59 protein-coding genes and 1 tRNA gene (2 of these 60 running past the window's edge) are annotated in these 54,643 nt (G+C 68.8%); 23 read left to right on the top strand and 37 right to left on the bottom strand.

Annotation, left to right across the window (positions count from 1 at the left end; translation table 11 throughout):
- From AC2YHJ_RS02300 to AC2YHJ_RS02260, 9 genes are all read right to left on the bottom strand, one after another.
- On the bottom strand, positions 1-839 hold the 5' portion of the coding sequence (locus tag AC2YHJ_RS02300; RefSeq protein WP_487393701.1) for an acyl-CoA dehydrogenase family protein. It extends 322 nt beyond the left edge of the window; the window shows 839 of its 1,161 coding nt (coding positions 1-839); its start codon is at positions 837-839; the stop codon falls past the left edge of the window.
- 59 nt (positions 840-898) lie between these two features.
- The gene (locus AC2YHJ_RS02295) at positions 899-2,020 is read right to left on the bottom strand and encodes a CaiB/BaiF CoA transferase family protein (RefSeq protein ID WP_487393700.1); all 1,122 of its coding nucleotides are present in this window, start codon (positions 2,018-2,020) and stop codon (positions 899-901) included.
- Between the two features lie 3 nt (positions 2,021-2,023).
- Positions 2,024-2,764 carry an enoyl-CoA hydratase/isomerase family protein gene (locus AC2YHJ_RS02290; RefSeq protein ID WP_487393699.1) on the bottom strand — a complete coding sequence of 247 codons (741 nt, stop codon included), beginning with the start codon at positions 2,762-2,764 and terminating at the stop codon, positions 2,024-2,026.
- 1 nt (position 2,765) lies between these two features.
- On the bottom strand, positions 2,766-3,734 hold the full coding sequence (locus tag AC2YHJ_RS02285; RefSeq protein ID WP_487393698.1) for a Bug family tripartite tricarboxylate transporter substrate binding protein: 969 nt from the start codon (positions 3,732-3,734) through the stop codon (positions 2,766-2,768).
- Entirely contained in the window at positions 3,731-5,857 is a 2,127-nt protein-coding gene (locus AC2YHJ_RS02280) for an acetate--CoA ligase family protein (RefSeq protein WP_487393697.1), read from the bottom strand. The genes AC2YHJ_RS02285 and AC2YHJ_RS02280 overlap by 4 nt, the downstream gene beginning before the upstream one ends.
- A gap of 54 nt (positions 5,858-5,911) precedes the next feature.
- Positions 5,912-6,784, bottom strand: a complete 873-nt coding sequence (locus tag AC2YHJ_RS02275) for an MBL fold metallo-hydrolase (RefSeq protein ID WP_487393695.1) — start codon at positions 6,782-6,784, stop codon at positions 5,912-5,914.
- A gap of 15 nt (positions 6,785-6,799) precedes the next feature.
- Positions 6,800-8,005 (bottom strand): MFS transporter, encoded by a 1,206-nt coding sequence (locus AC2YHJ_RS02270; RefSeq protein ID WP_487393694.1) that lies wholly within the window; start codon positions 8,003-8,005, stop codon positions 6,800-6,802.
- 92 nt (positions 8,006-8,097) lie between these two features.
- Complete coding sequence (locus AC2YHJ_RS02265; protein WP_487393693.1) at positions 8,098-9,075, bottom strand: aldo/keto reductase; 978 nt, start codon at positions 9,073-9,075, stop codon at positions 8,098-8,100.
- Positions 9,076-9,111: 36 nt separating this feature from the next.
- Complete coding sequence (locus AC2YHJ_RS02260; RefSeq protein WP_487393691.1) at positions 9,112-10,803, bottom strand: M28 family metallopeptidase; 1,692 nt, start codon at positions 10,801-10,803, stop codon at positions 9,112-9,114.
- 117 nt (positions 10,804-10,920) lie between these two features.
- Between AC2YHJ_RS02260 and AC2YHJ_RS02255 the strand changes: the two genes are divergently transcribed.
- Positions 10,921-12,279 (top strand): MmgE/PrpD family protein, encoded by a 1,359-nt coding sequence (locus tag AC2YHJ_RS02255; protein ID WP_487393690.1) that lies wholly within the window; start codon positions 10,921-10,923, stop codon positions 12,277-12,279.
- A gap of 18 nt (positions 12,280-12,297) precedes the next feature.
- Positions 12,298-12,708, top strand: coding sequence for a methylmalonyl-CoA epimerase (gene mce, locus AC2YHJ_RS02250; protein ID WP_487393689.1), 411 nt, complete (start codon positions 12,298-12,300; stop codon positions 12,706-12,708).
- Positions 12,709-12,727: 19 nt separating this feature from the next.
- Here mce and AC2YHJ_RS02245 read toward each other — a convergent pair whose 3' ends face one another.
- Both AC2YHJ_RS02245 and AC2YHJ_RS02240 read right to left on the bottom strand, forming a co-directional pair.
- The gene (locus AC2YHJ_RS02245; RefSeq protein ID WP_487393688.1) at positions 12,728-13,507 is read right to left on the bottom strand and encodes an SDR family NAD(P)-dependent oxidoreductase; all 780 of its coding nucleotides are present in this window, start codon (positions 13,505-13,507) and stop codon (positions 12,728-12,730) included.
- Between the two features lie 173 nt (positions 13,508-13,680).
- Entirely contained in the window at positions 13,681-13,884 is a 204-nt protein-coding gene (locus tag AC2YHJ_RS02240) for a hypothetical protein (RefSeq protein ID WP_487393687.1), read from the bottom strand.
- 336 nt (positions 13,885-14,220) lie between these two features.
- On the opposite strand from AC2YHJ_RS02240, the gene AC2YHJ_RS02235 reads away from it, so the two are divergent.
- Both AC2YHJ_RS02235 and AC2YHJ_RS02230 read left to right on the top strand, forming a co-directional pair.
- Positions 14,221-14,784 carry a YgjV family protein gene (locus AC2YHJ_RS02235; RefSeq protein WP_487393686.1) on the top strand — a complete coding sequence of 188 codons (564 nt, stop codon included), beginning with the start codon at positions 14,221-14,223 and terminating at the stop codon, positions 14,782-14,784.
- A gap of 73 nt (positions 14,785-14,857) precedes the next feature.
- Positions 14,858-15,502, top strand: a complete 645-nt coding sequence (locus AC2YHJ_RS02230) for a hypothetical protein (protein WP_487393685.1) — start codon at positions 14,858-14,860, stop codon at positions 15,500-15,502.
- Here AC2YHJ_RS02230 and AC2YHJ_RS02225 read toward each other — a convergent pair.
- Positions 15,486-17,180: an amidohydrolase gene (locus AC2YHJ_RS02225; RefSeq protein WP_487393683.1), complete on the bottom strand. Its 1,695-nt coding sequence runs from the start codon at positions 17,178-17,180 to the stop codon at positions 15,486-15,488. The two genes, AC2YHJ_RS02230 and AC2YHJ_RS02225, sit on opposite strands and share 17 nt — an antisense overlap.
- 142 nt (positions 17,181-17,322) lie before the next feature.
- Between AC2YHJ_RS02225 and AC2YHJ_RS02220 the strand changes: the two genes are divergently transcribed.
- Positions 17,323-18,120 carry an enoyl-CoA hydratase/isomerase family protein gene (locus AC2YHJ_RS02220; protein ID WP_487393682.1) on the top strand — a complete coding sequence of 266 codons (798 nt, stop codon included), beginning with the start codon at positions 17,323-17,325 and terminating at the stop codon, positions 18,118-18,120.
- On the top strand, positions 18,117-19,169 hold the full coding sequence (locus AC2YHJ_RS02215) for an LLM class flavin-dependent oxidoreductase (RefSeq protein WP_487393681.1): 1,053 nt from the start codon (positions 18,117-18,119) through the stop codon (positions 19,167-19,169). Before AC2YHJ_RS02220 ends, AC2YHJ_RS02215 begins: the two co-directional genes overlap by 4 nt.
- Positions 19,170-19,178: 9 nt before the next feature.
- Here AC2YHJ_RS02215 and AC2YHJ_RS02210 read toward each other — a convergent pair whose 3' ends face one another.
- From AC2YHJ_RS02210 to AC2YHJ_RS02200, 3 genes are all read right to left on the bottom strand, one after another.
- Complete coding sequence (locus AC2YHJ_RS02210) at positions 19,179-19,583, bottom strand: carboxymuconolactone decarboxylase family protein (protein WP_487393680.1); 405 nt, start codon at positions 19,581-19,583, stop codon at positions 19,179-19,181.
- Between the two features lie 65 nt (positions 19,584-19,648).
- The gene (locus AC2YHJ_RS02205; RefSeq protein ID WP_487393678.1) at positions 19,649-20,884 is read right to left on the bottom strand and encodes an NnrS family protein; all 1,236 of its coding nucleotides are present in this window, start codon (positions 20,882-20,884) and stop codon (positions 19,649-19,651) included.
- A 47-nt stretch (positions 20,885-20,931) separates the two neighbouring features.
- Positions 20,932-21,084: a hypothetical protein gene (locus AC2YHJ_RS02200; protein WP_487393677.1), complete on the bottom strand. Its 153-nt coding sequence runs from the start codon at positions 21,082-21,084 to the stop codon at positions 20,932-20,934.
- Positions 21,085-21,167: 83 nt separating this feature from the next.
- Here AC2YHJ_RS02200 and AC2YHJ_RS02195 point away from each other — a divergent pair, with 83 nt between their 5' ends.
- The 3 genes from AC2YHJ_RS02195 (at position 21,168) to AC2YHJ_RS02185 (ending at position 24,138) form a co-directional block, all read left to right on the top strand.
- Positions 21,168-21,599: an Rrf2 family transcriptional regulator gene (locus AC2YHJ_RS02195; protein WP_487393676.1), complete on the top strand. Its 432-nt coding sequence runs from the start codon at positions 21,168-21,170 to the stop codon at positions 21,597-21,599.
- Positions 21,600-21,686: 87 nt separating this feature from the next.
- Positions 21,687-23,162, top strand: coding sequence for an amidase (locus tag AC2YHJ_RS02190; RefSeq protein ID WP_487393674.1), 1,476 nt, complete (start codon positions 21,687-21,689; stop codon positions 23,160-23,162).
- Between the two features lie 28 nt (positions 23,163-23,190).
- Positions 23,191-24,138 (top strand): acetamidase/formamidase family protein, encoded by a 948-nt coding sequence (locus tag AC2YHJ_RS02185; protein ID WP_487393673.1) that lies wholly within the window; start codon positions 23,191-23,193, stop codon positions 24,136-24,138.
- Between the two features lie 34 nt (positions 24,139-24,172).
- Here AC2YHJ_RS02185 and AC2YHJ_RS02180 read toward each other — a convergent pair whose 3' ends face one another.
- Entirely contained in the window at positions 24,173-25,261 is a 1,089-nt protein-coding gene (locus AC2YHJ_RS02180; RefSeq protein WP_487393672.1) for an LCCL domain-containing protein, read from the bottom strand.
- Positions 25,262-25,362: 101 nt separating this feature from the next.
- Here AC2YHJ_RS02180 and AC2YHJ_RS02175 point away from each other — a divergent pair, with 101 nt between their 5' ends.
- Positions 25,363-25,545 (top strand): hypothetical protein, encoded by a 183-nt coding sequence (locus AC2YHJ_RS02175; RefSeq protein WP_487393671.1) that lies wholly within the window; start codon positions 25,363-25,365, stop codon positions 25,543-25,545.
- A gap of 440 nt (positions 25,546-25,985) precedes the next feature.
- Here the strand turns inward: AC2YHJ_RS02175 and AC2YHJ_RS02170 are convergent.
- The 8 genes from AC2YHJ_RS02170 to AC2YHJ_RS02135 form a co-directional block, all read right to left on the bottom strand.
- Positions 25,986-26,062, bottom strand: a tRNA-Pro gene (locus AC2YHJ_RS02170).
- 176 nt (positions 26,063-26,238) lie between these two features.
- The gene (locus AC2YHJ_RS02165; protein ID WP_487393670.1) at positions 26,239-26,664 is read right to left on the bottom strand and encodes a MerR family transcriptional regulator; all 426 of its coding nucleotides are present in this window, start codon (positions 26,662-26,664) and stop codon (positions 26,239-26,241) included.
- Positions 26,661-26,969, bottom strand: a complete 309-nt coding sequence (locus tag AC2YHJ_RS02160; RefSeq protein WP_487393669.1) for an integration host factor subunit alpha — start codon at positions 26,967-26,969, stop codon at positions 26,661-26,663. The genes AC2YHJ_RS02165 and AC2YHJ_RS02160 overlap by 4 nt, the downstream gene beginning before the upstream one ends.
- A 203-nt stretch (positions 26,970-27,172) precedes the next feature.
- Positions 27,173-28,153, bottom strand: a complete 981-nt coding sequence (locus tag AC2YHJ_RS02155; protein ID WP_487393667.1) for a beta-ketoacyl-ACP synthase III — start codon at positions 28,151-28,153, stop codon at positions 27,173-27,175.
- A 14-nt stretch (positions 28,154-28,167) separates the two neighbouring features.
- Positions 28,168-29,220 (bottom strand): phosphate acyltransferase PlsX, encoded by a 1,053-nt coding sequence (gene plsX, locus AC2YHJ_RS02150; protein WP_487393665.1) that lies wholly within the window; start codon positions 29,218-29,220, stop codon positions 28,168-28,170.
- A gap of 38 nt (positions 29,221-29,258) precedes the next feature.
- Positions 29,259-29,459 (bottom strand): 50S ribosomal protein L32, encoded by a 201-nt coding sequence (rpmF, locus tag AC2YHJ_RS02145; protein ID WP_137123705.1) that lies wholly within the window; start codon positions 29,457-29,459, stop codon positions 29,259-29,261.
- A gap of 101 nt (positions 29,460-29,560) precedes the next feature.
- Positions 29,561-30,073 carry a YceD family protein gene (locus tag AC2YHJ_RS02140; RefSeq protein ID WP_487393664.1) on the bottom strand — a complete coding sequence of 171 codons (513 nt, stop codon included), beginning with the start codon at positions 30,071-30,073 and terminating at the stop codon, positions 29,561-29,563.
- Positions 30,063-30,620 carry a ubiquinol-cytochrome C chaperone family protein gene (locus AC2YHJ_RS02135; RefSeq protein WP_487393663.1) on the bottom strand — a complete coding sequence of 186 codons (558 nt, stop codon included), beginning with the start codon at positions 30,618-30,620 and terminating at the stop codon, positions 30,063-30,065. Before AC2YHJ_RS02135 ends, AC2YHJ_RS02140 begins: the two co-directional genes overlap by 11 nt.
- An 8-nt stretch (positions 30,621-30,628) precedes the next feature.
- Here AC2YHJ_RS02135 and AC2YHJ_RS02130 point away from each other — a divergent pair, with 8 nt between their 5' ends.
- Positions 30,629-31,207, top strand: a complete 579-nt coding sequence (locus tag AC2YHJ_RS02130; protein ID WP_487393662.1) for an outer membrane protein assembly factor BamE — start codon at positions 30,629-30,631, stop codon at positions 31,205-31,207.
- A gap of 78 nt (positions 31,208-31,285) precedes the next feature.
- Here the strand turns inward: AC2YHJ_RS02130 and thiL are convergent, their stop codons facing one another.
- From thiL to rpiB, 10 genes are all read right to left on the bottom strand, one after another.
- Positions 31,286-32,254: a thiamine-phosphate kinase gene (gene thiL / locus AC2YHJ_RS02125; protein WP_487393661.1), complete on the bottom strand. Its 969-nt coding sequence runs from the start codon at positions 32,252-32,254 to the stop codon at positions 31,286-31,288.
- Complete coding sequence (gene nusB, locus AC2YHJ_RS02120; protein ID WP_487393660.1) at positions 32,251-32,745, bottom strand: transcription antitermination factor NusB; 495 nt, start codon at positions 32,743-32,745, stop codon at positions 32,251-32,253. The genes thiL and nusB overlap by 4 nt, the downstream gene beginning before the upstream one ends.
- Complete coding sequence (gene ribH / locus AC2YHJ_RS02115) at positions 32,742-33,227, bottom strand: 6,7-dimethyl-8-ribityllumazine synthase (RefSeq protein ID WP_487393658.1); 486 nt, start codon at positions 33,225-33,227, stop codon at positions 32,742-32,744. Before ribH ends, nusB begins: the two co-directional genes overlap by 4 nt.
- Complete coding sequence (gene ribB / locus AC2YHJ_RS02110) at positions 33,224-34,360, bottom strand: 3,4-dihydroxy-2-butanone-4-phosphate synthase (protein ID WP_487393657.1); 1,137 nt, start codon at positions 34,358-34,360, stop codon at positions 33,224-33,226. Before ribB ends, ribH begins: the two co-directional genes overlap by 4 nt.
- Positions 34,357-34,968, bottom strand: coding sequence for a riboflavin synthase (locus AC2YHJ_RS02105; RefSeq protein WP_487393656.1), 612 nt, complete (start codon positions 34,966-34,968; stop codon positions 34,357-34,359). Before AC2YHJ_RS02105 ends, ribB begins: the two co-directional genes overlap by 4 nt.
- Positions 34,968-36,074 (bottom strand): bifunctional diaminohydroxyphosphoribosylaminopyrimidine deaminase/5-amino-6-(5-phosphoribosylamino)uracil reductase RibD, encoded by a 1,107-nt coding sequence (gene ribD / locus AC2YHJ_RS02100; protein ID WP_487393655.1) that lies wholly within the window; start codon positions 36,072-36,074, stop codon positions 34,968-34,970. Before ribD ends, AC2YHJ_RS02105 begins: the two co-directional genes overlap by 1 nt.
- Before the next feature lie 79 nt (positions 36,075-36,153).
- Complete coding sequence (locus AC2YHJ_RS02095; protein WP_487393654.1) at positions 36,154-36,831, bottom strand: zinc metallopeptidase; 678 nt, start codon at positions 36,829-36,831, stop codon at positions 36,154-36,156.
- Positions 36,832-36,837: 6 nt separating this feature from the next.
- Positions 36,838-37,293: a transcriptional regulator NrdR gene (gene nrdR / locus AC2YHJ_RS02090; protein WP_487393652.1), complete on the bottom strand. Its 456-nt coding sequence runs from the start codon at positions 37,291-37,293 to the stop codon at positions 36,838-36,840.
- Between the two features lie 13 nt (positions 37,294-37,306).
- Entirely contained in the window at positions 37,307-38,641 is a 1,335-nt protein-coding gene (gene glyA / locus AC2YHJ_RS02085) for a serine hydroxymethyltransferase (protein WP_487393901.1), read from the bottom strand.
- Complete coding sequence (gene rpiB / locus AC2YHJ_RS02080; RefSeq protein ID WP_487393651.1) at positions 38,641-39,087, bottom strand: ribose 5-phosphate isomerase B; 447 nt, start codon at positions 39,085-39,087, stop codon at positions 38,641-38,643. Before rpiB ends, glyA begins: the two co-directional genes overlap by 1 nt.
- 243 nt (positions 39,088-39,330) lie before the next feature.
- On the opposite strand from rpiB, the gene AC2YHJ_RS02075 reads away from it, so the two are divergent.
- From AC2YHJ_RS02075 to AC2YHJ_RS02065, 3 genes are read left to right on the top strand one after another with little or no spacing between them, the layout of a single operon-like run.
- Entirely contained in the window at positions 39,331-40,086 is a 756-nt protein-coding gene (locus AC2YHJ_RS02075) for a Stf0 family sulfotransferase (protein WP_487393649.1), read from the top strand.
- On the top strand, positions 40,079-41,365 hold the full coding sequence (locus AC2YHJ_RS02070) for a glycosyltransferase family 61 protein (RefSeq protein ID WP_487393648.1): 1,287 nt from the start codon (positions 40,079-40,081) through the stop codon (positions 41,363-41,365). Before AC2YHJ_RS02075 ends, AC2YHJ_RS02070 begins: the two co-directional genes overlap by 8 nt.
- Positions 41,366-41,387: 22 nt before the next feature.
- Entirely contained in the window at positions 41,388-42,026 is a 639-nt protein-coding gene (locus tag AC2YHJ_RS02065) for a hypothetical protein (protein WP_487393647.1), read from the top strand.
- A 12-nt stretch (positions 42,027-42,038) separates the two neighbouring features.
- Here the strand turns inward: AC2YHJ_RS02065 and AC2YHJ_RS02060 are convergent, their stop codons facing one another.
- Positions 42,039-42,716, bottom strand: coding sequence for a class I SAM-dependent methyltransferase (locus AC2YHJ_RS02060; RefSeq protein ID WP_487393646.1), 678 nt, complete (start codon positions 42,714-42,716; stop codon positions 42,039-42,041).
- A gap of 97 nt (positions 42,717-42,813) precedes the next feature.
- Between AC2YHJ_RS02060 and AC2YHJ_RS02055 the strand changes: the two genes are divergently transcribed.
- The 7 genes from AC2YHJ_RS02055 (at position 42,814) to AC2YHJ_RS02025 (ending at position 50,514) form a co-directional block, all read left to right on the top strand.
- Positions 42,814-43,527 (top strand): hypothetical protein, encoded by a 714-nt coding sequence (locus tag AC2YHJ_RS02055; RefSeq protein ID WP_487393645.1) that lies wholly within the window; start codon positions 42,814-42,816, stop codon positions 43,525-43,527.
- On the top strand, positions 43,520-44,479 hold the full coding sequence (locus tag AC2YHJ_RS02050; protein ID WP_487393643.1) for a glycosyltransferase family 2 protein: 960 nt from the start codon (positions 43,520-43,522) through the stop codon (positions 44,477-44,479). Before AC2YHJ_RS02055 ends, AC2YHJ_RS02050 begins: the two co-directional genes overlap by 8 nt.
- Positions 44,469-46,757, top strand: coding sequence for a glycosyltransferase family 4 protein (locus tag AC2YHJ_RS02045; protein WP_487393641.1), 2,289 nt, complete (start codon positions 44,469-44,471; stop codon positions 46,755-46,757). Before AC2YHJ_RS02050 ends, AC2YHJ_RS02045 begins: the two co-directional genes overlap by 11 nt.
- A 188-nt stretch (positions 46,758-46,945) precedes the next feature.
- On the top strand, positions 46,946-48,274 hold the full coding sequence (locus AC2YHJ_RS02040; RefSeq protein ID WP_487393640.1) for an O-acetylhomoserine aminocarboxypropyltransferase/cysteine synthase family protein: 1,329 nt from the start codon (positions 46,946-46,948) through the stop codon (positions 48,272-48,274).
- Positions 48,271-49,332: a porphobilinogen synthase gene (gene hemB / locus AC2YHJ_RS02035; protein WP_487393638.1), complete on the top strand. Its 1,062-nt coding sequence runs from the start codon at positions 48,271-48,273 to the stop codon at positions 49,330-49,332. Before AC2YHJ_RS02040 ends, hemB begins: the two co-directional genes overlap by 4 nt.
- Positions 49,325-49,645, top strand: a complete 321-nt coding sequence (locus AC2YHJ_RS02030; protein WP_487393637.1) for a hypothetical protein — start codon at positions 49,325-49,327, stop codon at positions 49,643-49,645. The genes hemB and AC2YHJ_RS02030 overlap by 8 nt, the downstream gene beginning before the upstream one ends.
- A gap of 74 nt (positions 49,646-49,719) precedes the next feature.
- Positions 49,720-50,514 (top strand): SDR family NAD(P)-dependent oxidoreductase, encoded by a 795-nt coding sequence (locus tag AC2YHJ_RS02025; protein WP_487393636.1) that lies wholly within the window; start codon positions 49,720-49,722, stop codon positions 50,512-50,514.
- Here the strand turns inward: AC2YHJ_RS02025 and AC2YHJ_RS02020 are convergent.
- Together AC2YHJ_RS02020 and AC2YHJ_RS02015 are read right to left on the bottom strand one after the other, a co-directional pair.
- Positions 50,508-51,344 carry an alpha/beta fold hydrolase gene (locus AC2YHJ_RS02020; RefSeq protein ID WP_487393635.1) on the bottom strand — a complete coding sequence of 279 codons (837 nt, stop codon included), beginning with the start codon at positions 51,342-51,344 and terminating at the stop codon, positions 50,508-50,510. The two genes, AC2YHJ_RS02025 and AC2YHJ_RS02020, sit on opposite strands and share 7 nt — an antisense overlap.
- A 32-nt stretch (positions 51,345-51,376) precedes the next feature.
- Positions 51,377-52,585 carry a CaiB/BaiF CoA transferase family protein gene (locus AC2YHJ_RS02015; RefSeq protein ID WP_487393634.1) on the bottom strand — a complete coding sequence of 403 codons (1,209 nt, stop codon included), beginning with the start codon at positions 52,583-52,585 and terminating at the stop codon, positions 51,377-51,379.
- Between the two features lie 135 nt (positions 52,586-52,720).
- Here AC2YHJ_RS02015 and AC2YHJ_RS02010 point away from each other — a divergent pair, with 135 nt between their 5' ends.
- Both AC2YHJ_RS02010 and AC2YHJ_RS02005 read left to right on the top strand, forming a co-directional pair.
- Positions 52,721-53,683 (top strand): Bug family tripartite tricarboxylate transporter substrate binding protein, encoded by a 963-nt coding sequence (locus AC2YHJ_RS02010; RefSeq protein WP_487393633.1) that lies wholly within the window; start codon positions 52,721-52,723, stop codon positions 53,681-53,683.
- Between the two features lie 212 nt (positions 53,684-53,895).
- Positions 53,896-54,643, top strand: partial view of an aldehyde dehydrogenase family protein gene (locus tag AC2YHJ_RS02005; RefSeq protein WP_487393632.1) — the start only. 764 nt of this gene lie beyond the right edge of the window; only the first 748 of its 1,512 coding nucleotides appear in the window; the start codon lies at positions 53,896-53,898; its stop codon lies off the right edge, out of view.

Below are 54,643 nucleotides of genomic sequence, written 5' to 3'. Positions count from 1 at the left end.
AACACCTTGCGATCCTTGGCGTAGTCGATGGTCTTCTGCAGCATCACCTCCATCGACATCGCGCTGCGGATGGCGATGACGAGGCGTTCCTGCGGCAGGTTCCTGATGAGGTAGGAGAAGCCGGCATTCTCCTCACCCAGCAGATTGTCGGCGGGCACGCGGACATCGTCGAAGAACAGTTCCGAGGTGTCGGCGGCATGCATGCCGATCTTCTCGAGGTTGCGGCCCTTGGTGAAGCCCTTCGTGCCTTCCTCGACGCAGATCAGGCTGATGCCCTTGCGGCCAGCGCCGGGGTCGGTCTTGCAGACCACGATCACCAACCCGCAATTCTGGCCGTTCGAGATGAAGGTCTTGGACCCGTTGATGATCCAGTCCGACCCGTCGCGCCGCGCATGGGTCTTTACCGCCTTGAGGTCGGACCCCATGCCCGGCTCGGTCATGGCGATGGCGGTGATGATCTCGCCGCTCGCCATGCGCGGAAGCCATTCGCGCTTCTTGTGCGGCAGCGCGAATTCCTCGACATAGGGCACCACGATGTCCGAATGCAGCGGGAAGCCGATGCCGGAAGCATTGGTGCGCGCGATCTCCTCGATGATGATCGCGGCATAGCCGAAGTCAGCGCCCGCGCCCCCGTATTCCTCCGCCATCATGGGACACAGCAACCCTTCGGCGCCGGCCTTGCGCCAGACGTCGCGCGGGACGATCTCGGCGCGCTCCCAGTCGCGATGGAAGGGCACGATCTCACGCTCGAAGAAGCGCCGCACCTGGGTGCGGAAGATCTCGTGATCCGAAGTGAAGACGCTGCGCGCCATTCCCGCCTGCGGGGCTGCGGTATCCATGGACGTATCCCTCGTGCTTCTTGTCTTGGCGCGAGCCTACCGCGCGGTCGGCCCGCCTGTCAGCCGCCGCGAAGGGAGGCGATCTCGGCTGTGGAGAAACCCCACTCCGACAGGGCCGCATCGCCATCCGCGCCACGGGCGGGTGCGGGGGCCGGCACCGCCGATGGTGTGCGGGAGAAGCGCGGGCTTGGCGCCGGCTGCATCCCCGGCCCTCGCTCGAAGAAGGTGCCGCGCGCAGCGTTGTGCGGATGGCGCGGCGCTTCCTCAAGATCCAGCACCGGCGCGACGCAGGCATCGGTGCCGTCGAAGACCGCAGCCCAATGATCGCGTGGCTGCCCACGGAAAATCGCCGCGAACTCCGCCTTGATCGCGGGCCAGCGCGCTTGGTCGTCGCGGTCCGTGAAGCGCGCGGGATCGAGGCCGAGCCCCTTCAGCAGCAGCGCGAAGAATTGCGGTTCCAGCGCGCCGACCGCGACATACTTCCCATCAGCGCATTCATAGGTGTCATAGAAGGGGCAGGCGCCGTCGAGCCTGTTGCTCTCCCGCGCATTCTTCCACCGCCCCTGCGCGAACAGGCCGAAGAAGGGGCTCATCAGCATGGCGGAGCCATCCGTCATCGCCGCATCCACCACCTGGCCGCGCCCGCTGCGGTTCGCCTCGAACAGCGCGGCCATGATGCCAAAGGCGAGCAGCATGCCGCCGCCGCCGAAATCCCCCACCAGGTTTAATGGCGGCACGGGCCTCTCGCCCGCGCGGCCCATCGACCACAGCGCGCCGGTCAGCGCGATGTAGGTGATGTCGTGCCCCGCGACCTGCGCGAGAGGACCGTCCTGCCCCCAGCCCGTCATGCGGCCATAAACGAGGCGCGGGTTGCGCGCCTGGCAGGCCTCCGGCCCCAGGCCGAGGCGTTCCATCACGCCAGGCCGGAAGCCTTCCACCAGCACATCGGCGCGTTCCACCAGCCGCAGTACGGCGGCGATCGAGGCCGGCGCCTTCAGGTCCAGCGCCAGGCTGCGCCGGCCCCGCCCCATCACATCGGAAGGATGGCCGCCCGCCGGCCCCTCGGGGCGGTCGATACGTAGCACCTCCGCCCCCAGATCGGCGAGCATGGTGCAGCAGAAGGGGCCCGGCCCGATGCCGGCGACCTCCAGGACCCGAAGGCCGGCAAGCGGACCGGGCATCGCTCAGCGCCCCTCGAAGTTCGGCGCACGCTTCTCGCGGAAGGCGGCCTTGCCCTCGACGAAGTCGGCCGAGTTGCGGATCGCCGCCATGCGCTGGCCGTGGATCGCCATCTGCTCCGACGGGCCGCGCGGCAGGATCTCCTCCGTCACCATGCGCTTGATCTCGCCGAGGACCATCGGTGCCATGCCGCAGAGTTCCCGCGCCCATTCCTTCGCCTTGGCGAGCGCCTCGCCCTCCGGCACCACCTCATTCACCAGCCCGACGCGTTCGGCGCGCGCGGCGTCGATCGTCCGGCACAGCAGCGCGATCTCCATGGCGATCTTGTGCGGCACGCGGCTAACGAGGCCGGCGATCATCCCGCCCGTCAGGCCGAGCTTCGCCTCGGGGTAGTAGAACTTCGCGCTCGATCCGCAGACCATCAGGTCGCACATCATGGCGAGCACGATGCCACCGCCGACGCACCAGCCCTCGACTGCGCAGATCACGGGCTTGAGCGGCTTGAAGCCGACCGTGGGGATGGCCCGCCACAGCTCGGGCGGGTCGGCCACATCGGCGCCGAAGGTGAAGGCGCGCGTGCCGGCCGCTGTGATGATGGCGCAGCGCAGATCGGCGCGGCGCTCGAATTCCTGCATCACCACCTGCACCTGCTCGGCCATGGGCTTGCTGATGGCATTGCCCTTGGCCGGGTTGTTCAGCGTCACGATGCGGATCGGACCCTCGTCCGAGACAGTCACCAGTTCCACGTCAGTTCACTCCTGCTCCAGTACGACGGATAACCTCGGCGAAGATCGCGCGGTCGCCGGCGATGCGGTTGGCGAAGGCCTCGCCGGTCTCGAAGGCGGGGCGCAGCCCGCCGATCGCCATGCCACGGGCGACCTGCTCGGACTTCAAGGCTTCTTCCAGCGTCGCGGCGATGCGGGCACGCACCGCAGGCGGCGTCGCGGCCGGCGCGGCGATCCCGAACCAGGACATCGCCCCGCGATCGGCAAGGCCCACTTCCATCAGCGTCGGCACATCCGGGAATTCCGGGTGACGCTGGTCGCCGAAGCTCGCCAGGGCGCGCAACCGCCCCTCGCGCACCATGGGCAACGCGGCGGGATCGCAGATCATCTGGATGTGCCCCGCCACCAGGTCGTTCACCGAAAGGCCAGAGCCGCGATAGGGAACGTGTTCCAGCCGAACGCCCGCCTGTTCCCCGAAGATCTCGCATTGCAACTGAGTGATGGTGCCGTTGCCCGCGGACCCGAAGCGCAACTGCCCGGGATGCGCCTTCCCGTATGCGACCAGTTCCTGGATGGTGCGCGCGGGCACCGAGGGGTTGACCACGATGAAGGCATCCGATGCGGCGACGCGCGCAATGGGCGCGAAGTCGCGATCCACATCATAGGGCGGGCGCATCATCGTCGGACTTATGGTGAAGACCGCCGTGGGGAACAGCAGCAGCGTGTAGCCGTCTGGCCTTGCGCGGGACACCATCTCCGCCCCGATCGTGCCGCCGGCGCCGCCGCGATTCTCGATGACGATGGTTTCGCCGATGATGCGCGACCATTCCTGCATCAGCGGACGCGCGACATTGTCGGTGCTGCCGCCGGGCGGATAGGGCACGACGAGGGTGACCGGGCGCTGCGCCCAGACGGGCTGTGCCAGGGCAGGCCTGGCCAGCAGGCCGGCACCGATCAGCGACAGGGCGCGGCGATGAAGTCGGACGCTCATGGCGTGTCCTCCCCGGTCAGCGTCGCGCGGGCGTCGACGGCGATGGCCCCCTGCCCTGCCGCGCGCAGGATCAGCGGGTTGATGTCGAGTTCGGCAAGGCGCGGCCCGAGATCGGCCGCCAGCCAGGACAGCCGCATCAGCGCATCGGCCGCCGCATCCAGATCGGCTGGCGGCCGGCCGCGCAGGCCATGCAGCAGCGGCGCGACGCGCAGCCCTTCGATCAGCGCGCGCGCATCGGGCAGCGACAGCGGCGCTGGCGCGGTGCGGACATCATGCAGGAATTCCACCAGCACGCCGCCGGCACCCACCAGCACCATGGGGCCGAATTGCGGATCGCAGGTCGCACCGAGGAACAGCTCCGCCTCCCCGCGCGCCATCTCCTGCACCACGCAACCCTCGGCCGCTCCGGGTGCGGCGCGTTCCAGCGCAGCGATGACGTCGTTGAACGCGGTGCGGACGGCGTCCTCGTCGCGCAGGTTCAGCCGAACGAGGCCAAGGTCGGATTTGTGGACCACCGCACGGCTGACCCCCTTCAGCACGACCGGGAAGCCGATGTGCCGGGCCGCGGCGACTGCCTCATCGGCGGTCGCGGCGGATGCTTCGCGCGTGACCGGGATGCCATAGGCGGCGAGCAGACGTTTCGCCTCGCCTTCGGTCAGCGCACCGGAGGGCAATGCCGGTGCGGGGCCGCTGCCGCCGGGACGGATGGGCTGTAGCGCAGCGCGGCGCGCGCGGCCTTCTGCCTCGGCTTCCAGCGCGCGGATCACCGCGATGGCATCCGACATGCGGTCAAAGAAGGGGAAATCCGCAACCCGCATCACGTCCCGAGAGGCATCGCCGACCGCGCCAGCCGTCATCAGGTACAGCAGCGGCTTGCCACCCTGCCGCCCGAGCGGCGGAAACAGGGCCGTCCGCCCTGTCATGTCGGGCTGCGTCGTCATCGGCACCACGACGGCACCGACATCGGGATCGGCCATGAAGGCGCGGATGCAGTCGGACAGCCCGTCGCCGCTGGTGCCTTCATGGAAGGACCCGGTATCGACCGGCAGGGCGATATGCGTGTCCGGCATCCAGCGGCCGAGCACAGCGCGCGTCGCATCCGACATCTGCGCAAGGCGCAGCCCCGCGCCCGGCAGCATGTCCGCGAAGGTGACGGTGCTGCCGCCGGAGGATGCGATCGGCGCCAGCCCAAGCCCCGGCCGCGGCATCGGCGGCAGGCGGATCGCCGCGTCGCAGGCCAGCACCATGGCCTGCGGGTCCTCCATCACCACGGCGCCGGCGTCGCGGCAGATCGCCTCGAAGGCCGGGAAGGCGCCGGCGAGGCTCGCGGTGTGGGACCGCGCGGCCTGGGCGCCGGCCTCACTGCGCCCGGCCTTGACGATGAAGACCGGCTTGCGCGCGGCGCGCAGCAGGGCACGGAAGCGCGCCGGGTCGCGCAGGCCCTCGATGTACAGACCGATGACGCGCGTCGCCGCGTCCTCCACGAGGTATTCGAGGAAGTCCTCGAGCCCCAGGTCCGCCTGGTTGCCGACCGAGATGCAGCGGCTGAACCGCGCGCCATGATGGCGCCCGAAGGACAGCAGCGTGCCCATCAGCGCGCCGGACTGGCTCACCATGCCGATTCCACCCGGCGCGTAGTCAGCTTCCTCCAGCGCGAGAGAGGAGGACAGCATCGCACGATCGACGGGGTTGAAGATGCCGAGGCAGTTCGGCCCCACCAGCCGCATTCCGGCTTTGCGCGCGGTGGACAGCACACGATCCTGCAGCGCCGCACCTTCGGGTCCGGCCTCCGCGAGCTTGCCGGTGATGACGATGCAGGCGCCGACACCGGCCGCCGCGCAATCGGCGATCTGCGCTTCCAGCGATGAGGCCGGCACGGCGAGGATCGCGACATCGGCCGCGACCGGCGCGGCGCTGACGCGCGGGAAGGCCGGCAACCCGCGAATCATCGCGCGGTTCGGATTGATCGGCAGGATCTGGCCAGGAAATCCGTGCTTCTGCAGATAATGGATGACCCGGCCGCCGAACTTGCCGACATCATCCGACGCCCCGACGACCGCCACCGATCGCGGCGCCACGATGCGCGCGATGGGCAAGGGCCGCCCCGGTTTCGCTTCCTCCACGCCCGTCTCCATATGCGGGTTATGGATGGAGGCTAGGACAGTCCCGCCGGCGCGTCAGCCCACCGGATCGGCGCGGAAGCCATGTCCCCAGCGCGACAGCCGCGCCCGCGAAGGCGAGGGAAAATGCGCGAAACACAGCAATGTGCGCGCTTCGCAGGCACATTCGAGGACGCGACGGCGCGTCTTCGCCGCCAGCGTCGGATCCCAGTCGGCACGCATCGAGATCTCGGGATAGCGCGCCTGCAGCGGCGAATGGATCAGGTCGCCGGTGAACAATGCCTCATGGTCGCCGCCACCGACGCGCAGCGCGACATGGTGCGGCGTGTGGCCGGGCGTCGCCTCCAGGCGGATATTGTCGGCGATGGCGTGGTCGTCGGCAACCATCTCGGCGCGACCGGCCTCGACGATCGGCAGCACGGAATCGGCGAAGGGCAGCACCGGTGCCTTGGCGTTCTCCGCATTCCAATAGGCGAATTCCTGCGCGGAGAAGACGTAGCGCGCCTTCGGAAAGGTCGGCACCCAGCGGCCGTTCTCGAGCCGCGTATTCCAACCGACGTGATCGACATGCATGTGGGTGCACATCACCAGGTCGATGTCCTCCCCTGTCAGGCCGAGCGTGGCGAGCCCGCGCATATACGCCTCCCCGCGCAGCCGGTTCCAGAAGGGGTGGTTCGGCCGGTCCTTGTCGTTGCCGACGCAGGTATCCACCAGGATGGTGTGGTGTTTCGTGCGGATCACCCAGGACTGGATGGCAAGGATCAGCTTGCCGGTCACCGGGTCGAGCGCCGTAGGTTCCAACCAGGCGCGGTTCTCCGCCAGCAAATCCTTTGTCAGGGTCGGGAAGAAGGTCAGTGGATCGAAGAGCGGTGTCTCCTCCTCGATGATGCGCTGGACCGTGATGTCGCCGAGTGCGAAGCCGTTGGTCATGACCTCTTCCCTTCCCTAGCGTGCGTCATGCTCGCGCGGCGCGCGAAGCAACACGATGCCGACCACCAACGCCGGCAGGCCGCAGACGGTGAAGCCGAAGCCGTAGCTGCCGGTGACGATCAGCACGGCCGAATAGACCAGCGGCAGCAGCAGCCCGCCCAATTGCCCGAAGGACAGCACGCCGCCCGTCGCCGCACCACGCTGGCCGGGTGGGGCGAGCCGCGCGGCTTCCGCCAGCAGCACCCCGTGCCAGGACATCACCGTCGCGCTCAGCGCGGTCGCCACCACGCCCACCAGCACCAGCGGCCAATGCGCACCGAGCAACGCCATGGCTGCCGTGCCGCCCGCCATGCCAAGCGCCAACCAGCACATCACCATGGCCGGTTCCACCCGCCCGCTGCCGAGCCAGCCCCAGAAGATGCGCCCCGGCACCGCGATCACCATGGCGACTGAGAACACCAGCCCTGCCGCGGCCAGGCCGTGGCCAAGCTCGGTCAGCGCCACCACGAAATAGGAGGTGAAGACCGTCTGCAGCCCATTGAAGGCGAAGCATGCGAAGGCGAGCCGGCGCAACTCTGGCGCCCCGAGCACCGACAGGATGGTGGTGTGGAAATCCGACAGCCGAAACGCCTGGGTCGGCACGCGATCGGCATCGAATTCGGTCCGCAGCGGTTCCAGCATCGCGGCGAAGACCAGGCAGGACAGGGCGCCGATCAGCATCGCGCCGCGCCATCCGGTCAGGCCGGTGAGCCACGGCCCGAGGATGCCGGCAAGCAGCAGCCCGGCCGGCACCGCTGTCTGCTTGATGGAAAAGACCAGCGGCGCCTGCCGCGGCGGGGCATAGCGCCCGAGCAGGTGGGAGCTCGCCGGCGTGGACATCGCCGCCGCGCCGCCGCCGATCACGCCCGATACCAGAAACAGCGCCGCCGGCCCGACCGTGGCCAGCGCGATGCCGAGGCCGAGCAGCACCAGCGCCACCTGGCTCATCCGCATCGCGCCGTAGCGCAGGATGAAGCTGCCGCAGCCGAGCTGGAACAGCAGCGCCGACAGCGCCGCAGCGCCGACATAGACGCCAAGCCAAGCCGGATCCAGCGCGAGATCGGACAGGATCGCCGGCGCGATGATCGGCGGCAGCGACCGGCCCAGCGTCGCGAAGGTCTGCTGGAGGAACATCGCCGACAGCACGATGAGCAACAGCTTCGTTGATCGGTCGGCGCGCATCTCGCTCCGCTTCTTCGACGCATCCCGCCGGCGCGACGACGCCCGCGCAGCAGGATAGGCGCAGCCGGGTGGTGCTGCGAAGCCCCGCCCGATCAGGCCGCGCGCAGCGACGCGATCATCGCCAAGGCCTCTGCCGGCAGCGAGCCGCGATTGATGGCGGCGACCGCGTGGTCGAGTTCCGCGACGCTCGCCGTCCCGACGATGGCGGTCGCGATCTGCGCGGGCATCGCGGCAAACCGCAGGGCGAGTTCCACGAGGTCGCGCGCATGTCCGGCCTCGACCACCGGCGTCAGCTGCCGCGCCGCCGCGACATCCGCCGCGTAGCTCGCACCCGAGGCGATCGGTTCGACTGTCGCCGCGCCGACCGGGCTGCGCGCTTCCGATCCGCTGAGCGCCCCGCCGGCCAGGATGCGGATCGCCATCACTCCGACACCGGCCGTCGCGGCATACGCGATGCGGCCGCCGAGGTCGGGCATGGCGGACCCGGCGGGCAGCGGCGCGATGCCGCTCGGGTTTAGCAGGTTGTAGGGCATCTGCGCAGTAGCGAAGCCGCCTTCCTCCAACGCGCGTCCAATCGCCGGCGCATCGCCGAGGCCGGTGATGCCGTAGCAGCGGCATTTGCCCTGGTCCCGCAAACGCCGCAGGACGGGAACGGCCTCGTTCAGGATCTGCTCGACGGTGAAGGACAGCACGGCACCATCCAGCGTGATCGGGTTGTGCAGCTGATAGATATCGACGGTGTCGCGCCCGAGGCGTGCCAGGCTGCCCTCCAGCGAGGCCGCGACGGTGCCGGCGATGTCCCCACGCTGCTGCGGATAGATCCGCACCTTGGTGCCGACGACGACATTCGCGCGGAGCGCCTTCAGCGCGCGGCCGAGATTGGTCTCGGACACGCCCTCCCCATAGGCAAAGGCCGTGTCGAAATAGGTGATGCCATGATCGATGGCGCGACCGATGGCGTGGTCCTGTTCGGCCGCGCCGCCCTTCACCATCAATCCGCCGATCGCACCGCAGCCATAGCCGAGCACGGAGACGGCAATGCCGGTCCGCCCGAGTTGCCGCTGTTCCATGCGCCGTTGCCTCCCTGATGGACGCCTGTGCCGGTCCTAGCCCAGCGCCCGCAGCGCGTCGTCCAGCGCCGCCTGGGACTCACGGATCGCGAAGGCGACGCGGTTACGCGCGCGCAGCGCATCGACGGCGGCGAACTTCTCCGCATCGCTTCCGGGTGCGGTCGCCGCCAGGTCGCGGATCGGCTGCAGCGCCGCCCAATCTGGCATGGGCAGCGCATGCGGGTGCAGGAAGCGCTCGCCCGCCGCGTAATCCGCCGGCACCAGCGCGCGGGAGACGCGCATCAGCGCCGCATTCACCGCGGTCGCTGCCGACGGGGATGCCGTGGCCGCGCGCTGCGTCACCGCAGCCGCGCTTTCCTTCAGCCGCGTCGCCGCAGCAAGCAGCGGCGTCAGCGCGAACCGGCCGGCCAGCTTCTCACTCAATGGCGCCAGCTCATCGAGCAGAGTCTGCGCCATCGCCGCGTGATCGAGCGGCACGACGGTGTCGGACAACAGCCGCCACACCACCTGGCCCAGCACGCGCGCGTCGCGCACCTGGTTCGCCTCGTCCACCTTGTCGATCAGGTCGTGCGGTGTGTGCCACCACCAGCCGAGCGCATTGCGCGCCGCCGCATGCTTCGCGGCCTGCTCGCTGATCGTGCCGAACATGGACGGGATGCCGATGCCGACGAAGCTGTCGTCGCTGCTGCGGTTCTTGCGCTTGCCCTTGTAGATCTGGTTGGTGTGCTGCGTGACCGATTCAGCCGCGAGATGGTGCAGTTCCGCCATCGAGGCCGTGTTGGCCAGCACCGTCGCGCCGACGCCGCCCAGGCTGTCCACATTCACATGCGCGACGCAGCGGCGGTCGAGCTCATCCCAATGTGCATCGGCATACCAGGCAGACCCCGAATAGCGCCCATGCGAATGGCCAGACCAGAAGCAAACACGCAGCCCGCGCTTCATCTGCCCCCGTCGTTGCGCGCAGAGCCGCGCCACCTCCATCATCCCGGCATTGGCTGAGCCATTGTCCATCACGCCGAAGTACCAGGTGTCGTGATGGCCCGAGAGCAGCACGAAGGGATCCTCCGCGCCGCCGGGACCATCGAGATCGGCGACCAGGATCGGCGTCTTGCGCCAACCGGTATCGACCTCCGCGTTCAGCGTCACCACCGGCTGCTTGCCGGCGGCGAGCGCATCGCGGATCGTGCCGCCATCGGCATCGTTCACCGAGCAGACCACCGTCGCCGGCATGCCGGGAAGCGTGCTCGCCCCCGGGCTGCCCCAGACCGGGGAGATGCACATCTCGTGGATGTGTTCATGATGGCTGATGTGCAGATGCCCCGCCGCGCCGGCGCGCGTCGCGCGCTGCGCGGTGGCCGGCGTGGCCATGCCTTCCATCAGCAGGATGCGGCCACGCAGATCCTTGCCGGCGAAATCGGCCTCGCTGCCATGGCCGATATAGACGGGCACGCCCGACAGGCCGCCGGGCGGCGAGGATTGCGAGAAGGATTGCGTGATCGCCGTGACCGGCTTGCCGTCCACCAGCACGCTCGCCTTGCCGGGCAGGCTGATGAAGGCATCGTGCAGGATCACCTCGGTGCGGAAACCGTAGTCCTTCATCCGCTGATCGAGGAAGCCGAGTGCCTCCCGCTCCTCCGCCGTGCCGGAGAGTTTCACCCAGCGCGCAATCTCGCGCAGATTGGCCATCATCTCCGGGCCGCTGACATCGGCGGTCAGTGTGTCGGGCATGGCGTCGTCCTCCATCGGGTGGCGGATGCTCGCACCAAGCGGCGCGCGCGTGAAGGCAGGGGACTTGCCGCCCTGCGGCGTCGGCGCGACGCTTGGCATGATGACGTGGGAGCGGCCATGACCGCGCAGCCGACCGAGGCCTTAGCATCGTGGATCGCGACGGTGCCGGGCGACCGCACCGCGCGCGCCGTGGTGCCGGCCATCGCGGGCATGCGCGATGCGATCGGCTGCATCCTTGCCGGCGCGGGCGAGGAGACGCCGCGCCGCGTCGCCGCCGCGGCCGCGCGCTGGGGCACCGGCGCGGCGCGGATCATCGGCGACGGCCGTGCCCTGCCCTCTCCGTGGGCCGCACTGGTCAACGGCACGGCGGCGCATGTGCTGGACTACGACGACACCTTCGGGCCGCTCAGCGGCCATGCGACGGCGGTGCTGGTGCCAGCGATCCTCGCGCTGGGAGAGGAACAATCCGCCGACGGTCCGGCGCTGCTCGACGCGCTGGTGGTGGGGCTCGAGGTGCTGGCGACGATCGGGCGCGGTGTGAACCCGAAGCACTACGCGCTCGGCTGGCATGCGACATCGACGATCGGCGCGATCGGCGCGGCGGGGGCCTGCGCGCGGCTGATGGGCCTCGATGCCCACGCCACTCAGAACGCGCTGAGCCTCGCGGTCAGCATGGCGGCGGGGACGCGGATGCAATTGGGCGTGATGGCGAAGTCGGTGCATGCGGGGCTTGCCGCCAAGGCGGGCATCCTCGCTGCCACGCTCGCCGCCGAGGGTGTCGGCGGCGCGGCCGAGGCGCTGGAAGGCCCCTGGCGCTTCGCCGAGATGTTTGCCGGTCGCCCCGCGCCCGTCGGCGCCATGGCGCCGCCCGGACCCGACGCGCCGCTGGCGATCGAGGCGGAGGGCCTCGCCTTCAAGGCCTATCCGACCTGCGCGGCGACGCATCTCTCGCTCGATGCGCTGATCGCGCTGCGGCCGCGCTTCGCGCCGGACCAGGTGGCGGCGATCGAAACCGACCTGCCGCTCGTGCTCAGCCGCAACCTGATGCATCCGGATCCGCGCACCGGGATGGAGGCCCGGTTCAGCATGGAATACTGCCTGGCCGTTGCCGCCACACAGGGTTCGGTCGGCCCCGCGGATTTCGAGGGCGCAGCGCTGTCTCGCGAGGCCGTGCGGAGGCTGATGCCGCGCATCGCGATGCGCGGCCTGCCGGAACCGGATGGCGCGCCGCCGCCGCAGACGACGGTGCGCGTGTATCTGACCGATGGGCAGGTGCTGCAGGAAACGCGCAGCATCCGCCGCGGCTCCCCGGGCAACCCCATGTCCGAAGCCGAGCAGGCCGCGAAGTTCCGCGACTGCGCCGCGCGCATCCTGCCGCCCGCCCGCGTGACCGCGGCGGCGGCGGCGATCGCGGACCTCGCCACCGGCGGCTCGGCGCGCGACCTGGTCGCGCTGCTGGTGCCGGACGCCATCTGATCAAGGGAAGGAACCACCATGAAGTACAAGCGCATCGAACATGTCGCCATCGCGGTGAAGAACCTCGACGCGGTGCGCGACACCCTCGCGGGCATCGGCATCGCCTGCGACCACGAGGAAACGCTGCCCGGCCCGGGCGTCCGGCTCGCCATGCTCCCCATCGGGGAATCCGCGCTGGAACTGCTGGAACCGCAGAACGAGACAGGCCGCACTGCCGAATGGATCCGCGAGCGCGGCGAGGGGCTGTTCCACATCTGCCTCGAGGTCGAGGACATCGAGGCCTCGCTCAGCGAATTGCGCGCCAAGGGCGTGAAGCTGCGCGATGAGGTCCCGCGGCCCGGCCATGGCGGCCACCGTATCGCCTTCCTCGATCCCGCGAGCACGGCCGGCATCCTGATCGAGCTGGTGGAGATGTCGGGGGGCCACTGACCACCCCGCCTTCCGGGCCCTACAGGTTGCGTCGTTCGGCCCGCAGCGTCGGCAGGCCGATGCCGGTGGCGTCGAAACCGCCATCCACCGCGATGACCTGGCCGGTCAGGTAGGAAGCGCGGTCGCTGCACAGGAAGAAGATCGCCTCGGCGAGTTCTTCCTCCAGCCCGTAGCGGTTGAGCGGGATGGCGTCGTGGTAATCGCGGCGGATCTCGGGCGTGTGCACGGCCTTGGCCATGGCGGTATCGACCGGGCCGGGCGCGACCGCATTCACCCGGATGCCGAGCGCGCCAAGCTCCACCGCCTGCTGCTTCGTCAGATGCGCGAGTGCGGCCTTGGAGGTCCCGTAGGCGACCCGAAGCGTCGAGGCGCGCAGGCCGGAGATGGAGGTGATGTTCACCACGGCCCCGCCACCGGTCTCGGCCATGATCAGCGCCGCCGCCTGGGTGGCGAGGAACGGCCCGTTGAGGTTCACCGCCAGCACGCGGGACCATTCCTCGGGCGTCGTCTCCAGGATCGGCTTGAAGACGGCGATGCCGGCATTGTTCACCAGCGCATCAAGCCGGCCGAAATGCGCCGCGGCCTGTTGCACGGCGGCGCGGATGGCGGTGGCGTCGGAGACGTCGCATTGCAATGCGAGCGTGGCCTCGGGCATCGCGACGCGCGCCATGGCATCGCCAAGCAACGCGCCGTCGATGTCGAGCAAAGCGACGCGCCAGCCATCGGCCAGGAAACGCCGTGTGGTGGCGAGGCCGATACCCCGGCCCGCGCCGGTGACGATGGCGACCTTGGCGGTCATGTCCGGTGCTTCCTCCTGCGCGCCGGATGCGATCGCGCCGGCTGGTCATGGTCCCATTGACGATGGCCGGGCGCACAGCCCGCAGGATAGGCAATGGCAAAGTATCAGCCCGCCGCGCCTACGCGCGGTGTCCGATCGATAGGCCTATGGCTCCGCCTGCGCGGAGCCGCGCCCTAGCTTCGCGGCGTCGCCGCGAGCAGCGCGGTGACGGCGTGCAGCAGGCGCACCGCATCCTGCTGCCCGGCCTCATGTGCCGCGGCGAGGATCCGCTCCACGGCGCGCGCCGCCGCGTCGATCGGGTCCTGCGGCGGCCCGACCGAGACGTGCTCCGAGGGGCGCAAAGCGCCCGCCGTGCCGACCTCCAAAACGTGATTCATGTTCGATCCCCTGAAATTCTGCGGTGCCGCCCGGTGAATCCCCCGATCCCCGACAGCCCCGGAAACCTCGCGGATTTCCCGCGCGATATTCACAGTTACGTTAGCGACACCGAGTCGCTGCTGGAAAGCGGTAAGCCGGATCCGTTGCACGGATCACGCGGGTGTGTGTTGTCGGTGCATCACTTTGGCTTGTGGTGTTCCGATCCGCGATCAGAACAGGGAGGCATGCATTGCACGCAGGGATCGTGTCACACCGCTGCCTCGCTTTGCCGTTATTGGCCGGGACGAAGCGAGACAGGCGCCGCCCTGGTCGCGCTGCAGCCTGGAGCCTGCCCCGTGTCCCTTCTATCGATCCTCCCGTCCCCGGCCGCCCTGACGGACCCGGCCAACATCGCCGGCTTCCTGGCGGTCGGGTCATCCATCACCTGGCCGCTGCTACGCCGGCGCAAGGCGATCCTGGTCGTGCAGGTCGCGGGTTCGCTGCTGTTCGCCCTGCACTACCTGCTGCTCGGCGCCAGCACGGCGGCGGCGATGTGCGTGATGGGCGCGTTGCAGGGTGTGGCCCTCGTCGTGCTGATCGACCGGGGGCGGCGTATCGGCGTGGTAGCCGTGACCATCGGCATCGGAGCGCTGGTGACGGCCTTCACCTGGACCGGCCTGCCATCCCTGCTGTCCCAGGGCGGCCAGGCCATGTCGGGAATCGGCCGGCTGCAGCTCGACACCCAGCGGTTGCGGCTGTGGTTCCTGGTCTCGGTGGCGTTCTGGTGCTCGCACAACCTGATGGTCGGCTCGGTCTTCGGCCTGGCCTCGGACACGCTGGCGCTAACCTCGCTGCTGCTCGGCCTGTGGCGCAATCGCGCGACCGCCGCCGCACCGCAACTGCGCGACGCGGCGGCCTGATCGGCGCCGGCCCTGGAAGCAGCTAGGATCGCGGCCTTCGCAGCACGATGGATGCCATGCCAGGAACGTCCCTTTGAGTGACCGTGATGCCACCATGCAGATGCGGCTGCTCGAGGATGAGCTCAATCCACGGGCGCCGCTGGTCCTGCCGCCCGCCATCCGCGCGCTGTATCTGCGCGAGGGTGAAGCGAGGGTCGGCGATGCGGCGCTGGCCCCCGATACGGCGCTGTTCAGCGACGGCGCCGTCGCGATCACCGGCAGCGGTACGCTCTGGCGCTTCGAGGTGACGCGCTGTTCGCCGGGCTGGCAGCCTTCGCCGGAGGACCGCGCGCGCCTCCTGCTCGCCCGCCCGCTGTTGCGCGACGCGACCGAACCCTTCGTCCTGCGGCTCGATCGCGTGAACTTCACCCCCGATGTCGAGACACCGCGTCACGGGCATTTCGGCCACGGCATCCGCCGCCTGCTCGATGGCCGCCTGTTGCTGACCATCGGGGAGCACGTGGAACGACGCCAAGCTGGCGAGGCCTGGTTCGAGACCGGTGAGGAACCCGTCACCGCGCGGGGCCTGCAGCCCGGCACCGCCTTCATCCGCGCCCTGGTGATGGATGCGGCGATGCAGGGTCAATCGAGCTTCCGCGCCTGGACGCCGGAGGATGCGGAACGTCCCCGCGGCGTCACCTACAGGCTCTATCTGGATGAGGTCACGCGGCTGCGCTGACGCCTGCGTCGCGACGGTGGACGATGCGGCCGCCGACGATGGTCATCTCCGCCGCGATGTCGGCGATCGCCTCGGCCGGCACGGTCATCGGGTCTGCGGTCAGCACGGCGAAATCGGCCAGCTTACCGGGCTCGATGGAGCCCTTGCGGTCCTCCTCCATGGTCAGGAAGGCGCCATGGTTGGTGACGGCGCGGATCGCCTCCTCGCGACTCAGCGCCTGGCTCTCCGCGATGGGGCGGCGCTCGGCGGTGCTCATGCGCGTCACCGCCTGCATCACCGGATGCCACAGCGAGATCGGCACATTGTCGGTGGCGAGGCTGACCGGCACGCCGGCATCGCGCAGCGACCGCAGCGGGACGATTGCCTGCTCGTCGGGCAGTGCGTGGCGCGCCTTCAGCAGATGCCCTTCCTTGGCGATGTAGCGGTTGGTGTGGGTGGTTACCACCAGCCCGAGGTCGCGGATCAGCCCCACCTGGTCGCGCGTCAGCACCGAGATATGGCCGAGCACCCAGCGCAGGCCGCGGATCGGCGCGATGCAATCCACCTCGGCGAAAAGGTCCAGCATCTCCGGCCAGATGCCGGTGACGCGGATGCCGGCCCGCGCGCAGGCGACCAGCAGATCCTTCGCGCGATCGCGCGGTAGCCCCATGTCGTAGTTGAAGCCGGCCCAGCCAGTGGTCGGGGCCGCCGCGCGGATCGCATTGTCAGGGTTGCGCCCGATCTCGGTGATCAGCCCGCCCATGCGCAGCATGTCGTCGCCAAGGCCACGACCGGCCAGCCAATGCGCCCAGCCTTCCACGAGACGCGCGGGTTCCGCGTCTTCCAGCCCGCGCCAATCGGGGCAGAAAACGAGGTTGGAGCGCATGGTGAGCCGGCCGGCCTCGTGCACCTGGCGATAGGTGCGCAGCACCTCCGCGGCGACGCCATGGCCTTCATAGACGCTCGTCGTGCCGTAGGCGTGGTAGGCGGCGGCCGCCGCGGGCAGCGTCGCAGCGCGCTCGGCGACGGTGAAGCCGGGTGCCATGCGCAGCAGCGACAGCTCGACCATCGGCATGAAATGGTTCTCGCGGAAGATGCCGGTCGGCTCGCCCAAGGCGTCCCTCTCGATCTCGATGTTCGGCGATGGCGGAACCGTGTCGCGACCGATCCTGGCCAGCACGAGCGCGCGCGAATTCGCGACCGAGACCAGCGGCAGCGTGTGTCGCCAATAACCCCAGATCGGCTTGATGTAGACCGGGTTGTGCGGCGCTGCCTCGTCGAGGTCGTGACGCGTCGGCCAGCGGCCTTCGGCAAGGCCCTTCTCCGCATCGCGATAAAAGGGCGGCTCGCCAAGCGGCATGGTGACGATCCATTCGCCGGGCGGCCTGCCGCGCGCGAGCTCGGCAATGCGCGCCTGGACATCCGCGATGGAGCGGCAGCCGGCGAGCGAGGGCGGGATCTGCCGCAGCCCTGCGCGGTCCATATGTGCATGGCCGTCGATCAACCCGGGCATCATGGTGCGGCCGGCCAGCGCGACCTCCTCCGTGCGCGGTCCGCGATGGCGTTCGATCGCCGCGTCGCTGCCGACGGCGAGGATGCGGCCGTCCCGCACCGCGACGGCCTCGGCGACCGAGAAGCGGTCATCCACGGTCAGCACCTTGCCGCCGGTCAGGATCAGGTCGGCGGCGATGGCATCCATGCGATGGCTGGTCCCGGAAGGCGAAAGGTCAAGGTCCCGCCCTGGCATCGCGGGGTCAAGCGCGGGGCGGTGCTCGACAAAGTCGGCGAAGCCTCCATGCTGGCCGCGACGCCCGCATGCGGGCCACCGGAGGAGATCAGGAATGGCAGTTGTCGAGACGGAGCGCCACGGTCAGGTGCTCGTGGTGCGGATGAACCGTCCGGAGCGGTTGAACGCGCTGAACCAGGAACTCCGCATCGCGTTGGCCGAGACATGGATCGACTTCCGTCGCGACGATGGGCTCGAGGTCGCGATCCTGACCGGCACCGGCCGCGCCTTCTGCGCCGGCGAGGACATGAAGGAGACGCTCGCCAACAAGACGCCCGGCGGCCAGCGCCTGTCGATCGAGGATCCCTTCGCGACGGGCGCGCTGGAAAAGCCCGTCATCGCCGCGGTGAACGGCTTCGCCATGGGCGGCGGCTTCATGCTGGTGGAACGCACCGACCTGCGCGTCGCCGCGACCACCGCCGTCTTCGAGGTGTCGGAGGCGAAGCGCTGGCTGCTCGGCGGCTACAATCACGGCCACCTCGCGAACCTGCCCTATCCGGTCGCGATGGAAATGGCATTGGGCTTCCGCTTCACCGCCGAACGCTTCCACCAGCTCGGCTTCGTCAACCGGCTGGTGGAACCCGACCAGGTCGTGCCGACCGCGATCGAGATGGCGAACCACCTGCTGACCCTGCCGCCGGCGGCGCGCGTCAACACAGTGCACATGATGCGGCGAATGCGCCCGAAGCCGACGCCTGCGCAGCGCGATCTCGCCGCAGCACTTCACGAGCATGGCGCGAAGGGCGACCTGCTCGAAAGCCGCGCGGCCTTCGCGGAGAAGCGGCCGCCGAACTTCAAGGGCTGGAACGACCCGCAGGACCGCTACCGCATGCCGGAGCTGCGGGAGGAATGAGCACCCCGCCGCGCTTCGGGATCTGGGCCCTGGTCCATGGCAGCCGCGCCGCGCGGCAGGACCCCGAGGAACCCTTCGACGCATCCTGGGCACGCAACCGCGCCCTGGTGATGGAGGCGGAGGCGCTGGGCTTCGACAGCACGCTCGTCGCCCAGCACACCTTCAACCCGTATGATCCCGAACGTGGCCAGTTGGAGGCCTGGACGGCCTCCGCCGCATTGGCGGCGGTCACCAGCCGCATCGAGATCATCACCGCCATCAAGCCGCTGCTCTACAACCCCGTGGTGCTCGCCAAGATGGCTCTGCAGATCGAGGAGATCAGCGGCGGGCGCAGCGCGATCAACCTGGTGAACGCCTGGAATCGTGCCGAGATGGACAAGGCCGGCCTGCCCTTCCCGGAGCATGACGCAAGATATTCGCTCGGCGAGGAATGGCTGTCGGTGGTCGGGCCGCTGCTGCGCGGCGAGCGGGTCAACCACCACGGCCCGCATTTCCAGGTGCAGGACGCGATGATCGTGCCGCGCGCAGAGACCCGCGCGCGCCCACGCATCTATATCGGCGGCGAGTCCGAACCCGCGCGCGCGCTGGCGGCCGCACAGGGCGATGTCTGGTTCATCAACGGCCAGCCGATCGAGGATGTGGCGGCGCTGATCGCCGATGTGGCGCGACGGCCACGGGTGGATGCGCCGCTGCGCTACGGCCTGTCCGCCTTCGTCATCGCCCGCGCGAGCGAGGAGGAGGCGATCGCGGCCTATGGACGGCTCGCGACGCTGGCCGAGTTGGACAAGCCGATCCTCGCGCGCCAGGCGATCCACATCGATCCGGCCACTGTGATGCACCGGACCATGGCGAAGTCACCGCGCGTCGGCACCAATGGCGGCACCGCGGCCGGCCTTGTCGGCACCTATGATCAGGTTTCCGAGCGGATCATCGCGTTCCATGCGGCCGGCATCGAGACCTTCATGCTGCAGTTCCAACCCTTCGAGGCGGAGATGCGCCGTTTCGCCGCCGAGGTGATGCCGCGGGTGAAGCGCGGCATCGGGGGCTGACGGGCTGCGTCAGCCAAGGCCACCGCCGGGTTCGCTCCGCATCTGGGCGAAGACGGTCTTGGCCGTGATCATCGCCTCCCGCACCGCGGGCAGGCCGATATAGCCGCTGAGGTGCAGCAACGCCTCGGCGATTTCCTGTTCCGTCCAGCCGGCACGGCGCGCCATGCGCAGGTGGATGGCGAGTTCCGGCCAGGCATGGGTGGCGGTGTCCGAGATGACGCAGATCAGCGTCCGCGTCCTGGTGTCGAGACCCGGCCGTGCCCACAGCTGTGCGAAGACAGCCTCCCGCGCATAGTCACTGAAGGCATCCATGATCGGATCGTCATAGACGGTCTTCATGTCCTCGAGGCCCGCCTCCCCGATCAGTTCGCGGCGCACGGCGTCGCCCTTATGCCAGAGTTCGCTCTTGGCCATGTCATCCCCTTCCCTTCTGCATGCCCGCCCCACGCAGGGCCGCATGGGGAAGGCTAGCACGGCGCTCAGCCCGGCTTGCCGTCCGGCCGCGAGAGCATCAGCACCGGCGCATAGACCACCAGGAAGCAGGCGAAGCCCAGCACCCACAACGCCCCGGCGAGCATGAGCGGCCCGAATGGCGCACCGGACAAGGTGGGACCGAAGGCTCTGACGATGGCGGCCATCGCAATCAGCACATAGGCCGCCACGGTCCCCGGCGCGGCGACGAGGTCGCGTCCCGTGTGACCGAGCGCCGCACGGGTCATCACCGCCACGATCATCAGCGCGAGCGCGCCCGCGCCCTGCAGGTGAAGCCAATGCACCGCGAAGGGCGCGCCGGTCAGCAGGAACGCCGCCTTGGTGGCGAGCGCCAGCGGCACGAAGGCATAGGCCAGGTGCAGCACCCAGAGGATCGGCTGGCCGAGCGTCCGCAGCCCATGCCACCGCGACAACCGCAGGCCGACCAGGATCGCCGCGACGGCGGCGACGGCACCGCCGACGGCACTGTCCGGCAGGATCAGATCAACGAGCACGACGCCCAGCAGCGACAGCACCGCCGCACGATCCACGCCGGGCAAGGGTTGCGGTTCGGCCGGCCGGCCGGTCTTGCGCAAGGCGTTCAGCGTGAAGGACGGCACGATGCGCCCGCCGATCAGGCCAACCAGTGCCAGCGCGGCATTCGCCGACAGCAACTGCCCCAGACGCCAGGTCTCGGCCTGCCACCAGCCGGCCTCGCCGCCGAGCATCAGAACGTCGCCCAGCCAGAACATCAGCACAATGAGCGGCGGGCCAAACAGCCTCGGCTGCGCGGCCTTCACCAGAGACGGCAGCACCAGAAGCAGCAGCGTCGGAAGGCCCGCCAGGGCGACAGGCGCCGCGATCCCGATCGGCAGCGGCGATCCTGGCAGCAGCGCGATCCGCCCGGCGAGGAAGACCGTCACCGCGATCGCCAGCGGCGTGCCCGCATAGCCGCGTCGGCCTGTCCAATTGGGCACGGCCGTCAGCAGGAAGCCGGCGATGGCCGCGCCGACGAAGCCCGCCAGCATCTCGTGGCCATGCCACTTGAGGAGAGGGAGCGGGCCGTCCGGCACGCTCAACCCCGCCAGCACGCCGGCCCATAGCGTCACGCCCAGCAGTGCCCAGATCCCGGCCAACAGGAAGAAGGGCCGGAAACCCTGGGCGAGAAGGGCAAGGCGCGGCCCACGCCGTTCCGCACCCATGGACGCCGCGCGGCGATCAGGTCGGCTCGAAGTCGCACTCATGGTCATGCCTGCTTTGCGGCGGCCGGGCGCCGTCGTGGAGGAGTGGATCAGACGAAGGGAAGCACCGCCAGCACGCCGACGAAGTTCCACACCAGCATGTTCACCAGCGTGCGCAGCATGCTGCGGCTCTCGGGATCGGCGACATGTAGCGCGTTGCTGACGAGGTCACCGGGCAGGAGGAAGAGGCGGAGGGGAGTCATGGCGGCCCCATAAGATCGATGGACAATCCATCTTATGGAGCGGCCATGCTTGAAAAGCAATATCGTTGGTATATCTTTTCTGCATGCGCCTGACCGTGCTCACCGACTACTCGCTTCGCATGCTGATCCACCTGGCGGTGAAGCCGGGCGGGCGGGCCACCATCGCCGAGGTCGCGGAGGCCTATGGCGTCTCGCAGACGCATCTGATGAAGGTGGCGCATCTGCTCGGGCAGGCGGGCCATGTCACCACGCTACGCGGCCGTGGCGGCGGGCTGATGCTGGCCCGGCCGGCGGCCAGGATCACGGTCGGTGAAGTGGTGCGCCGCATGGAACCGGACATGGACGTCGTTCCCTGCCTGGCGGGTGGTTCCTGCGCCATTCAGCCAGCGTGCCGACTGAAGCGGACGATGCACGAAGCACGGGCGGCCTTCCTCGCGGTGCTGGACGGCACCACCATCGCCGACCTGGCCGTGCCCGAGGCCAAGCTGCAGGCCTTGCTCGGGATCGCCGCCTGAGACCGGAGCGGCCGCACGCCCCACCGCCTTGACGCTCCCGGGCGCACTTCTAGGCTTGCGGCGCATCCAGGGATTCAGGCGAGCGACATGACACTGGCGATGAGCTGGGACGAATGGTCGAGGCATGACGGCGTCGCCCTGGCGGAGCGCCTGCGCAAGGGTGAGGTGAAGCCCGCCGAACTCGCCGCGCAGGCCGCGGCCGGCATCGCCATGACCAACCCGGAGGTCAGCGGGGTCGTCGAGATGTTCGACGATGTCGTGGCCGACCCGTTGAAGGACGGGATGAACCCCGAAGGGGCCTTCGCCGGCGTACCCTATCTGATGAAGGATCTCGGCCCGACGCTGAAGGGCCGGTTGCAGGAGATGGGCTCGCTGCTGATGCGCGGCAACCGTGCGACGGCGGACAGCTACCTCGCCGGGCGCATCCGCCAGGCCGGGCTGAACATCATGGGCCGGACCACGACGCCGGAATTCGGCTGCTGCAGCTCGGCCGAGAATCCTGCCGTCTATGTCACACGCAATCCATGGAATCTCGACTACACGACCTGCGGTTCATCCGCCGGAAGTGCCGCAATGGTCGCGGCCGGCGTGCTGCCCATCGCGCATGCGACCGATGGCGGCGGGTCCATCCGCATCCCCGCTGGCGTGAATGGCCTGATCGGCTTGAAGCCCTCGCGCGGAGTTTTTTCGCTCGCGCCCAACGCATCCGACCTGACGGGGTTGGTGTCGATCCAGGGCTGCGTGACGCGCAGTGTGCGTGATACCGCTGTCTTCGTGGACAGTTGCCGCGGCGGTGCGCCGGGCGAGTTCATGCCCTTCTGGACCACGCCGGAGCCTTATACAGAACTGATCCAGCGCGATCCCGGCAGGCTCCGCATCGCGTTGTCGCATGAATGGGGCGACTACCGCGCCACGCCGCAACGGGTGGCGGAACTGGAACGCGTGGGGCGCTTCCTCGAAGGGCTCGGCCATCATGTGGCATGGGCGCTGCCCGCGGTGGATTTCCGGGCGGCCTTCGCGGCGCAGACGACCTGCTACATCAGCAACTTCGCGCAGGTGATCGCCAACATGCTGGCGCAGCGCGGGCTCGAACGCCCGCCCGCGGAGCTGGTCGAACCCGTCAATATCAGAATCTGGGAAGCGGGCCGCGACACCTCCTACAGCGAACGCGCGCGGATGCAGGGGGTGTTCAACACCACCTCCCGCGCCTTCGGCGCCTTCTTCGAGGACTGGGACATCATCCTGACGCCGATCACCGCCCTGCCGACGCCGCGCATCGGCACGACGGAGTATCTGACAATCAGCGGCAATCCCGATGTACTCGACTGGTTCGGCAATCTCTGGCGCAACTTCGCTTATACGCCGCTGGCCAATCTCTGCGGCATTCCGGCCATCTCGCTGCCGCTCGCGATGCAGGACAACGGGTTGCCGCTCGGCATCCAGGCGTTCGCGCGCCAGGCCAATGACGGGCTGCTGCTGCAACTCGCTGCGCAGATCGAACGCGCGATCGACGGCCGCTGGAACGACGGAAAGCGCCCCGGCGTGCATGTTACTGGCGGATGACACCGGCCGGACCGACAGGAGACTGCCCATGACTCGCCACATCCTTCGCGCCACGCCGGAGACCGTGCGCGCCGGCGTGTTCTGCGCGTCCTTCCCGCCCGTGCTGCACATCGCATCCGGCGACACGGTCGAGATGCAGACGGTGACCGGTCGGCCCCTGGTGATGCCGCCGCCGGGCAGCGGCATGACGATACCGCCGGAACTCCCCGCCATCTTCGCCGCCAATCCCGCGATGAAGAGCGGCCACATCCTGACCGGTCCGATCGCCATCGAAGGCGCGGAACCCGGCGACACGCTCGAGGTGCGGATCGAGCACATCGAGCCGGGTTCGGACTGGGGCTACAACATGATCGTGCCGCTGGCGGGAACCCTGCCGGAGGACTTCCCGGACTTCCACCTGATGCACATACCGGTGGATCGCACCCGGCGCGTTTGCCGCATGCCCTGGGGAACCGAATTGCCCTTGGCGCCATTCTTCGGCGTGATGGGCGTCGCACCACCCCCACGCTTCGGCATGGTGTCGTCGAAGGAACCGCGCATCCATGGCGGCAATCTCGACAACAAGGATCTGCAGGCGGGCAGCACGCTGTTCCTGCCGGTGCATGTGCCGGGCGCCAACTTCTCCGCCGGCGACGGGCATGGCGTGCAGGGCAATGGTGAGGTCTGCGTTACGGCGCTAGAGATGTGCCTCGACGGCACCTTCACCTTCATCCTGCACAAGCGCGATGGCGCGCCGCTTGCGATGCCCAGGGCGGAGACGCCGACGCACTACATCTCGATGGGCCTGAACGAGGATCTCGACCAGGCGATGAAGCAGGCGCTGCGCGAGATGATCGCCTTCATCTGCGCGCGCACCAACCTGACCCGCGAACAGGCCTATGGCTTCTGTTCCATGGCCGTGGACTTCCACGTGACGCAGAGCGTGAACGGCGAGAAGGGCGTGCACGGCATGCTGCGCAAGGGGTTGCTGTTCTGAGGCGGCGCGGCGCCAGCGGCGCCGCGCCAATCGATCAGCTTCCGATCCGGACTGCGGATACGCGGCGGTTCAGCGCGCGGCCGGCTTCGGTGGCATTGTCCGCCAGCGGCTGGTCAGGCCCCTTGCCCTCGACTGTCAGGCGGCCTGCATCAATGCCGCGCGCCGCCAGCCAACCCCGCACGGCCTCAGCGCGGCGCAGGGACAGCGGCCGGTTCTGCGCCGCGGTCCCAGTGCTGTCGGTATGCCCGACCAGCGTCAGGCGCAAATTCGTGTCCGCCGCCAGCGCCGAGCGGAGTTCGCCGAGCACCTCCGCCGCGGAGGCGTCCAGTTCGGCCGAGTTGGTACGGAAGGTGATGTAGAGCTGCACCTGCCCGCGCGCGGCCAGCGTTTGCGCAACCGGCGCCTGCACCGGTGCCGCGGCTGCGGCAGGGGGGCGCGCATCGGCCGCCACACCTTCGAAGCGGAAGCTGCCGGGCCAGGCCTCGAAGTCGCTGCTCTGCACGCCATTGCGCCGCACGCCGGTATAGGCGCTGCGACCCGGAAGGCTGCGCAGCGTGACGATCCCCCCCGTCGCCGGAATGGCCCCCGCATGGACAGCGGCCAGGCAGATTCCGGAATCATCCGTGTAGATCTCGACACCCCAGACGCTGCCCCGGCCCGTCGCCTCGCCGGGACAGAGGCACCGCAAGGGCTCCGCAAGGCCCCGGTAGAGGGCGAAGTTCTCCGGGCAGGTCTGCGGTGCACCCGTGCGCGCTGCAACGGGGCGCAAGGTGAAGCTCGAATCATAGGCTTCGTAGTCGTCGGTACTGACGCCATTGCGCCTGCTGCCGCGGTAGCTGGAAGCCCCCGGCGCAGCGGTAATCGTGATCCCGTCGTCATTCGCGCCCGTCAGGCCGGCATGGCGCGCCGCGGTGCAGATGCGCGAATCCGCCGTGTAGGTATCCGTGCCCCAGACCGGACCGTCAGTCGCAGTGCCGGCGCGGCAGGCGCAGGTGAAGGTCTCGCCCGGGCGCCGGCCGGTGAAGTCGTCGGGGCAGTTCGGCAGCGGTCCATCCTGCGCAAGTACCGGGGACATCCAGGCGAGTACCGCAACTGCAGGCAGGATGCGGAGAGTCAAAGCCACTGCTGTTTCCTTTGGACGAACCTGCCGTTCTGATATCGCACAGGCCCGGACGCGTCGATCCGGCCAAGGACAATGTTCGTCGCGAACTGGAAGCAGAAGTGATGTCCCGCACACGCCGCCTCCGCTCGGTGCGGGGATCCAAGCTACGCCACGAGATGGAGTTGGCGATCTGCGCCGACCGAGCCGGCAAGCCCTTCGTTCTCGACGAGATCACCAGTGGCGTGTGGGCTATCGGCGTGCCGGCCGCGCCATGGACGGGCATCGAGGCGCCTCGGTACGGATAGCGTCAGCCCATCTTCCCGTTTGCCTCGGCTCCGCGTGACCGCCCCTGCCCAAGCCGATTCGGTCAGCAAGCACAGCACGGCGCTCTGGCGACGCATCAACCCGGGAGAGCGAGGGCAGCGATCACGTCCCTGCAGATGCGCGATCGATACCGCGCCATGAATCGGATCGGCTTCGTCGACGACGCATCAACCCAGTGGAAAATGGCTGGCGCTTCCGAGGGCCTTCGAGCCCCTACGACCGCTGTGAGGAGACTGCGCCCTACGCCACAGGCGAATGACCGTCTCGCCGCGCCGGCCATCAGCGTCGGTCATGCATCAAGGGAAGCCAAACAGCGGGCGGACCACGAAGGTCGCGCGGTTCAAACTTGGTTCGAGATTCTTGCTGTCGCCCGAACAGACCATCGGGCAGGCGCCAAAACTGGCGTTTGGCCTCAGGAAAATGGTCGGAGCGGCGGGATTCGAACCCACGACCCCCAGTCCCCCAGACTGATGCGCTACCAGGCTGCGCTACGCTCCGACCGGACGCGCCGTGTAGCACCGGCCGCCGAGGGTTTCCACCCCGTCAGGGGTGAGATTCGGTGGCGGCCCTGCACGGAAACGTCGCCCCACCGACATCCAATACCAGGAATCGGCATTCCAAAGGCCCCCGGCCCTTTGGTGGGGTGGTTTGGAGGGGCAAGGCCCCTCCAACTCTCATCCCGCCAATGCGCGCAACTCGCTCGCAATGGCTTCCAGCTCCGCCAGCGCCGCCCGCAGCGCCGCCGTCTCCTGCTCCTCGGCCGCCGGCGGGGGCGGCGGATCGCCGAGCGGCAGTTCGCCGCCCTGCGGTCCTTCATCGGTGCCGTCGCGCAGCAGCCGCTGCACGCCCTTGATCGTGTAGCCCTGGGTGTAGAGCAGGTCGGAGATGCGCCGCAGCAGCGCGATGTCCTCCGGCCGGTAGTATCGCCGCCCGCCACCGCGCTTCAGCGGCTTCAACTGCGGGAACTTCGATTCCCAGAAGCGCAGGACGTGCTGTGGGATATGCAGGTCGTCAGCGACTTCGCTGATGGTGCGGAAGGCGGTGGGCGCCTTGCGCGGGCGGGCGCGGGCCTCGGCCTCGGCGGGCAGGTCCTCGCTCATTCGTCGCCCTCGCCCTCAGGCTCGTTGTTGATGCGGGCCTTGAGCACCTGGGATGGGCGGAAGGACAGCACCTTGCGCGGCAGGATGGGCACCTCGACGCCGGTCTTGGGATTGCGCCCGACACGCTGGCCCTTCTGCCGCACCAGAAAGGTGCCGAAGGCGGAGATCTTCACGGGCTCCCCGGCCTCCAGCGCAGCAGAGATCCTTTCGAGCACGGTCTCGAGGAGCGCGGCACTTTCGTTCCGAGACAGCCCGACATTGGCGTAGATCGCTTCCGCGAGTTGCGCCCGCGTTACCGTGTTCATGCTGTGGAGCCGCCCGCAAGCCGTTCTAACGGCAAGAAAACCGGTATCGGTCGCGGGCGTCAACCTTCTTCGGATCGCGGCCCCACGGCGATTGGGGAACGCACGGCGCGACCGCGCCAAAACTGCCTGCGGCACCCGGCACAACAGTCGGGGGCGCGAAGGCAAGGCGGCCGGATGGTGGCCGCCGGCCGTTGAGGGACGGCCTAGAACCTCGCCAGCGCGGCGCCCCAGGTCAGGCCGCCGCCGATCGCTTCCAGCACGACCAGGTCGCCTGGCTGGATACGCCCGTCGCCACAGGCCTCGGCCAGCGCGAGTGGCACCGAGGCGGCGGAGGTATTGGCATGGCGCTCCACCGTCACGACCACGCGTTCCGGCGGCAGGTGCAGCTTCTTGCCCATGGCATCGATGATGCGGCGATTGGCCTGGTGCGGCACCAGCCAGCGCACATCCTCATGCCCCAGCCCATTGGCCACCAGTGCCTCATCGACCACGGACGCGAGCTTGGTCACCGCGTGGCGGAACACTTCCTTGCCGGCCATGCGCAGCAAACCGGCGCCGCCGGTCGAGCCCGCGCCGCCCTCGATATGCAGGATGTCGCCGAAGCGGCCATCCGAATGCATGTGGCAGGACAACACGCCCCGATCGTCGGTGGTGCCCGCACCTTCCCCGGCGCGCAGCAGGATCGCGCCCGCGCCGTCGCCGAACAGCACGCAGGTGCCACGGTCGGTCCAGTCCAGGATGCGCGAATAGACCTCAGTGCCGATCACCAGCACGCAGCGCGCCTGGCCCGCGCGGATCAGCGCGTCGGCCACGCCGATGGCATAGATGAAGCCGGTGCATGCGGCTGCCAGGTCAAAGGCGAAGCCCTTGGTCACGCCAAGCTTCGCCTGAATGCGCACGGCCGTCGCGGGAAAGGCCGAATCGGGGGTCGAGGTCGCCACCAGCACGGCGTCCACCTCAGACGCATCGACGCCGGCGCGCTCCAGTGCCTGGCGTGCGGCGGCCGCACCCATGTCGGACGCGGTCTCTCCCGGTGCGGCGATGTGGCGGAAACCGATGCCGGTGCGCTCACGGATCCAGGCGTCGGAAGTGTCGAGCCCCTTCAGGGCGGCAAGCTCGTCGTTGGACAACCGCGTCGCGGGCAGATAGCCGCCGCAGCCGGCGATGGTGGCGCGCAAGACCATGGAAGGCGGCAACCTCAGCGAGGATCGGCCGCGATTCGCGGACCGTTCGTGGACAGTCGGGACAGGCCCTCACGGATACGCTCGTTGAAGCCGTGCGTCACCATGTCCATCGCGACATCGACGGCATGCGCGAAGCCGAGCGCATCCGTCCCGCCATGGGACTTCACCACCACGCCGTTCAGCCCGATCAGGATCGCGCCATTGTAGCGCCGCGGATCCATCCATTCGCGCAACCGGTCGAGCGCCGGGCGCGCCAGGAGATAACCAAGCCGCGCCGGAACGGAGGAGGTGAAGACCTGGCGCAGCAGATCGCGCATCAGCTTCAGCGCGCCTTCGCCGGTCTTGAGCGCGACATTGCCGGTGAAGCCGTCTGTGACGATCACATCCGTCGTCCCGGCGGTGATGTCGTGGCCCTCGACGAAGCCACGGAAATTCCCGCCGATATGCGAATCGCGCAGCGTCTCGGCGGCCGCGCGCACGCGGTCATCGCCCTTCAGCTCCTCGGAGCCGACATTGAGCAGGCCGATGGACGGGTTGGTCAGGCCGAGCACGGCGCGCGCGAAGGCGTCGCCCATGACGGCGAATTCGACGAGGTTGCGCGCATCGCACTGCACATTGGCGCCGAGGTCGAGCAGCACCACGTCGCCGCGCGCCGAAGGCCCGATCGCGGCGAGCGCCGGCCGGTCGATCTCACGCATCGTCTTGATGACGATCTTCGACAGGGCCATCAGCGCGCCGGTATTGCCGGCCGAGACGATGCCCGCCGCCTCCCCGGCCGCCACCGCATCGATGGCGACGCGCATCGACGACCCGCGCACGCGAAGTGCGGCAGTCGGCTTCATGTCGCCCGGGATGTAGTCCGGCGCATGGCGCAGGCTGCAGGCGCGCGCAGCACGCTTGCGGCGCGCCAGCGCACCGCCGACGCGAGCTTCGTCGCCGACCAGCAGGAACCGCGCATCCGGGTGCCGCTCGGCAGCCATTTCCAGGCCGTCGAGCACAACCTCCGGTGCCGCGTCGCCGCCCATGGCGTCGATCGCCAGCGCAAAGGGCGGGCTCGGCTGGGACACGATCAGCGGTCCCTGCGCGGTGTGGTCAACACCGCGCGTCAGGAGCGGATGGTCTGGCCCACACGCTCGGCCGCAACCACCTCACGGCCATCATAGTGACCGCAGTGGGAGCAGACGTGGTGCGGCCGCTTCAGCTCGCCGCAGTTCGAGCACTCCTGGTAGGAGGGGGCGCTCAGTGCCTCATGGCTGCGGCGCATGCCGCGGCGGGAGGGCGAAACCTTCTTCTTCGGAACGGCCATGGCGCCGAGCCTCTTTCATCTACAAACACGCAGGATAGCGGGAGGGCGGGCCATTAGCACCCACCCCCTTGATATGCAAGCCGCGCAGGCCGCCGGGACGGCTATTTGCGCCCGCGCAGGGCAGCCAGCCCGGCGAACGGGCTGGGGCGCGGCTCCGGCGGCGCCTCCGGCTCCGGCGCGACCTCATCCGGCAGGACAGCGCCGGGCGCCCGCGGGTAGGGGTCGAGGGCGAGCGCCAGCTGCTCGGACAGCGCCTCGCCCAAATCGGCCACCCCGCCCGGCGCATCGACCTCATCCGGGGAGTCCGGATCGTCGGAGTACTGCTCCCCGGGGCCGAGGACCCGCAGATGCACCGTCTCCTCGACCTGCTCGACCACGGGTTCGAGGGTGACGACGCAATCCTGCACCACCTCGGCCGCGATGCGCCCCTCGATCGCCACGCCACCGCCCGGTTCCGGCTTCAGCAGCAATTCCGCGGAAAAGCGGTTCACCGCCGTGATGCCAAGGCGCAGCGCGAGCGCGGCGCATTCGGCCGGCGTCGCGCGCAGATGCTCCGGCCGGCCCTCGGGCGGAATGCGCGCAAGGGCGATCGGACGGTGGAATTCAGGCTGCATGGATCAGGCCCTCCGCCGGCAGGAAAGCGGCGCGTCCGGCCGCCAGCGCATCGATACCCTGCCCTGCCAGATGCTGCGCCTGGGCCCGGGCAAGCTGCGCCAGCCGCCCTGCCGCGCCATCCGGTGGCGGTGCGCCGCGCCAGACATTGCGCGCCAGCGCCTCGGCCAGCGCCTCGGGGTCGGCCGAATCGAGCGCCGCCTCATAGGCCAGGGCCCGGCCGTGAAAGGCCTCCCACATGCCGCGCACCCGCTTGCCTATAGACATGTCGCCCACCCCCATTTCCCGGAGGTTCACGTCCATGTCGGCGAACATGGCATCGAACACCGCCTGGGCCAGGGCCGGCCCGCGTGCGTCGCCATCGTTGCGCAGCCGGCGGATCAACAGGCCGACATGAAGGCTGACCAGGTCGAAGCGGCCTTCCAGCGTGTCGGGCACGCCCAGCACGGCGAACAGCGCCGGGTTGCGCGCCGCGCCGACGGCCGCGCCATAAAGTTCGAAGCCGGCCCGTTCATGCGGCCGGCGGCGGAACATCGCGAGGATGCCCATGATGTGGAATGGCTCCTGCCCCAGAATGGTTGACCCAGGGGCATCATGATGTCTATCGGTTCCGCGACATGGCCCGCCACATCCGTTCGGTCAACGCATCCCGTCTCGCGCCGCTGATGATCCTGCTCCTGGCCCTGTCGGGCTGCGGCTGGATCACGGACACGCTTGGCCCCGCCCCGGTCCAGCGCGGCAACCGCGTGGACCCAGAAAAGCTCGCACAGATCACGCCGGGGGTGCAGACGCGCTCGGACGTCGAGGCGCTGCTCGGATCGCCCTCCGCCCGCGGCACCTTCGACGAGGACAACTGGTACTACATCAGCGCCCAGACCCGGCTGCAGCCCGGCCGCTACCTGATGGTGGAGGACCGGCGCGTCGTCGCCATCTCCTTCAACCGGCAGGGCGTGGTCAGCGGCGTGCGCGAACTGGGCGACGCCGACGGGCGGCCGGTACAGATGGTGTCGCGCGAGACGCCGGTGCCGGGCAACGAGCGGTCGCTGCTGCAGTCACTGTTCGGCAATCTCGGCCGGCCTGGGATGGGCGGCGCGCCGGGGCCGGGCAATCCGGCGAACGCAGGCGGACGGTACTGATCGGAGGGGCGCCGCCCCTCCGAACCTCCCCGCCAGGGGGCAACGGCCCCCTGGATCGCGATCTTTCGGTGCTGGCCTTCAGAAGTGGCTCCAGCCGCCCCGTGCAAGAGCCATCGGCTGCCCGTCGGCGGCAATGACCGCGACCTCCGACGGACCGGCGACCATTCGGCCGATCCGCGTGATGACCACGCCCGCCTTCGCGGCGGCATCCAGCAGTGCCGCGGCCGCGCCCGGTGCGGCAGCGAACAGCAGTTCGTAGTCATCGCCGCCGGTCAGCGCGGACGCCAACAATGCCGGGTCGCTAGCCACCAGGTCTCGCCCGGCGGCTGACAGCGGCACCGCCGCCGCCTCGATCTCCGCCCCGCAACCCGCCGCGCGGCAGAGATGGCCGAGGTCCTGCACCAACCCGTCCGAGACATCCATCCCAGCCGCAGCGATCGCCGCGATCCCCTGCCCCAATGCCAGCCTCGGTTCCGGCAGGCGGTAGCGGCGCGCCAGATGCCCTTCGGCATCGGCAGGCAATTCCCCGCGCAGGACGCGCAGCCCGAGCGCCCCATCCCCGATCGTGCCCGAAACCCAGACATCATCGCCCGGCCGCGCCCCGGCGCGCCGCAGCACGGCGCCAGGCGCCACGGTGCCCAGGATGGTCAGCGACAGGCAGGTCGGCCCGGGCGTGGCCGCCGTGTCGCCGCCCAGCACCGTCAGGCCGAAATCGCGCTGATCCTCGGCGAGGCCGCGGGCGAAGCCGGCGATCCACTCCTCCGGCGTGCCGCGCGCCAGGACGGTCGTCATGAGGTAGCCGAGCGGGGCGGCCCCCATCGCCGCAAGGTCCGACAGGTTCACCCGCAGCAGCTTGCGCCCGATCGTCTCCGGTGGATCGCCAGGCAGGTAGTGGACGCCCTCGACCATCGCATCGGCCGCGATCACCAAGCGTCGGCCGGCGGGAATGTCGAGCACCGCCGCATCATCCGCGAGGTCGAGTGCCCCCTGCCCCGCCAGCGGGCGGAAATGGCGTGCGATCAGCGCAAATTCGGCGGGCAGGCTCACCGCGCCGCCCCGAACTCCTGCGGGCGCAGCGCGTGGGCCATGGCGTCGAGCACGCCATTGGCGAAGCGCGACGTCTCCTCATCGAGGAAACCGCGCACGATATCGAGGTACTCGTTGATCACCACGCGGGCCGGCGGCTCGCTGCCCGCCATCAATTCCGCCGCCGCAGCACGCAGCAGGGCGCGCAGCACGGGATCCAGGCGTTCGAGCGTCCAATCCTTGGCCAGATGCGCGCGGATCTCGGCGTCGGTCGCCTCGGACCGCGTCGCGGCGGCCTTCAAGATCGCCTCGAACAGCGGGATATGGGCGAGCGGCACGCGGCCATCCTCGAAGGCGTCACCGCCCTGCCCAGCCCCGATGCGATGGCGGATGAACTGCTGCGCGACAGTCTCGGCGCTCTCGCCGGTCTGCTCCGACTGAAACAGGGCCTGCACGGCGGCGACGCGCGCACCGGTGCGCGGCCGGCCGGTCGGCTTGGGGCGCTGCGTCATCCGGCGATCCCCCAGCGGCGGGCGAGCCCGATCTGGGCCAGCACCGCATGGGCGGCCTCGGCCCCCTTGTTCATGCGGTCGTCGCGCGACCGCGCGATGGCCTGGTCCAGATTGTCCACGGTCAGCAGACCGAAGCCGATCGACGCGGCGGATGCGGTCGAGACGTTCATGACGCCGTTGCAGATGGCGTCGCAGATGAAGGTGTAGTGATCGGTCTCCCCCTTCACCACGCAGCCCAGCAGCAGGAAGCCGTCCCAGCGACCCGGGACCTTCAGCGCCATGGCGAGGGCGGCGGGCAGTTCGTAGCCGCCGGCGACCTCGGCGACCTCCACCGCGGCGCCGACATCGGCGAAGACACGCTGCGCGCCACCCAGCATCCCATCCACCACATCCCGGTAATAGGGCGCGGCGAGGACGAGAATGCGCGGCGGCGGGCCGGCGAGCGCGGCCGGGCCACGCTCGGGGGAATCAAGGGTGCTCAATTGGTGCTGTCCATGGGAATGGGCCGGATCTCGACATCCTCGATCCCGTAGCCCTCGAGGCCGACGATCGGCCGCGGATGGTTGGAAAGGCGGATCATGCGCGACACGCCGAGATCGGCGAGGATCTGCGCGCCGATGCCGTAGTCGCGCAGCTCTGGCGCGGTGGTGCGACCGCGGCCGCGGCGGATCTGGTCCGACAGCCCGTCGCTACGCCAGTCGCGCAGCAGCACGACGACGCCACGACCCGCCTCGGCGATCATGCGCATCGCGCCGTGCAATTCGCCGATGGTGCGCCCCGCGACGAGGTCGTTCAGCAGCGAGGCCGCGTGCATGCGCACGAGCACCGGCTCGTCGCCGGCGGCCACATCGCCCTTCACCAGGGCGAGATGCTCGCCCGGCGTGACGGTGCTGCCATAAACCACGGCGCGCCATTCGCCGCCGATCGCCTGCGGCAGGATCGCTTCCTCGACCCGGCGCACCAAGCGTTCGGTGCGGCGGCGGTGGCCGATCAGGTCGGCGATGGTGCCGAGCTTCAGCCCATGATGCTGCGCGAAGGCGACAAGGTCCGGCATGCGCGCCATGGTGCCGTCGTCATTCATGATCTCGCAGATCACGCCGGCCGGATTGAGCCCGGCAAGGCGCGCGAAATCAACGGCCGCTTCGGTGTGCCCGGCGCGGACCAGCGTGCCGCCCTCACGTGCCACCAGCGGGAAGACATGGCCGGGGGTGACGATGTGCTCGCGCCCGAGATCGGGGTTGATGGCCACCGCGACGGTGCGCGCGCGGTCGGCGGCACTGATGCCGGTGGTGACGCCGTCGCGCGCCTCGATGGAAACGGTGAAGGCGGTGGCGTGCCGCGTGCCGTTGGACTGCGCCATGAGCGGCAGCCCGAGTTGTTCGACCCGATGGCGTGTCATGGCCAGGCAGATCAGCCCGCGCGCATAGCGGGCCATGAAGTTGATCGCGTCCGGTGTGGCGAACTGCGCGGGGATGACGAGATCGCCCTCGTTCTCGCGGTCCTCGTCATCGACCAGGATGAACATCCGACCGCTGCGCGCTTCCTCGAGCAGTTCCTCGGTCGGCGAGAGGAAGTCCGAGAAGGAGGTGCGGACGGTGTCGGTGATCGCGCTCAACGCTCATACTCCCGGAGCCGCGCGACATAGCGCGCCATCATGTCCACCTCGATGTTGACCTTGTCGCCGGGCTGCAGCGTGCCGAAGGTGGTGACCGAGGCGGTGTGGGGGATGATGTTGACCCCGAAGACCTCTCCGTCAACCTCGTTCACGGTCAGGGAAACGCCGTCGATCGCGACCGACCCCTTGGGCGCGACATAGCGGGCCAGGGCTTCCGGCAGGCGGAAGCGCCAGCGCACCGAGGCGTTCTCCGGCGTGGCGGAAACCACGGTTGCGGCGCCGTCCACATGCCCGGCGACCAGGTGCCCGCCGAGTTCGTCACCCATGCGCAACGCGCGCTCGAGGTTGATGCGCGCGCCCTGCTTCCAGGCGCCCACCGTCGTCTTCGCCACCGTCTCGGCCGAGCAATCCACCGAGAAGGCATCGGCGGCGAGATGCACCACCGTCAGGCAGACGCCCGAACAGGCGATGGAAGCGCCAAGGGCGGCTGGTGCCGGTTCCGACAAAAAGGCCGGCGCGGTGCCGATGACGAGGCGCAGATCGTGCCCGCCGCCGATCGGCTGCACCTCCCGCACCGTGCCGAGGGCCGTCACGATCCCGGTGAACATCAGGCGACCTCCGCGATGGGTTCGTATTCGGTGAGCAGATCCGCCCCGAGCGGCCGGACGGCCACCCTGCGGAAGCGAGGCATGGCGGCGAGCGTCGCCAGACGCAAGCCCTCGGCGGCCGGATGGCCGTCGCCGCCCATGACGCCGGGCGCATGGAACCAAGCGAGGCGATCGACCAGCCCCGCGCGCAGCAGCCCGGCGGCAAGGCCCGCCCCGCCTTCGGCCAGCACCCGCGTCACGCCGCGCCGGGCCAGGGCGGCCAGCAGCGCCCGCAGGTCGAGCCCCGGATCGGCGGGCGGCACGGTCAGCACCTCGACCCCGGCAGCGATGAAGGGGGCAAGCGCGGCCGGCGGATGACCGGGAACGGTGATGATGCAGGTCGGCGCGGCAGCGGCGGTCGTGACCAGCCGCGCGGCGGCCGGAGTGCGCAGCCGGGCATCGGCGACGACCCGGAGCATGGGGACCCGCTCCATGCCCGGGATGCGGCAGGTCAGGTCGGGGTTGTCGGCCAGCACCGTGCCGGAGCCGACCAGGATGGCATCGTGGCGGGCGCGCAGCGCGTGGGCCTCGCGACGGGCCTCGGGGCCGGTGATCCAGCGGGATTCACCGGTCGCGGTGGCGATGCGGCCATCGAGGGTGGTAGCAAGCTTCAGTGTGACGATCGGAAGCCCCCGCTCGATCCGGCGGAAGAAGCCGGCGTTGAGCGCGCGGGCCTCCGCCTCCAGCAGGCCTTCCTCCACCACGATCCCTGCGTCCCGCAGCATGGCGAGGCCGCGCCCGTTCACCCGCGGATCGGGGTCGCGCATGGCCATGACCACGCGGGCGACGCCAGCCTCGGCGAGCGCATTGCAGCAGGGCGGAGTACGGCCGTGATGGGAACAGGGCTCCAGCGTGACATAGGCGGTCGCGCCGCGCGCCTTGGGGCCGGCGCGGCGCAGCGCCTCGGTTTCGGCGTGCGGCCGGCCGCCGGGTTGCGTCCAGCCGCGGCCGACCACGCGGTCATGCCGCACCAGCACGCAGCCAACCGCCGGGTTCGGCCAGGCATTGCCGAGGCCCCGGCGGGCCAGCGCCAGGGCGGCGCGCATGTGATGGAGGTCGTCCGACATGGGGTGAGGAGCATGTAGCGCCTGTGCCGCGCCACGACCATCCGGCCCCGGCGCAGGGCTGGCCGGCACCGGCCGGCGCTCAAACTCGAAGGCGTACGACCCGTGCCAATTGCAGCACCGACAGCAGGGCGGCGGCCAAGTACGTCATCGCCGCGGCCCCCAACACGCGCCGGGCCGCGGCGAGGTCCCGCTCCGCCAGGTACCCGCCCGCGCGCAGTGCCGGCAGGGCGCGGGTGAAGCTCGCATCGAATTCGAGCGGCAGAGTGACCAGTTGCAGCAGGATCGAAAGCGCAAAGACGGCCAGCGCCAGCAGCATCGAGCCGATCGCGATATGTCCCGCCCCCAACGCCGCGCCGCCCAGCGGCACCACCGTCATCATCACGATTGCCCCCAGCCGCAACGGCGTGACGATGCGCGCGAGCGTCATGCGCAGGCTGAACAGCCGCGCCCCGTCGCGATGCTGCACGGCGTGCGCAACCTCATGCGCCGCGACCGCGACGGCGGTGATGCTGCGACTGTCGAGATGGTCCTGCCCCAGCCGCACCGCCAGGGCCGCCGGGTCGTAGTGGTCGCCCTCGCCGGTCGGCTCCACGGCGACGTGGTGTAGGCCGGCCTCATCCAGTAGATGCCGGGCGAGTTCCCCGCCCGTTCCCGGCAGGTCCGGCCGATCGGCGGCGTGGCGGCGCATCACCCAGCGCACCCACAGCATCGGACCGAACAGAAGGCCGAGCAGCAGCGCCAGGATCAGCAGCGGCACGCCTCGCTACTCCTTGCCGCCGAGCTCCCCGAGGAAGGCCTGGAAATCCTTCGCCTCGCTGAAATTGCGATAAACGCTGGCGAAGCGGACATAGGCGACCTGGTCGAGCTCCTTCAGCGATTCCATCAGGAGCTCGCCGATCTTGCGCGACGGGATCTCGGTCTCGCCCTCGGTTTCCAGGCGACGCTGGATGGAATTGACCAGCCGCTCGATCCGGTCCTCATCGACCGGGCGCTTGCGCAGGGCGACGCGGACCGACCGGGCGAGCTTCTCCCGGTCGAAGGGCACGCGGCGGCCATCGGTCTTGAGAACCGTGATCTCGCGCAGTTGCACCCGCTCGAAAGTGGTGAAGCGCGCCCCGCAGGCAGCGCAGGCCCGCCGGCGCCGGATCGCCGCGGCGTCTTCCGCCGGCCGGCTGTCCTTCACCTGCGTGTCCTCGGCGCCGCAGAAGGGACACTTCATCCGTGTCGGCTCCTCAGCCCGGATAGACCGGGAAGCGGCGGCAGAGTTCGAGCACCTTCGCCTTCACCGCGGCCTCGACCGCGGCGTTACCGTCCTCGGCATTGGCGCGTGCGGCACCGTCCAGCACCTCACCGATCAGCTTGCCGATGGCACGGAATTCGGCCGTGCCGAAACCACGGGTCGTGCCCGCCGGGGTGCCGAGCCGCACGCCGGAGGTGACCATCGGCTTTTCCGGGTCGAAGGGGATGGCGTTCTTGTTGCAGGTCAGGTGGGCGCGGTTCAGCGCCGCTTCGCCCAGCTTGCCCGTCAGCTTCTTGGGTCGCAGATCCACCAGCAGCAGGTGATTGTCGGTGCCCCCGGTCACGAGGTCGAGGCCTTGGGCTTTCAGTTCCTCGGCCAGCGCCTTGGCATTCGCCACCACGGCGGCGGCATAGGCCCGGAATTCAGGCCGCAGCGCCTCCCCGAAGGCCACCGCCTTGGCAGCGATGACATGCATCAGCGGGCCGCCCTGCAGGCCAGGGAAGACCGCCGAGTTGATCTTCTTCGCGATCGCCTCGTCGTTGGTCAGGACCATGCCGCCACGCGGGCCGCGCAGCGTCTTGTGGGTGGTCGTGGTCACCACATGGGCGTGCGGGATCGGGCTGTCATGCGCGCCGCCGGCCACGAGGCCTGCGAAATGCGCCATGTCCACCATGAAGTAGGCGCCGACCTCGTCGGCGACGGCGCGGAAGCGCGCGAAGTCCCAGGCGCGGGCATAGGCCGACCCACCGGCGACGATCACCTTCGGCTTCGATTCGCGGGCGATGCGCGCGACCTCGTCCATGTCGATGCGCTGGTCCTCGCGCCGCACGGTGTAGGGCGCGACCTTGAACCATTTGCCCGACTGGTTGGCCGGTGAGCCGTGGGTGAGATGCCCGCCAGCGGCGAGATCGAGGCCCATGAAGGTGTCGCCCGGCTGCATCAGGGCGAAGAACACCGCCTGGTTGGCCTGGGCGCCGGAATGCGGCTGGACGTTGGCGAAGCCGCAGCCGAACAGCTTCGTCGCGCGCTCGATCGCCAGGCGTTCGGCGACGTCCACGGCCTCACAGCCGCCGTAGTAGCGGCGGCCGGGATAGCCCTCGGCATATTTGTTGGTCAGGACGCTGCCCTGCGCCTCGAGCACCGCGCGGGAGACGATGTTCTCCGACGCGATCAGCTCGATGCCGTCCTGCTGGCGCTCCAGCTCCTGCGCGACCGCGGCGGCGATGTCCGGGTCCGCCGCACCGAGGGAGGCGCGGAAGAAGGATTCAGGAGGGCTGCCGGCGGCAGGGCCGTCCGGCGCGCGGAGGAGGCGGGGGGCGGGGCGCATCATGGCGCGGGTTTTGCGCCCGCCGGGTCGAGCTTGGCAAGGCGGCGGTCGTGGCGGCCGCCCTCATAGGGCGTGGAGAGGAAGGTGCGCAGGGCGTCGAGGGCGGTTTCGACGCCGATGGTGCGCGCGCCGAAGCAGGCGATGTTGGCGTTGTTGTGGGCACGGGTCAGCCGGGCCTCGGTCGCATCGTGCAGAACGGCGGCGCGGATGCCGGGGTGGCGGTTGGCGGCGATGGCCATGCCGATGCCGGACCCACAGACGAGGATGCCGAAGGGGGCTTGCCCGGAGGCGACGGCTTCGGACACCTTGGCGGCGAAGTCGGGGTAGTCGACCGACTCGGGGCCATGGGTGCCGAGGTCGGTGATGGATCGGCCCTCGGCTTCAAGCGCTGCCTTAAGTGCGAGCTTGAGGGGGAGGCCGGCATGGTCGGATGCGAGGGGCAGCATGATGGAGCCGTCGTTACCCGAGATCGTGCGAAGGTGACAGCGTCATTAGCTGGCGCAATGCACTGTTGCTCGATTTCCGATCTACGCTCCGGGGCTCGCCGAGGGGCACCGCCAGCGACCGAGAGGCCTTGAATACCGACCCACGCCAATGCGATCACCTTAGGATACGGCGCTGCCCACCGTTGCGATCGCCCCCGATGACGACTTGATAGGCAAGTCGAACCGGGACCTGACGAGAAGAATATGATGCCCTGGCGTGAAACAAAGAACTATATTATCTGCACAACAGCGCGATCGGGAAGCAATCTTTTCTGCGATTTTCTGAAGAATACGAAATTCCTTGGCCACCCTATCGAAGCATTCAATCCGGATATCATCCGGAAGAGCGGCTTCTACCGAACCATCAATACTCCGAATTCAATTTCAACCGAGCAGTATATTTCCTGGATATCCAAGAAACACCGGACGCCAAACGGCATCTTCGGCACAAAGCTGCTTTTCGAGGATTTTGACGTATTTCGGAGCTTTCCGAGTTTCGCGACGCTATTTAATGGCGCCTTCATCGTACATCTCCGGCGTCGCTCAAAATTGCGCCAAGCGATATCTTACTATTTCGCCGAAAAGACCGGGCAATGGATCTCCACCGATGTTGCGCAGATTGATCCTGCGGAAGTCCCATTCGATTTCGACGAGATCGAGCGCCATATGCGCCGCCTCATCGTTCAGGACGCGACCTGGTCCTCAATTCTGCAGGGCATGGGCGCGCGCTATATGGAGGTTGAATTCGAGGATTTCGTTAAAGCTCCAGCCGAAACGATCGCCGCCATGCTGACGGAATTCGGCAATTCCGCGCAAGATGTCCCCGTTTTCGCCACGCTGCAAGAACAACGGAATCCGCACACTGCAGAATTCATAAAATCCTTTGAACGGGAAATGCCGGCCAAGTTGTTCGCGGAGCGCGCATCCCAGCACTACAAGGGAAGCACTTTCGTTGGCTGACATCTCACCGGGATTCGAGCGGGCTGCCGCCTTGTCGGATGATTTCCCGAGTTTGCCCCTCTTGTCACTGACGTGGCAGGAGGTCCCGGCCACGCCTCTCGTTGATTCAGCTCTCTTTGCCGCGCTCGACCGCCGCGAGACGGACGTTGTCCTGACCCGGACCACCACCTCTGGCAGCATACCAATCCGCTATAGCGCTCATATCGCGCCGGATGATCACACGCTTCCATATGCGAGGAACTTTGCGAGCAAGTCGTCTCACCGCTGGGATGCGGCCTACATCGCCATCATCGACCGGCCGGCACTGCTCGATGTCTGGTATGGTTCGATTTTCCTCCCAACTCCTGAGGGGCTTAGTGTTATTGAAGAAACAGTTTATGTTTCTGGAGAAAGAAGGAAGGCGTATTTTCACTCTCTAGGAGAGAATCGTGATTTTCATGGTTGCGCCACAATGGCACCTCGCCGCGAGGCTCCCGGAACGGCGATTTATCTGCCGCTGCTGAACATCCAATCTGCGGTCTATTTCCACATGATGAGCGAGGCCCTGCTTCAGGCCTTCGTTTTCGCCTCTGCTATCCGCGCCGACCGCATTCAGGGTGTCGTGCCACAGATCAGGCGGCCAATCGCCGATCTCGCCGTACGGCAGGCCGGCCAATTCGGCATCGCGTCATGCGCCGCATCGCAACGTTTCGTTTGGCTGCCGCGCACCGGCCTCTACTCCTGCTTCCATCAGCACGCGCGCATGAACCCGGACTTCCGTCGCCTGGCTGATCATTTGCGGAGAGCCCACGCCGGGCGCCCGCTTCTCGATGAGATCGGCATCTGGAAGACCGGACGGCCGGCAGGGAGGCGGCTCTATGTGACGCGCTTGAATGCCCCGGCCCGGCCACTAGACAATGAGGCGGAGGTAGTCGATCTCGTCACCGCGCACGGTTTCGAGACCGTCGATCCCGGCAGCCTCTCCTTCACGGACCAGATCGCGCTTTTCGCGAGTGCCTCCATCATCATTGGGCCGCACGGTGCGGGGCTGACCAACGCCGCCTTCTGCGACAGCGACGCAACACTGATCGAACTGCGCGCCTTGAACCGAGCCTCGCAGAGCCCCAGCCGCAACGAGACCTATCGACGCCTCAGTGCCTGCTGCGGCCTGCAATACGGCTATCTCATGTTCGACAATCCCGCATTCTCCGAAGGCTGGCGGGCCGATCTCGAGCCGGTCAGACGCATGCTCTGCCGTATTGATGAACAGCACGCGTCGCGGCTGCCACCGAGCGCCTGATGCGAGAAGATGGAAGCCCACGATGAGACACGCCGCCATTCCTGCCCAAGAGGCAGATCCGCAACCCTACATGGGTCCGGACGAGATCCAGATGTACGAGCGCCGGTTGCGCGCCGCATCGCGGGTCTGCGAATTCGGTTCCGGGGCCTCGACAGCATTCGCATTGCGCGCAGGCGTTAAGCGAATCGTCTCAGTCGAGTCCGACGCGGCTTGGCTACGCTCGCTCGAGCACGACCCACTTGTTCAAGCGGCTGTCGCTGATGCGAGGCTACGCTTGCTTCATGCCGATATCGGCCCAGTCGAACGTTGGGGATTTCCAGTCGAGCGCCAGAACAAGGCGCGCTGGCGCGCCTACCCGGAAGCACCGTGGCCCGTCTGGAAGGCCTTGAATGAAGAACCCGACCTGGTGCTGGTGGACGGTCGCTTCCGCATCGCCTGCTGCCTTTGTACCCTTCAATGGTGGCTCGACAGCAGCAGGAGCCCAGATTTCACGATTCTGCTTCATGATGTCAGCGACAAGCGGCCGGGCTACGATGCCGCCTTCGAATGGCTTGAACTCGTGGAACGCTCGTCAACGCTGTGCGCCTTTCGGCCACGGGTTCCGCCGGCGTCGTCCAACTTGGACGCCGCCTACGCGAAGGCGACCACCATCGCGCTATGAGCTTTCAAGCCTTCAAAGTTCGAATGGCTTGCCCGCGTCCCGATCTTCCTTGGAGCGTCGCCGGATGTAGGGCTGGGCGCCGAAATCCGGCAGATAGCGAATGGCCGTCTTCTTGCGGAATAGCAACGTCTTGCGGAACTTCTTCACAAGCACGAAGTTCCTGTCCTCCATCAGCATGCGCGCCAATTCCTTCACTGCGTGAATCTGAATGTCGTCCACCATGATGAAACCATCCTGGCGCAACACCCGGTTCAGGTAGCAAAAATCGACGAACACCGTCGGCCAACCGTGGCCGCCGTCTATGAGGGCAAAGTCCAGCAAGCGGCCACTGCTTTCAATGCTATCCGCCAAACGCGGCAGCATATCTTCCGAAAGGGCGGCATAGGCACGAAGCGCGGTCGGCTCGCGACCAAACCGCCGGCACGCCTCTGCAATGCGCTCGAAGAGGGGCTTGTCCGGCGCAACCGAGACCACGTTGTCGGCCCCGGCAAGCACCATCGCAACGGTCGAATTGCCGGCGCCGGTCTCGGCGACATGGGCGCCCGCGCCTACGTCTCGACCGACCGTTTCGATAATCGCGCTCAGCTCACTACGCGTGAAGCCGCCCGTGTTCCACGTCGCGCCACCGTCCCATGAGTGCAGCTTCGGGATATCGGCGAGGAATGCCTCGACCGCGTTTGCAGAATCCAAGATACACCTGCCTTGTTGCGCCAACCGTGGCCTGCTCTGCGCGGGAGTTGGAGAGCGTGTCTCTTCCGCCAACACCTGGCACGCAAGCGTTGAATGCGTGAGCAGCTTTTTTGACGCGGCACGCTTCCAACTCCGGCTGGTGAAATCTAAGATCGCCGCGCGCAGCGGATGGCGCAATGGGTGGATCTGTGTGCCGGTAGTGACTCAGACGGTGTTGAACCAGCAGAACTCTTCTGACGCCCCGAACTCGGAGGCTGCCGACGTCGCGTTGCTGCGCGCCGAGGTCGCTCAACTCCGAGCAAGGCTCGACGCCTTCGAGCGCATCCTGCAGATCCGTGACGCGGCGTCAGGCGAGTCGCCCTTGACGCCGTCCGTGGCCTCCATCGCCGCGCCTCTGCCGCAGAGCTACGACATCGCCGCCGACCAACTCCTCCCCGTCCAGGACGGCTTCTACCAACTCGAATGGGGCCCCGAGGGCGCCTTCCGCTGGACAGGCCCTGGCGACAGCATCCACTTCGAGGCCTGGATCGACCGGTCCGCCCCGCTCATCGCCACCTTTCGGATCTTCCATTTCGGCACCCCGGCCAATGCCAAGGAGCTGACGATCGAAGTCGACGGGACCCGCTACGCACTCCAGCGCGAGGGGACCTCGAAGGTCCTGCATTCCGAACCGATCGCGGCTCGCGCCAGCGACGGTCCGACGCGCGTCACGCTGCACGTGCCCCACGTCCATTCCCCGTCCGACCGCGGGGCGGCCGACAAGCGCCGGCTCGGCGTCGCTTTCCAGCGCCTGCGCATCGCCCGTGACTGATACCTACAACCCCTGCCGCATCGCCGCGGCCATCTGCACCTATGAACGCTACGACCTTCTTCCCGGCGCCATCGAATCGGCCCTCGCGCAGACCCTGCCGGCCGGCAGCTTCGAAGTCATCGTCATCGACAATTCCCCCGACGCCGCACGCTCGGTGCGGGAAGCACAAGCCTTCGCCGGGCGTCCCAACCTGACCTGGCGCCATGAGGCCCGTCCCGGCCTGTCGAACGCGCGCAATGTCGCAGCGCAGCTGGCCCGTGCGCCGATCGTCGCCTTCCTCGACGACGACGCCCGCGCCGACGACGTGTGGCTGGAGAACATCGCCGGCTGCTTCGACCAGTTCGGCGAGGCGCTGCAGGTGGTTGGCGGGCGGATCCGCCCATGGTGGGGCGCTCCGCGGCCGGATTGGCTGCCGGATGAAATGCTCGGCGCCATCACAGTGGTCGATCTTGGCCCGCGCCGCCGTCTGCTGGCGGAAGGCGAATGGGTCGCCGGCGCGAACATCGCCTTCCGTATCAGTGCGTTGCGCGACGCCGGATGGTTCGACACCTCGCTCGGGCGCACCGGCGGTGCGGCGAGCCTGCTGTCGGCCGAGGAAACCGCGATGACCGACCGCATCAGGGCGCTGGGCGGGCTTGTCGCCTATGATCCGCTGGCCGCGGTGGACCATTGGGTGGATCCGGACCGGCTGACGCAGCGCTGGTTCCGCCGCCGCGCCGCCTGGCAGGCCGTGTCCGATTATCTGCGCGCGCCCAATGCGGCAATGGAGCGGCGTGACCAGGCCTGGGCAGGGATGAAGGCTTACCTGCTCAACTGCAACCCGGCTGACAGGACCATGCGCGGCCTTGCCTTGGAACGGGACGACGCCGCAGGTTTCCGCTGGCAGTCCGCAGCCGTGTACAACGCGGTCACCGCATTGCTCGCGGGGCTGGACGAGCAGGATGACCTCTGAGGCCGAAGCCGCGCCGGACGGCTCCTGGCGCGGGCTGCGCGTCCTTGTCCTGTCACCGGTGCCGACCTGGCCGGTCACCCTCGGCAACCGCAACCGCATCGTCCAGGTGAACCGCGCCCTGCAGCGCGAGGGCGCGCATGTCGCGTTGCTGCACTATCCATCCGATGAGGAATGGCGCACGCGCCTGCCACGCGACGCGACGGCACAAATGGCCGCGCAGTGGCAGGAGGTCTTCCACTGCCCGGTGACGCGGCCCCTGCATACCCGCCCATCAGCGGGCTCCGACCACGCGATCGACGATTGGTGGGACCCGGCGATCGGGCAGATGCTCGACTGGCTGTTCAAGGTCGGCCGCTACGATGCGCTGCTGGTGAACTACACATGGCTGTCGAAGGCGCTGGAACACGCCCCCGCCGGTGTGCTGCGCATCCTCGACACCCATGACCGCTTCTCCGGCCGGCGCGAATTGCTCGCAGCGAACGGCCTCGCCCCCGAGTATTTCCATACGACCGAGGAGCAGGAACGCCTCGGCCTCCAACGTGCCGACCTGGTCTGGGCGATCAAGGACCAGGAGGCCGAGTTCTTCTCCATCCTGACGAAGCGGCCCGTGCGCACCCTGCTGCACATGGAGCCCCCTGCCCCGCCGGCGCCGCATGCGCGCGCGGCGGATGGCGTGCTGCGCCTGGGCATCGTCGGCGGCCGCAACAACATCAATGCGAGCAACATCCGCCGTTTCCTCGAGGTGGCGGACCAGTATCTGCGCCGCACGCTGCTGCCGATCGAGATCGTGGTGGCCGGTTCGGTCTGTAGTCTGCTCGAAGGGCTTCGCCTGCCTTATCTGCGGCAGCTTGGCACCGTCGAGAGCATGGACACGCTCTACGACCAGGTGGATGCGGTGCTCGCGCCGCTGGCTTTTTCGACAGGGCTGAAGATCAAGGTCGGCGAGGCGTTGGCACGTGGCAAGCCGCTGATCAGCCACGTCCACGCCTTCGAAGGCTACGTCCCCACCCATCCCTTCCATGAATGCCCGGACTTCGAGGCCATGATGCGCGCCGCGCATCGTCTGCTGCGCGAACCGTCGCAACTCACCGATCTCGCCGCGGCATCGCGCCGCTCGGTCGCGGCGGCCGAGGCAAGCATCGCCGAGACATTGCGGCACGCAGGGCAGGCCGCCGCGGAATTGCCGGCCTCGGTGATCATCGCCCTGCGCTTCGACCAGGTCCGCCTGGGCGACCTCGTCTTCGACCATGTGGCGGATGTCGCACGCTACGCCGCCTTCCGCGCCCCGGTGGCGCTGCATCTGAGCGGCGACCCCGCCAAGGCCGATCCCGCCGCCTTGCGGCTGCTCGCTGCGCGCGGCCGGTTTGTGGTAGATCCGGCCTGCGGCCCGCTGCCGGCGTCCGTCGCGCAGTTGCTGTTCGAGGACGGGCGGGCGCGACGCGTGGGCCTTGCCGAACTTCTGGCGGCTCCTCACCTCGCCGCCTGGTTCGCCACCGTGCCCCAGGCCATGCCCGAGGGGCCGGTCCATACGCGTCTTGGCGTCGCGCATGCCGCCGCGCTGGCCATGCAGGGCGGGCTCGATGACCGGCTGGCCCGTCTCGCGCGGGCCTTTCCGCGCTTCCTGCTGCTGGAGGAGGCCCCATCGCGCGCCGCGGCGGCGATCCGCCAAGCGGCGGGGGCCGAACGCGTCTCGGCGCCAATGCTCTGGCGTGCGGAAGAATGCCGGCTGCTCGCCGCGCTGCGTGGCGCGGCGCCCGGTCCGGTGGCGCTGCTGGCCGAGGACGCGGCCGCGGCGGAACTGCTGCCGGTGCTTGCCTTCCTGTCGACGACGCTGGGGCGGGCGGTGACCCTCTTCACGCCGGACGGCGGGGCCGCATTGCCGGCATGGCCGACGGACGGGCCTTTGGCGGTGCAGCGGGATGCCATCTCAGGCGCCGGCATCGCGGATTTCTTCGACCCGCGATCCTGGGGCCGTCTCCGTCCCGCCTTCATCATCGAGCATGGTCGGCCAGCCGCGGCACGGCCGGCGCGCGAGATCGCGCTGCGCGCCCAGATCGCCCATCTGCGGATCGGCGACGCGATGGCGCCTGATGTGGTCTCGACCGCGCCGGCCCTGGCCTATCGGACGCGCGGCTTCGTCTCCGCGGCGCTGGTCATGGCGGCGCTGCATCGCTGGGACGGCGCTCCGCCAGATGCCGGGGATGCCGCCGAGGAGTTCGGCCGGGACGCCGGCTGGGCGCGTATCTGGGCCGAACTCGGGCGCCAACTCGCGGCTTGAAGCCGCATGGCCGCGGGTTTCGGATTCCGATACAATACCGGATCGGAGAGATTTTTACCTCGAGATCGCACAGTGATCGAAGTTCCATCTCCGATCGTCGCTGCTGGCGGCAAGCCCGCATTTCTCTTTCGCAACGCCTCGGCCCGTGGCACTTGATGCCCGGAAGAACGCCGCAACGGAGGGCACCGATGTCCGCACCGACCTGGACCAATCCCGAAACCATCGCGCTCCATGCGGGCTGGCGCGCGGATCCCTCCACCGGATCGGTCGCCGTGCCGATCCACCAGACCACCTCCTTCCAGTTCCAGGACACCGGGCATGCTGCGCGCCTGTTCTCCCTCCAGGAGATGGGCTTCATCTACACACGCATCATGAACCCGACGCAGGATGTGCTGGAAAAGCGCATCGCGGCGCTGGAAGGCGGCGTCGCCGCCCTGGCGCTCGGTTCGGGCCAGGCGGCGACGGCCTTCTCGGTGATGAATCTCTGCCAGCCGGGCGACAATGTCGTCAGCAGCACTGACCTCTACGGCGGCACCTGGAACCTCTTCGCGAACACGCTGAAGAGCGTCGGCGTCGAGGTCCGTTTCGTCGATCCGGCCGACCCGGAGAACTTCGCCCGTGCCACCGATGCGAAGACGCGTTGCTACTACGCAGAGACGCTGCCCAACCCGAAGCTCGAGGTCTTCCCGATCGCCGAGGTCGCCGCGGTCGGCCGCCGGCTCGGCGTGCCGCTGATCATGGACAACACGGCAGCCCCCGTGATGTGCCGCCCGCTCGAACACGGCGCGGCGATCGTGATGCATTCCACCACCAAGTGGATCGGCGGCCACGGCACGGCGATCGGTGGTGTTGTCGTCGATGGCGGCAATTTTGACTGGGAAGCGCATCCGGAACGCTTCCCGACGCTGAACACGCCCGACCCGTCCTATCACGGCGCGGTCTGGACGCAGGCGGTCAAGCCACTCGGTCCCGTGGCCTACATCATCCGCATGCGGACCTGCCTGTTGCGTGACCTCGGCGCGCCGCTCGCCCCGATGAACTGCTTCCTCGCCATCCAGGGGCTTGAGACCCTGCCGCTGCGCATGGAACGCCACAACGCGAATGCGCTGAAGGTCGCGGCCTTCCTCGCCAGCCACCCGGCGATCGCCAAGACCATCCACCCGAGCCTGATGAGCGGCGAGGCGAAGCGCCGCGCCGACGCCCATCTCAAGGGCGGCTACGGCAGCCTGATCGGCTTCGAACTCAAGGAGGGCGGTGCCGAGGCCGGCCGCCGCTTCATCGAGTCACTGCAGATGTTCTACCACGTCGCGAATATCGGCGACGCGCGCAGCCTCGCCATCCATCCCGCGACGACGACGCACAGCCAGCTTTCCGAGGAGGACCAGAAGGCAACCGGCGTGACGCCGTCCTACGTCCGCCTGTCGATCGGCATCGAGCATGTGGATGACATCATCGCCGATCTCGATCAGGCGCTGGCAGCGGCCACCGGGTCCGGGCTCAAGGCCGCCGCCGAATGAACGCGGACCGGCGCCTCGGCCTGGGTCACGCGAGCGTCGCGGCCGAAGCCGCGGCGCCGGGGGCCTATCCGGCCATCCGCATGCGGCGCAACCGGCGCGACGCCTGGACGCGGCGCCTCGTCGCCGAGAACACCTTGTCCGTCGATGACCTGATCTGGCCGATCTTCGTGATTGAGGGCAGCAACGAGGAACGAGCGGTCGCCTCGATGCCCGGCCAAACCCGCGTGACGGTCGATCGCGTGGCGAAGCATGTCGAGCAGGCGGCGAAGCTCGGCATTCCCGCCATCGCCATCTTCCCCGCCACACCGGTTGAGGCAAAGGACGCCGAGGGAACGGAGGCGCTGAACCCGAACAACCTGATCTGCCGGGCCGCGCGCGAGCTGAAGCGCGCTTTCCCGGAGGTGGGGCTGGTCGGCGACGTCGCCCTCGACCCCTATACCGACCATGGTCATGATGGCGTCATCCGCGAAACACGGACGGGCGACTACGTCCACAACGACGACAGCGTCGCCATCCTGGTCCGTCAGGCGCTGAATCAGGCCGAGGCCGGCATCGATGTGATCGCGCCATCCGACATGATGGACGGGCGCATCGGCGCGATCCGCAGCGCGCTCGACGCGCAGGGCTTCATCGACACGCGGATCATGTCCTACGCGGCGAAATATGCCTCGGCCTTCTATGGGCCGTTCCGCGATGCGCTCGGTTCAGGCAAGGCGCTGCGCGGCGACAAGAAGACCTATCAGATGGACCCGGCCAATTCCGACGAGGCGCTGCGCGAAGTGGCGCTCGACCTCGCCGAGGGTGCCGACATGGTCATGGTCAAGCCGGGCATGCCGTATCTCGACATCGTCCGCCGCGTGAAGGATCGCTTCGCGGTGCCCACTTTCGCCTACCAGGTGTCGGGCGAATACGCGATGATCATGGCCGCGGTGCAGAATGGCTGGATCGAGCATGAGCGCGCGGTGATGGAGAGCCTGATGGGATTCAAGCGCGCCGGGGCGAACGGCGTGCTGACCTATTTCGCGGTCGAGGCCGCCGAACGGCTCCGCCATGGCTGAAGCGCGCCTGCCGCCTGCCGAGGAACTCCGGCGGCCATGGCATGGCGCATCGGACCGCGTCGAGGATCCCGGCGTCGTCGCCATCCGCCTGCACCGGGCGGAAGTGGAGGCGCTGATGGTCTATCGCCGGACCGCGCCGGGGTCGGAGGAACAGGCACGCGCCTGGCGGCGCGTCGCGACACTGCGTGAAAAGCGCGTGGCGCTGATGGCGGCCGCGAATGCCGCGCGGCTGCCGCCGCTGCCGGCTGCGCCGGTCGGCGCCTTGTCAGCCTGGCAGAAGCTGCGCCGGCGGTTTGGGCTCGGCCGCGGCTGACCGTCGCGGCGCACCGCGCCGGGTAGACGTCCCGATAGCACCGCGCGAACCTCCCACACGGGAGGAACCACCACATGGCTTCAGACTGGCTTGGACTGTCGGAACGCGTCGCGATCGTGACCGGTGCGGCAGGCGGCATCGGCGGAGCGATTGCAGCTGAGCTCGCAGCCGCCGGTGCCGCGGTCGCCCTGCTCGACCGCGACGCAGATGCCGCGGCGAAGGCCGCCGAGACGCTACGCGGCGCCGGCGCCAAGGCCTTCGCCACCGGCTGCGACACGACGGATGAAGCAAGCGTAGCGTCAGCCTTCGCGGCGACGCGCGCGGCGCTCGGCCCTGCCACGATCCTGGTCAACAATGCCGGCATTCTGCGGCCTGGGCCGCTCGCCGAGATCCCGCTCGCGGCGTGGAACGCGCTGATGGCGGTGAACCTGACAGGCTATCTGCTCTGCGCGCAGGCGGCGCGGCCGCAGATGCTGGAAGCCGGTGGCGGCGCACTCGTGCACATCGCCTCCATCGCCGCATCCAACCCGCAGCCGCGCAGCGGTGCCTACAGCCCATCCAAGGCTGGCGTCGCGATGCTGTCGCGGCAACTGGCACTGGAATGGGGGCCGGATGGCATCCGCAGCAACGTCGTCAGCCCGGGCCTGATCCGCACCCCGCTGTCGGAATCCTTCTACCAGGCGCCCGGCATCCTGGAGCGGCGCTCGGCCATGGTGCCCGGGCGGCGCGTCGGCACGCCGCAGGACATCGCCGACGCCGTGACCTATCTCGTCAGCCCGCGCGCCGCTTACGTGAACGGCGCCGAACTGCTGGTCGATGGCGGCCTCGATCAGGTGGTACTGGAGCTGACGCCGCGACCTGGCTACTGAGCCAGGAATTCCGCCACCAGCGCGACCTGCCCGGCATCCATCAGGGCCGGCGCATGGCCCGCGCCGGCGATCTCGGCGAGGCGCACATGCGCAGCTTCCGCCATGGCGGCGGCGGTCTCGGGGAGCAACAGGTCGCTCTCCGCGCCGCGGATCAGCAGCACGGGCTGGCGCACCAACTGCCACAGCCCCTGCATCTCCACGGCCTGGGGTTCCTGCTCGCAGATCGGATCGGCGATGGCGGGGTCGTAGTGCAGCATGACCCCGCCCTCGACCGTGCGGACCGAAGTCTCGGCCAGGTGCCGCCACTGGGTGTCGGTCAACGCGCCGAACGGCGCATGGACGCGGCGCAGATGGGCCTCCAGCGTCGCGACGTCTGGGAAAACCTCGGGCGGCAGGGCCATGTACTCGCCGATGCGAGCTATGGCTTCCTGCGGGATGTAGGCGCCGACATCGTTCAGCACCAGGCGCCGGATCGGGCTGCCCCGTGTCGCCGCGATCGCCATGCCGCAGATGCCGCCGAGCGACGTGCCCACCCAGTCCACCGGGCCATCCAGCCGCGCCAGAAGGTGCGACAGCGCCGTGACATAGGTGGGCGGCTGATACAGCGCGGGCACGGGCAGCCAATCGGAGGCTCCCCGCCCGGGCAGGTCCGGGCAGATGACGCGTCGGCCGGCATCGGCGAGCGCCCGCGCCAGCGCATCGAAATCGCGCCCGGATCGCGTCAGGCCATGCACGCAGATTACCGGCGTGCCGTCCTCCGAGCCCCATTCCCACCAGCGCATGGTGAAGAAGCCGGCAGGCGAGAGCCAACGAACCGCGCCGTCGCGCATGACCCCAACCCCCTTCCCGCCGGCTGCGCCGGCTACAGGATGCCCTTGACGCGCAGCGTCTCGATCTCGGCCGCGCTCATGCCGAGGATACCCGACAGCACCGCCTCGGTGTGCTCGCCCAGCACGGGCGGGGCCGAACGATAGCTCGGCGGCGTCGCGCTGAGCTTCACCGGGTTGGCGATGACCTTCACCGTCGCGCCGCTGCCGTGCTGCATCTCGAGCGTCATGTCGCGCGCCTGGACATGCGGGTCGGCGAAGACGTCCTTCAGCGTGTTGATCGGGCCGCAGCCGATCTTCTGCGCTTCCAGCGCCTCGACCCATTCGGTCGTGGTGCGGGACTTCATCACCGGCGTCAGCGTCTGCGTCACCAGGTCGCGGTTGGCGACGCGCTTCGGATTGGTGGCGAAGCGTTCGTCGGTCAGCAGATGCGCCTGGCCGAAGGCCTTGCAGAAGCGTTCGAAGGTGGGGTCGTTGCCGACCGCGAGGATGATGTAGCCGTCCTTGGTCGGGAATTCCTGGTACGGGCTGATATTGGGGTGCTGGTTGCCCAGGCGCGGCGGGTTCTCGCCGGTGGAGAGATAGTTCATGCCTTGGTTCGCCAGCCACGCCACATGGGTGTCGAGCATGCCGATGTCGATCTGCTGCCCCTGCCCCGTCGCGGTCCGGTGGTTCAGCGCGGCCAGGATGCCGATGCAGCCATAAAGCCCAGCGAACAGGTCCGCGACCGGGATGCCGACCTTCTGCGGGCTGCCGTTCGGCTCGCCGGTCAGGGACATCACGCCGCCCATCGCCTGGATCAGCGCGTCATAGCCCGGACGCGGGGCATAGGGGCCGGTCTGCCCGAAGCCGGTGATGGAGCAGTAGATCAGCCGCGGATACTTGTCCTTCAGCTGATCCCAGCCCAGGCCATACTTCGCCAGCGCGCCGACCTTGAAGTTCTCCACCAGGATGTCGCAGCCCTCGAGCAGGCGATGCAGGATCGCCTGCGCCTCCGGCTTCGCCATGTCCAGCGTGACCGACTTCTTGTTGCGGTTCACCCCGAGGAAATAGGCGCTCTCCTTGGTTTCGGGCCAGAAGGGGGGCGCGAAGCCGCGGGTGTCGTCACCGGCTTCGGGGCGCTCGATCTTGATGACCTCGGCGCCGAGGTCGCCCAGCATCTGGGTGCAGGTCGGTCCTGCCAGGACGCGGGTGAGGTCGAGGACGCGAAGACCCGAAAGCGGGCCCGGGGCGGCGGTGGTCATGCGGAATTCCCTCGTCAGTCCTGTCGCTTATAGGCGGCGAGGCGAGCGCGGCAAGCCATCGTGCACCAGCGCTTGGCCTTCGTCCCGCGGCACGCTTTGATAGGTGCAAAGCAATGATCCGGGGGAAATGCCGCCATGACGATCGCCCGCCGCAGCGTGATCGCGGGAATTGGTTTCGCGCCTTTTTCGGCCATGGCCCAGGGCCGCGCCGTTTCGCTGGTGGTGCCCTTCGCACCCGGCGGGTCCACCGACCTCGGCGCACGGCTGATTGCGCCACGCTTCGCCGCCCATCTCGGCCAGCCGGTCGTGGTGGAGAACCGGCCCGGCGCGGGCGGCGCCACGGCATCCGAACAGGTCAAGCGCGCAGCCCCTGACGGACAGACACTGCTGCTCGCGGTAGCCGCGACACATGGCGTCAACCCGGCCGTGTTCCGCGACCTGCCCTATGACCCCGAACGCGACTTCGCCGCGGTGGCGCTGCTCGGCGTGACAGGCTTTGTGCTGGTGGTAAGGACGGAATCCGGCATCACCGACCTCGCAGGGCTGCTCGCGCGATTGCGGGCCGAACCCGGCCGGCACAATTTCGGCTCGGCCGGTGTGGGCTCCATGCCGCATCTCGCGGGCGAATGGTTCCGCAGCGGGTATGGGCTGCAGGTCGAGCATGTGCCCTATCGCGGTGGCGGGCCGGCGCTGCAGGCACTGCTGTCGGGCGAGATCACCTTCATGATCGAATCCGTCCCCACCGTTGCCGGCGCCATGGCCGATGGTCGGCTCAGGGCGCTGGCGCGCGCGAGCCGCCGTGCCGAGGGGCCGCTCGCCGGCCTGCCGGCCATCGCGGATCACGGCATCGCCGGCTTCGATGCGGAAACCTGGATCCTGGCCGCCGCACCGGCCGGCACACCGGCTCCCGTACTCGCTCGGCTCAACGCCGCCTTCAACGCCGCCCTGGCCGACCCCGACCTCGCCCAACGGCTGCGTGGGATCGGTACCGAACCGGTAACCGACAGCACGCCCGCAACGGCTGCGCGCCATGTCCACGACGAGGTCGCACGGTGGCGCCGCGTCGCAGCCGCCGCCGATGTGAGGATCGAACGATGAAACGAGTTGCGCGACCGCTGATACTGCTGGCCGCCCTGCTGGTGCTCAGCGGCTGTTGTGGCCGTGGCCTTTGGTACTCGAGCCCGTCACGATCCTGCGCGCTGGACCTGCCGGGCCCGGAGACATTGCCAGCCTAGCCTTGCCCCAAAGCGCCCCCCGGCGCATGGTCCGGCGCCATCACAGACCCCGCGAACCACTCCGGGAGGATCACCATGCTCGACCGTCCGCACCCCACCCCCGCCGCCCCGTCCGCCGATCCTTTCGCGCTCGCCAAGGCGCTGTCAGGTGTCCATTTCATCGGCGGCGCCTATGTGCCGGCGCGTTCGGGCAAGACATTCGCCGTGGTGAACCCGGCGACCGGTGCAGAAGTCGCCCGCGCGGCCGAAGGCGACGCCGCGGATGTCGATGCCGCTGTCCAGAACGCGGCCAAGGCGCAGAACGAATGGGCCAAGGTCCCGGCCCGCAAGCGCGGCGCGCTGGTGCATCAATGCGCCCAGCTGCTCAAGGAACATGTCGATGAGCTCGGCCGGCTGATCGCGCTGGAAACCGGCAAGGCCCTGCGCACCGAATCCCGCGTCGAGGCCGGCGTCGTCGCCGATGTCTTCGAGTTCTTCGGCGGATTGGGTTCCGAACTGAAGGGTGAGAGCGTGCCCTTCGACCCGAAGGTGCTGTCGGTGACGGTGCGCGAGCCGCTTGGCGTGGTCGGCGCGATCATTCCGTGGAACGTGCCCATGCTGCTGATGGCGCTGAAGGTCGCGCCGGCGCTCGTGGCCGGCAATGCGGTCGTGGTGAAGTCGGCGGAAGAAGCCCCGCTCGCCGTGCTGCGCATTTGCGAGATCATGAACCGCGTCCTGCCGCCTGGCGTGTTCAACATGGTCTCGGGCTTCGGCCCGGAATGCGGCGCGCCGCTGGTCGAGCACAAGCTGGTCCGCAAGGTGACCTTCACGGGTTCGGTCGAAA

It is taken from the genome of Roseomonas sp. SRI_022, from assembly GCF_057586215.1.
This window is presented reverse-complemented; position numbering and strand designations above follow the sequence as displayed.

Bases quoted from the DNA above. Each gene is read 5' to 3' on its own strand.
- AC2YHJ_RS02295 (WP_487393700.1), bottom strand. From the start codon at position 2,020: ATGCCCGGTCCGCTTGCCGGCCTTCGGGTCCTGGAGGTCGCCGGCATC.
- AC2YHJ_RS02285 (WP_487393698.1), bottom strand. From the start codon at position 3,734: ATGAGCGTCCGACTTCATCGCCGCGCCCTGTCGCTGATCGGTGCCGGC.
- AC2YHJ_RS02275 (WP_487393695.1), bottom strand. From the start codon at position 6,784: ATGACCAACGGCTTCGCACTCGGCGACATCACGGTCCAGCGCATCATC.
- AC2YHJ_RS02270 (WP_487393694.1), bottom strand. From the start codon at position 8,005: ATGCGCGCCGACCGATCAACGAAGCTGTTGCTCATCGTGCTGTCGGCG.
- AC2YHJ_RS02265 (WP_487393693.1), bottom strand. From the start codon at position 9,075: ATGGAACAGCGGCAACTCGGGCGGACCGGCATTGCCGTCTCCGTGCTC.
- AC2YHJ_RS02260 (WP_487393691.1), bottom strand. From the start codon at position 10,803: ATGCCCGACACACTGACCGCCGATGTCAGCGGCCCGGAGATGATGGCC.
- AC2YHJ_RS02255 (WP_487393690.1), top strand. From the start codon at position 10,921: ATGACCGCGCAGCCGACCGAGGCCTTAGCATCGTGGATCGCGACGGTG.
- mce (WP_487393689.1), top strand. From the start codon at position 12,298: ATGAAGTACAAGCGCATCGAACATGTCGCCATCGCGGTGAAGAACCTC.
- AC2YHJ_RS02245 (WP_487393688.1), bottom strand. From the start codon at position 13,507: ATGACCGCCAAGGTCGCCATCGTCACCGGCGCGGGCCGGGGTATCGGC.
- AC2YHJ_RS02240 (WP_487393687.1), bottom strand. From the start codon at position 13,884: ATGAATCACGTTTTGGAGGTCGGCACGGCGGGCGCTTTGCGCCCCTCG.
- AC2YHJ_RS02225 (WP_487393683.1), bottom strand. From the start codon at position 17,180: ATGGATGCCATCGCCGCCGACCTGATCCTGACCGGCGGCAAGGTGCTG.
- AC2YHJ_RS02220 (WP_487393682.1), top strand. From the start codon at position 17,323: ATGGCAGTTGTCGAGACGGAGCGCCACGGTCAGGTGCTCGTGGTGCGG.
- AC2YHJ_RS02215 (WP_487393681.1), top strand. From the start codon at position 18,117: ATGAGCACCCCGCCGCGCTTCGGGATCTGGGCCCTGGTCCATGGCAGC.
- AC2YHJ_RS02210 (WP_487393680.1), bottom strand. From the start codon at position 19,583: ATGGCCAAGAGCGAACTCTGGCATAAGGGCGACGCCGTGCGCCGCGAA.
- AC2YHJ_RS02205 (WP_487393678.1), bottom strand. From the start codon at position 20,884: ATGAGTGCGACTTCGAGCCGACCTGATCGCCGCGCGGCGTCCATGGGT.
- AC2YHJ_RS02200 (WP_487393677.1), bottom strand. From the start codon at position 21,084: ATGACTCCCCTCCGCCTCTTCCTCCTGCCCGGTGACCTCGTCAGCAAC.
- AC2YHJ_RS02195 (WP_487393676.1), top strand. From the start codon at position 21,168: ATGCGCCTGACCGTGCTCACCGACTACTCGCTTCGCATGCTGATCCAC.
- AC2YHJ_RS02190 (WP_487393674.1), top strand. From the start codon at position 21,687: ATGACACTGGCGATGAGCTGGGACGAATGGTCGAGGCATGACGGCGTC.
- AC2YHJ_RS02185 (WP_487393673.1), top strand. From the start codon at position 23,191: ATGACTCGCCACATCCTTCGCGCCACGCCGGAGACCGTGCGCGCCGGC.
- AC2YHJ_RS02175 (WP_487393671.1), top strand. From the start codon at position 25,363: ATGTCCCGCACACGCCGCCTCCGCTCGGTGCGGGGATCCAAGCTACGC.
- AC2YHJ_RS02165 (WP_487393670.1), bottom strand. From the start codon at position 26,664: ATGAGCGAGGACCTGCCCGCCGAGGCCGAGGCCCGCGCCCGCCCGCGC.
- AC2YHJ_RS02160 (WP_487393669.1), bottom strand. From the start codon at position 26,969: ATGAACACGGTAACGCGGGCGCAACTCGCGGAAGCGATCTACGCCAAT.
- AC2YHJ_RS02155 (WP_487393667.1), bottom strand. From the start codon at position 28,153: ATGGTCTTGCGCGCCACCATCGCCGGCTGCGGCGGCTATCTGCCCGCG.
- rpmF (WP_137123705.1), bottom strand. From the start codon at position 29,459: ATGGCCGTTCCGAAGAAGAAGGTTTCGCCCTCCCGCCGCGGCATGCGC.
- AC2YHJ_RS02140 (WP_487393664.1), bottom strand. From the start codon at position 30,073: ATGCAGCCTGAATTCCACCGTCCGATCGCCCTTGCGCGCATTCCGCCC.
- AC2YHJ_RS02135 (WP_487393663.1), bottom strand. From the start codon at position 30,620: ATGGGCATCCTCGCGATGTTCCGCCGCCGGCCGCATGAACGGGCCGGC.
- AC2YHJ_RS02130 (WP_487393662.1), top strand. From the start codon at position 30,629: ATGGCTCCTGCCCCAGAATGGTTGACCCAGGGGCATCATGATGTCTAT.
- nusB (WP_487393660.1), bottom strand. From the start codon at position 32,745: ATGACGCAGCGCCCCAAGCCGACCGGCCGGCCGCGCACCGGTGCGCGC.
- AC2YHJ_RS02105 (WP_487393656.1), bottom strand. From the start codon at position 34,968: ATGTTCACCGGGATCGTGACGGCCCTCGGCACGGTGCGGGAGGTGCAG.
- ribD (WP_487393655.1), bottom strand. From the start codon at position 36,074: ATGTCGGACGACCTCCATCACATGCGCGCCGCCCTGGCGCTGGCCCGC.
- nrdR (WP_487393652.1), bottom strand. From the start codon at position 37,293: ATGAAGTGTCCCTTCTGCGGCGCCGAGGACACGCAGGTGAAGGACAGC.
- glyA (WP_487393901.1), bottom strand. From the start codon at position 38,641: ATGCGCCCCGCCCCCCGCCTCCTCCGCGCGCCGGACGGCCCTGCCGCC.
- rpiB (WP_487393651.1), bottom strand. From the start codon at position 39,087: ATGCTGCCCCTCGCATCCGACCATGCCGGCCTCCCCCTCAAGCTCGCA.
- AC2YHJ_RS02075 (WP_487393649.1), top strand. From the start codon at position 39,331: ATGATGCCCTGGCGTGAAACAAAGAACTATATTATCTGCACAACAGCG.
- AC2YHJ_RS02065 (WP_487393647.1), top strand. From the start codon at position 41,388: ATGAGACACGCCGCCATTCCTGCCCAAGAGGCAGATCCGCAACCCTAC.
- AC2YHJ_RS02045 (WP_487393641.1), top strand. From the start codon at position 44,469: ATGACCTCTGAGGCCGAAGCCGCGCCGGACGGCTCCTGGCGCGGGCTG.
- AC2YHJ_RS02040 (WP_487393640.1), top strand. From the start codon at position 46,946: ATGTCCGCACCGACCTGGACCAATCCCGAAACCATCGCGCTCCATGCG.
- hemB (WP_487393638.1), top strand. From the start codon at position 48,271: ATGAACGCGGACCGGCGCCTCGGCCTGGGTCACGCGAGCGTCGCGGCC.
- AC2YHJ_RS02030 (WP_487393637.1), top strand. From the start codon at position 49,325: ATGGCTGAAGCGCGCCTGCCGCCTGCCGAGGAACTCCGGCGGCCATGG.
- AC2YHJ_RS02025 (WP_487393636.1), top strand. From the start codon at position 49,720: ATGGCTTCAGACTGGCTTGGACTGTCGGAACGCGTCGCGATCGTGACC.
- AC2YHJ_RS02020 (WP_487393635.1), bottom strand. From the start codon at position 51,344: ATGCGCGACGGCGCGGTTCGTTGGCTCTCGCCTGCCGGCTTCTTCACC.
- AC2YHJ_RS02015 (WP_487393634.1), bottom strand. From the start codon at position 52,585: ATGACCACCGCCGCCCCGGGCCCGCTTTCGGGTCTTCGCGTCCTCGAC.
- AC2YHJ_RS02010 (WP_487393633.1), top strand. From the start codon at position 52,721: ATGACGATCGCCCGCCGCAGCGTGATCGCGGGAATTGGTTTCGCGCCT.